Origin of the sequence: Schlesneria paludicola DSM 18645 (assembly GCF_000255655.1) — a bacterium.
Classification (GTDB): domain Bacteria; phylum Planctomycetota; class Planctomycetia; order Planctomycetales; family Planctomycetaceae; genus Schlesneria; species Schlesneria paludicola.
The window spans coordinates 1,459,924-1,501,628 of record NZ_JH636434.1 but is presented as its reverse complement, the minus strand read 5'-3'; the positions used below and the strand labels follow the sequence as shown (position 1 = coordinate 1,501,628).

At 57.2% G+C, this 41,705-nt stretch carries 31 protein-coding genes and 1 pseudogene (1 of these 32 running past the window's edge); 17 read left to right on the top strand and 15 right to left on the bottom strand.

The genetic code is table 11. The features are described from left to right. The coding region (locus OSO_RS0107345; protein WP_010582793.1) for an ATP-binding protein at positions 1-303 on the top strand (303 nt) is incomplete at its 5' end. Between the two features lie 589 nt (positions 304-892). Here the strand turns inward: OSO_RS0107345 and OSO_RS0107335 are convergent. The 3 genes and pseudogenes from OSO_RS0107335 to OSO_RS52535 form a co-directional block, all read right to left on the bottom strand. Next, positions 893-2,023 (bottom strand): hypothetical protein, encoded by a 1,131-nt coding sequence (locus OSO_RS0107335; RefSeq protein ID WP_157605080.1) that lies wholly within the window; start codon positions 2,021-2,023, stop codon positions 893-895. A gap of 494 nt (positions 2,024-2,517) precedes the next feature. Then, positions 2,518-2,727 carry a hypothetical protein gene (locus tag OSO_RS51880; protein ID WP_010582790.1) on the bottom strand — a complete coding sequence of 70 codons (210 nt, stop codon included), beginning with the start codon at positions 2,725-2,727 and terminating at the stop codon, positions 2,518-2,520. A 603-nt stretch (positions 2,728-3,330) separates the two neighbouring features. Beyond that, a pseudogene (locus OSO_RS52535) lies at positions 3,331-3,609 on the bottom strand (DUF1573 domain-containing protein); the annotation flags it as partial. Positions 3,610-4,355: 746 nt separating this feature from the next. On the opposite strand from OSO_RS52535, the gene OSO_RS0107310 reads away from it, so the two are divergent. Next, on the top strand, positions 4,356-4,652 hold the full coding sequence (locus tag OSO_RS0107310) for a hypothetical protein (protein WP_010582788.1): 297 nt from the start codon (positions 4,356-4,358) through the stop codon (positions 4,650-4,652). Positions 4,653-4,677: 25 nt separating this feature from the next. Here the strand turns inward: OSO_RS0107310 and OSO_RS0107305 are convergent, their stop codons facing one another. Both OSO_RS0107305 and OSO_RS47580 read right to left on the bottom strand, forming a co-directional pair. Beyond that, entirely contained in the window at positions 4,678-6,105 is a 1,428-nt protein-coding gene (locus tag OSO_RS0107305; protein WP_010582787.1) for a DUF1501 domain-containing protein, read from the bottom strand. After that, positions 6,106-9,270 carry a DUF1553 domain-containing protein gene (locus tag OSO_RS47580; protein WP_050986032.1) on the bottom strand — a complete coding sequence of 1,055 codons (3,165 nt, stop codon included), beginning with the start codon at positions 9,268-9,270 and terminating at the stop codon, positions 6,106-6,108. A gap of 31 nt (positions 9,271-9,301) precedes the next feature. On the opposite strand from OSO_RS47580, the gene OSO_RS0107295 reads away from it, so the two are divergent. Together OSO_RS0107295 and OSO_RS0107290 are read left to right on the top strand one after the other, a co-directional pair. Beyond that, positions 9,302-12,040, top strand: coding sequence for a hypothetical protein (locus OSO_RS0107295; RefSeq protein ID WP_010582785.1), 2,739 nt, complete (start codon positions 9,302-9,304; stop codon positions 12,038-12,040). A gap of 21 nt (positions 12,041-12,061) precedes the next feature. After that, on the top strand, positions 12,062-14,971 hold the full coding sequence (locus OSO_RS0107290) for a bpX3 domain-containing protein (RefSeq protein WP_010582784.1): 2,910 nt from the start codon (positions 12,062-12,064) through the stop codon (positions 14,969-14,971). Positions 14,972-15,163: 192 nt separating this feature from the next. Here OSO_RS0107290 and OSO_RS0107280 read toward each other — a convergent pair whose 3' ends face one another. After that, positions 15,164-16,105, bottom strand: coding sequence for a hypothetical protein (locus OSO_RS0107280; protein ID WP_010582783.1), 942 nt, complete (start codon positions 16,103-16,105; stop codon positions 15,164-15,166). A gap of 281 nt (positions 16,106-16,386) precedes the next feature. On the opposite strand from OSO_RS0107280, the gene OSO_RS0107275 reads away from it, so the two are divergent. The 5 genes from OSO_RS0107275 to OSO_RS0107245 all read left to right on the top strand — a co-directional run bounded on the left by OSO_RS0107275 (position 16,387) and on the right by OSO_RS0107245 (position 20,974). Continuing rightward, entirely contained in the window at positions 16,387-16,965 is a 579-nt protein-coding gene (locus OSO_RS0107275; protein WP_157605079.1) for an FtsB family cell division protein, read from the top strand. A 172-nt stretch (positions 16,966-17,137) separates the two neighbouring features. Next, a complete protein-coding gene (locus OSO_RS42550; RefSeq protein ID WP_040591617.1) occupies positions 17,138-17,581 on the top strand; it encodes a hypothetical protein in 444 nt (147 codons plus the stop codon). 234 nt (positions 17,582-17,815) lie between these two features. Further along, positions 17,816-18,712 (top strand): hypothetical protein, encoded by an 897-nt coding sequence (locus OSO_RS0107260; protein ID WP_010582780.1) that lies wholly within the window; start codon positions 17,816-17,818, stop codon positions 18,710-18,712. 12 nt (positions 18,713-18,724) lie between these two features. After that, positions 18,725-19,363, top strand: a complete 639-nt coding sequence (gene upp / locus OSO_RS0107255; protein ID WP_010582779.1) for a uracil phosphoribosyltransferase — start codon at positions 18,725-18,727, stop codon at positions 19,361-19,363. A 300-nt stretch (positions 19,364-19,663) separates the two neighbouring features. Beyond that, positions 19,664-20,974: a response regulator gene (locus OSO_RS0107245; RefSeq protein WP_010582777.1), complete on the top strand. Its 1,311-nt coding sequence runs from the start codon at positions 19,664-19,666 to the stop codon at positions 20,972-20,974. Between the two features lie 27 nt (positions 20,975-21,001). On the opposite strand, the gene OSO_RS0107240 is transcribed toward OSO_RS0107245, so the two are convergent. Then, positions 21,002-21,793: a ferritin-like domain-containing protein gene (locus OSO_RS0107240; RefSeq protein WP_010582776.1), complete on the bottom strand. Its 792-nt coding sequence runs from the start codon at positions 21,791-21,793 to the stop codon at positions 21,002-21,004. A 261-nt stretch (positions 21,794-22,054) separates the two neighbouring features. On the opposite strand from OSO_RS0107240, the gene OSO_RS0107230 reads away from it, so the two are divergent. The 6 genes from OSO_RS0107230 (at position 22,055) to OSO_RS47575 (ending at position 28,516) form a co-directional block, all read left to right on the top strand. Then, entirely contained in the window at positions 22,055-23,530 is a 1,476-nt protein-coding gene (locus OSO_RS0107230) for a UbiD family decarboxylase (protein WP_010582775.1), read from the top strand. Positions 23,531-23,626: 96 nt separating this feature from the next. Then, positions 23,627-24,376, top strand: a complete 750-nt coding sequence (locus OSO_RS0107225) for a ubiquinone/menaquinone biosynthesis methyltransferase (RefSeq protein ID WP_010582774.1) — start codon at positions 23,627-23,629, stop codon at positions 24,374-24,376. Positions 24,377-24,439: 63 nt separating this feature from the next. Then, the gene (locus tag OSO_RS0107220) at positions 24,440-25,459 is read left to right on the top strand and encodes a CobW family GTP-binding protein (protein WP_010582773.1); all 1,020 of its coding nucleotides are present in this window, start codon (positions 24,440-24,442) and stop codon (positions 25,457-25,459) included. A 98-nt stretch (positions 25,460-25,557) separates the two neighbouring features. Beyond that, complete coding sequence (locus OSO_RS0107215; protein ID WP_010582772.1) at positions 25,558-26,340, top strand: MOSC domain-containing protein; 783 nt, start codon at positions 25,558-25,560, stop codon at positions 26,338-26,340. A 155-nt stretch (positions 26,341-26,495) separates the two neighbouring features. Beyond that, positions 26,496-27,623 carry an LptF/LptG family permease gene (locus OSO_RS0107205; RefSeq protein ID WP_010582771.1) on the top strand — a complete coding sequence of 376 codons (1,128 nt, stop codon included), beginning with the start codon at positions 26,496-26,498 and terminating at the stop codon, positions 27,621-27,623. Positions 27,624-27,670: 47 nt separating this feature from the next. Next, positions 27,671-28,516 (top strand): phosphatase PAP2 family protein, encoded by an 846-nt coding sequence (locus OSO_RS47575; RefSeq protein WP_010582770.1) that lies wholly within the window; start codon positions 27,671-27,673, stop codon positions 28,514-28,516. A gap of 26 nt (positions 28,517-28,542) precedes the next feature. Here the strand turns inward: OSO_RS47575 and OSO_RS42540 are convergent, their stop codons facing one another. Both OSO_RS42540 and OSO_RS42535 read right to left on the bottom strand, forming a co-directional pair. After that, the gene (locus OSO_RS42540) at positions 28,543-30,207 is read right to left on the bottom strand and encodes a formylmethanofuran dehydrogenase subunit A (RefSeq protein WP_010582769.1); all 1,665 of its coding nucleotides are present in this window, start codon (positions 30,205-30,207) and stop codon (positions 28,543-28,545) included. A gap of 495 nt (positions 30,208-30,702) precedes the next feature. Next, positions 30,703-30,975 (bottom strand): hypothetical protein, encoded by a 273-nt coding sequence (locus OSO_RS42535; RefSeq protein ID WP_010582768.1) that lies wholly within the window; start codon positions 30,973-30,975, stop codon positions 30,703-30,705. A 168-nt stretch (positions 30,976-31,143) separates the two neighbouring features. Between OSO_RS42535 and rsmB the strand changes: the two genes are divergently transcribed. Further along, positions 31,144-32,547: a 16S rRNA (cytosine(967)-C(5))-methyltransferase RsmB gene (gene rsmB / locus OSO_RS42530; protein WP_157605078.1), complete on the top strand. Its 1,404-nt coding sequence runs from the start codon at positions 31,144-31,146 to the stop codon at positions 32,545-32,547. A gap of 31 nt (positions 32,548-32,578) precedes the next feature. Here rsmB and OSO_RS0107180 read toward each other — a convergent pair whose 3' ends face one another. The 3 genes from OSO_RS0107180 to OSO_RS0107170 all read right to left on the bottom strand — a co-directional run bounded on the left by OSO_RS0107180 (position 32,579) and on the right by OSO_RS0107170 (position 35,768). Continuing rightward, a complete protein-coding gene (locus OSO_RS0107180) occupies positions 32,579-32,998 on the bottom strand; it encodes a hypothetical protein (protein WP_157605077.1) in 420 nt (139 codons plus the stop codon). 464 nt (positions 32,999-33,462) lie between these two features. Continuing rightward, the gene (locus OSO_RS0107175; RefSeq protein WP_029246744.1) at positions 33,463-34,863 is read right to left on the bottom strand and encodes a carboxypeptidase-like regulatory domain-containing protein; all 1,401 of its coding nucleotides are present in this window, start codon (positions 34,861-34,863) and stop codon (positions 33,463-33,465) included. A 293-nt stretch (positions 34,864-35,156) separates the two neighbouring features. Further along, a complete protein-coding gene (locus OSO_RS0107170) occupies positions 35,157-35,768 on the bottom strand; it encodes a DUF2239 family protein (protein WP_010582763.1) in 612 nt (203 codons plus the stop codon). Between the two features lie 448 nt (positions 35,769-36,216). Here OSO_RS0107170 and OSO_RS0107165 point away from each other — a divergent pair, with 448 nt between their 5' ends. After that, entirely contained in the window at positions 36,217-38,079 is a 1,863-nt protein-coding gene (locus OSO_RS0107165) for an AAA family ATPase (RefSeq protein ID WP_010582762.1), read from the top strand. Positions 38,080-38,474: 395 nt separating this feature from the next. Here the strand turns inward: OSO_RS0107165 and OSO_RS47570 are convergent, their stop codons facing one another. From OSO_RS47570 to OSO_RS47560, 3 genes are all read right to left on the bottom strand, one after another. Beyond that, positions 38,475-39,722, bottom strand: a complete 1,248-nt coding sequence (locus OSO_RS47570; protein ID WP_010582761.1) for an acyltransferase family protein — start codon at positions 39,720-39,722, stop codon at positions 38,475-38,477. 225 nt (positions 39,723-39,947) lie between these two features. Beyond that, positions 39,948-41,474 carry a heparan-alpha-glucosaminide N-acetyltransferase domain-containing protein gene (locus OSO_RS47565; RefSeq protein ID WP_010582760.1) on the bottom strand — a complete coding sequence of 509 codons (1,527 nt, stop codon included), beginning with the start codon at positions 41,472-41,474 and terminating at the stop codon, positions 39,948-39,950. A gap of 64 nt (positions 41,475-41,538) precedes the next feature. Next, positions 41,539-41,705: the end of a hypothetical protein gene (locus tag OSO_RS47560; RefSeq protein ID WP_010582759.1), read on the bottom strand. It continues 1,396 nt past the right edge of the window; the window shows 167 of its 1,563 coding nt (coding positions 1,397-1,563); the start codon falls outside the window, past its right edge; the stop codon is at positions 41,539-41,541.

The following is a 41,705-nucleotide window of genomic DNA, read 5'->3' as shown; positions in this document are numbered from 1 at the left end:
AAGCCGGATCTGCTGATCGTCGACGACATGGGGATGAAGCAGTTACCCAAGCGATCAGGTGAGTACCTGTTCGAGATCATCATGCGGCGACACGAGCTTCGCTCCACGATGATGACCAGCAACAGACCCTTGGACGATTGGGGCCAATTGATCGGCGACGTTCCCAGCGCAACTGCCATCTTGGATCGCTTCCTGCATCGAGCGGAAGTCGTGCAAATCACCGGCAAGAGTTATCGTTTAGAGAAATCGAAAAAAAGTTCAAACGATACCAAAGCGCCCACCGGGTCCAAAGCCGAAGAATAGAAGGGCAAACAGTACCATTAAAGACATCAACCGATAAATGGTACCGTTTGAAGTGCAAACGAGTGGTACTGTTTCAAGCGCCAATTGACAACACACGCGCCAACAAGCGTCAAGAGGATTGGCAACAGACGGGACCATTGAAAGATGTGTTGATATTGATCGAGGTAAGCCGCCTGAAAGTTCGTACCGACTTGCCACTCCCTACGTGTAATCAGGTCTGAATCAATGGATTCGGGATACTCAACTCGGAAACCTGCTAAATGCGATGGAAGAGCAAACAAAAGTTTGCTCGCTGGCGTACAGACACGATACACGCCCAGTGAATGGCGTTGCCACACCGCGAGCCCTGCTGGAAGATGCGACATTTCCACGATCGTTGGCGAACTCGACCAAGCACCATGAAGCATCATGAATATCGAGCTAATTAGCACTACTATTCGCAGGCCCCATTGAATATTCCGAGGTTTCAAAAGCATGGGGGGGCCGTTGCAAATACCGTTTCATAAACACGCAAGAGACCGTTAGGATTAAGCCTTCGTCGCTCGACTCGGTAGGCGGCGGCAAGCATCCAGGAGGACTTGAATTTGAATTACAACCTCTTTCGCAAGCCTCGGCGGGCCAATCGATGTCTCGCGTAGAAGAAAAGTGCAAGCAAAGCAACTCCGCACACATTCAGTGCTATTAGTAGCGAGAAAGGCGATACTATGGGCGACTCTTTGACATCTGGCTGCCTCATTGTTGGCTCGGAGAATTCAATTGGTTGCGCCTCCGAGTCCGAAGCCGCCTCAATCAAGGACCACACTTTTCTTGGCTCGTGCCTGACTTTTCTAGGTACGTCAATCATCGCCCTCGCCTCAGTGAACTCAAGCGAGAACGCCTTCGCATCCGGGGCCGTACGACAATCAGCCTCCTCAACAACGAGCTCTCGCACAAACGATGGTTCAATAAATGTCAACGTCCGGAAAGGCATCCACCCATCATGACTAACCATCCTTATGTCTTTATTGAAGATCGTAAGTCGTACCTTTGGTTCTTCTGAGCCTAATGTCTTTCGAATCTCTACTGGAATCGCGCCCTTCGCTACATCGATCCAATATTCGAATAGACTCCGCTCCCCCTCGAATCTCATGTATATCAATCTTTGAGATTCTCTCTCGACTTCCTTGATTTCAACGGGAGGCATTGGAGCATGATCGAAAACATCTTGATGCGCTTTCCGCGGACTGCCCAAAGCTAAAGGAAACATTAAATCCTTATAAAAGATCTCCGATCCTGCATCAATCTGGCATGTGTGCGAGTATGTCGTATCATCCGGCCCTGGGAACAAATTGTCCCAGAGCACAAGGCTACCATTGGTCAGCCTTCTTTTGGAAACCAGTTGCGAGGACCAGGAACCCCCATCTACCATGACACGATCGGCCAGCATATCGGTGACGGAGAATACACACTCGTAAACCGCGTCAGATTCATTGAACGCATAACTACCCGAAGCCGTAGCTTTTTTCGACCACTCACCTTTTTCCCCAGCTTCAATGTGGGGCGCCTGCCCGACGTCATATCGGAATCGGAAACTTCCAAAAGTAATTGAAGTCCTGTTCGCTTGATAGGCATTGGAAATTGCCTCAGGTATCTCATCGGATGCACCCGCAACGCGACAAAACCCAGCAACCATGATAGTTATGAGTAGGTGCGTCCCGCCGCATCTCGTTGAAAGCATCATTGCAGCCATATCTAAAGCAGTTTGAATCACATTGAAAAAAAATGCAGGTCTTCAGCTTCTGAGCTGAATGTTGCGCTCATTGGCATGCCAGAGTAGTGCTCGATGTTTGACATGCCAGGGTTCCATAACAATGGTCTACCCACCTATCAACAGTGCAAGTCCAGATGGCAGGATAGCAATACTGTCCTTCAGAGGGCTGGCAGCTACCGACGGCTGCTCTTTCCCCCTGAGACAACTCGGTGTAGTTCGGGCCGTTGCTTGGGCACTGTCCGCTAGCTCCGCTGCATCCGTCGCTCCCTAAGTTCGGACAGAACAAACTATAGGGGCCTGTACAATAGGTGTTCGGCTCGACTTCCTGGCCGGTACTTGACGGGATCCAAGCAAGCACGGTTAGTGCAGCAGCAACAACAACAGAAGACGCAATCGGCAATGATTTCATGAACTTCTTTTCACTCCCGGTATGGTGATTGTAGAAAACAGGGTCGCGACTCCGCCTATTTGCGGTCCGTGCCCGAATCGCGATTGCTGTGGCTAAAGAATGCAGTCCAAGGAAGGCGAATATCGACAATCTCTGGAGTCTTGATCCGTGCGCGCACATAGCCGAACTCCACTGATCGATGTGGCCCATCCCGCATCGCGGGGTTGAAGACGATCGTAAGGTTGTGCGCCGATGCGGATTCTGAGGCAATCCCCTCAATGCTCATGCATTGATCGCCAGCGTCCAATGAAACGATGCGAAAGGGTTTGCCGTCCGACGAACTAAGGGCAACGCTTCTTTCTCTTGGTTCGTCGTCACGGTCGACTAATCCGAAATTAAGCCGTGAAGGCAAAAATGAAATTGCGTCAATGAAGTCCCAGCTTACCGTGGCACGGGCGGATCGATTGCCAGGTAGATCAACTGCTAGCGAGCCAGTGTAAGAGCCAGCGACGCGCGACTCACTATCTGGTATCCGTAGTGACACGGGGTAACGTATTCTTCGAAACCCTTGCGGAAAGGTTCGAACTTCTGGTTGCGATCCAAGTTCCGCGAAAAAATCTACGGAGCACTTCAGATTGCTTGGTGTCGGCGTTGGGTCTTCAGAGATCAATGTAAATATCTCCAACCACATTTCGGGAAAGGGCTGGGAAGCAGTGGCCGGAGCTTTTTTTCGTAAATTGCCAAGATCTATTGAATGTGGAACAAACCGAGGTTCTGGAAGGCTTATGTAATTTATCCGAAATATGTGGCTCGGATGGGCTGGATCGTCCGTTACGACCCGGCACACAATCTCCCGTTCGGCAAAGTCATTAGCAATCGTCGTCCTCATCGTGAGGGGAACGAATTGGCCAGGATTTAGAATTGTTTTCTGAAGACTAACTGCCGCGCATGTGCAGGAGTGACTTTCTGAGATTATGTGAAGTTTCGAGCGAGTTGTGTTTTTCAAGTCAAATGTGTGTTCAACAAAGGGGGTTGTTGCTGCCATGAGGACCCCCGCGTCGTACTGCTGATCGAAGTATCGGTCGCCGATCGTGTCACCGAAGAATGCCAAGAGTGTTGTCACAGCACTAACGGTAGCGATAGCGCCGAACAATAAGTATGATCGCATACCGCGAGTGAATTTGTGCATCTTTGCCTGCCCTGATCAGTTCGGGGAACTTGCTTCTTGCGTTAGCTTGTCGAAGCTATGGCTGCCAGAGGTCGCTTGGGGTGGCATGCGTTGTCGCCACTGGTAAAAGCAGATAGCGACAACTATTCCTGAGTAAATGTTGTAGGGGTGTAGCAAAAGATCCTGTGTGTTGCAGAATGGTTTTAGTGTGTTGAGTCAGTGCATGTAATGTCAATTGTTCTGTGAGTGCGTGTTTTTGAAATATGGCGTATGGTGTAAAAAAGGCGTCGCGTTGCATTACGAATCTGTTATGTGCAATGGTGCATCGCAATGGATTGTGCGGAAGATTTGATGCGTAATCGTTGTCACCGCGATTAGGCGGCTGATCCCATTTCTGCAGTTCAGTGGTTGGACTAGCAAATCCTCATGTCGCGGTTTTGAATTCGGTATCCGTTGCTTCTCGTCCCCCCCCGCTGACGGCTCGATCTGGCGGTCCTTTACTCGGGAAGTCACAAGCAAGAAAATCAGACCCTGAAGACCCGCATGCCTAATTGAATGCGGGCCAATTGCCAGTAGTTGTCCATCCGCCATTCGCGAATCAATCACTGTCAAGGCGGCCGGTACTGACACCCAGATCAGACCCACGAAGTTGCGCAAATCGCTCGTAGATTTTCGCGCGTTGCGGATGGCATAATGGACTGCAGGTTTCACAGTTTGGCCACACTCACGACAGGAGGCGATGGCAAATGACTGTTTTTATTGAATGTCCCGGATGCGCGAAGCGGTACGAGGTCACTCAGCAACACCTGGGACGAATGGTGCTCTGCTCCAATGCCAGATGCAGAAGGCCGTTCGTCGCGGCCGCGGTTCCCGCCGAACCTGAACCACTCGCCGTCCCTGGTACTGTCCATCATTTTGTGTTCGATGGGGGCACCATGACCGCCGACGACCTGCCTGGCGTGTCGGTTCTGGAACTGGAACTCGATTGCATCTTTGATGTCCACGACGTCGGGCAACAGCCGTTCGCCGTGGGGATCGGCTGATCGTCTTGCGCTCTTCAACAAGCAGCTAAGCCAGAATGCCGTTGACGACGTTCCCATACACATCCGTCAATCGAAAATCTCGGCCGGCAAAGCGATAGGTCAGGCGTTCGTGGTCCAGACCCAACAGATGCAGGATCGTGGCGTGCAGGTCATGGACGTGGACCGGTTTCTCCACGGCGTCCCAGCCGTATTCGTCGGTGGCGCCATAGGCGATGCCGCGTTTGACACCGCCGCCCGCGATCCACATCGTGAATCCAAAAGGGTGGTGATCCCGTCCATTGGTCGTGCCTTCGCGAGCGGGTGTCCGACCGAATTCGCCGCCCCAAATCACCAGTGTTTCGTCGAGCAGACCGCGCTGTTTGAGGTCTCGTAGCAGACCCGCAATCGGCAGGTCGGTCGCCAGTGCGTTCTTTTCGTGTCCGCCTTTCAAATCGGCATGCTGGTCCCACGGCTGAAACCCGCCGGTTGTGTGATAGAGCTGAACAAACCGAACCCCACGCTCGACCAGTCGCCGGGCCAGCAGGCACTGCTTGCCGAAGGCCTCGGTGGCGGGTTGATCGAGGCCGTACATGCGGCCCGTTTCCGCCGTCTCACCCGCGATACTGAACGCTTCGGGAGCGGATGTCTGCATCCGATAGGCCAGCTCGAACGAGTCGATCCGGGCGCTCAAGCGACTGTCCTCGGCCCGATTCGATCGATGCAGTTCATTCAGTTTCATCAGCGCATTCAATTCGCGTCGTTGCTGGACAGGTTCCACCGATCCCTTCAAATTTTTCAGCGGCTGATCGATGTTGGAAACGAACGTGCCCTGAAACGTCGCGGGCAGAAAACTCGCTCCGTACTGCCGGGCTCCTTCGATCAAAGGCCCCGGGCCAATCGCGACGAAACCTGGCAGGTTTTGATTCTCGGTCCCCAATCCGTACGTCACCCACGACCCCAGGCTGGGACGTGACGAAACACGTTCGCCCGTATTCATCAACAGGCAGCCACCGGGATGATTGGGATCATCGGTCACCATCGAGCGAATCACGCACAGGTCGTCGACGCACTGAGCCGTGTGAGGAAACAATTCGCTAACATCCAGCCCCGATTCGCCATAACGCTGAAACGCCCAGGGCGATCCCAACAGGCTGCGCTGTTGCCCGAGATACAGTTTTGGCGCGGGTTTTCCGTCGTCCTTGGTCAGTTGAGGTTTGGGATCGAAGGTATCGACTTGTGACGGGCCGCCGGGCATGAATAGAAATATGACTCGCTTGGCTTTGGCCGCATGATGGCCTCGTTTGGCCGCCAGGGGATCTGCGTCGTTCGCCGATACCCGTTCGCCGTTCAACATCGCCGCGAGTGCCAGTGAACTGAACCCCGCTCCACAACGATGCAGCAATTCTCGCCGTGTCAGCGCGTCAGGGCCGAACATCGGTGACGTTGATCGATCAAAATCGGATGGCATGATCATTCAGTCCACAAACATAAATTCGTTCGTGCTCACGACAAGTCGACAATAGCCCGGCCAGTTGTCGGCAGATGTTAAATTGGTCCCCATTTGATCGTGCAGGATCTGCAGGCCAATGTCGACTTCGTCTTTGGAGGGCAAACGCCCCAATACCACCAGGTACAATCGTTTGATGCGCTGTTGAATGTCTCCGGTCGGAACTTCTCGCACAATTCGATCACTCAGGGCAGTGGCGAGATCCTTGACCAACGGATCATTCATGAGAAACAAGGCCTGCGGAGCCACGATCGATTCGTTGCGTCGTTCCACGATTCCACTGCAGTCCGGTGCATCAAACAGCGGGCCGATGTCAGACGTCTTTGCCCCGGTTCGCACCGACATCAGATACAAACTGCGACGCGTCGTCGCGGCATCTTGAAAGCCTGGACCGCCCAGCGTCGGATCGAGCCGTCCGGCGACGGCGAACAGACTGTCGCGAAACGCTTCGGACTCCAACCGACGTCGATTGGCACGCCACAACCAGCGATTCTCGGGATCGGCCGCCATTCCCGCCGCATTGGATGCCGAGCTTTGCTGATACACGTTCGACAACAGGATCTGTCGGTGGATCGCCTTGATGGACCACCCCGACGCCACGAACTGAGCAGCCAGGAAATCGAGCAATTCCGGATGACTGGGGTCATCACCCATCGCGCCGAAATTGGCGGATGTGGGAACGAGCCCCACGCCGAAATGGTGTTGCCAGATGCGATTGACCATGACGCGTGCCGTGAGCGGATTCTCGGGACGCGTCAGCCATTCCGCCAGTTCCCGTCGGCCACTGCCCTCTTTGATGATCGGCGGATTTGCTCCCTCAAGCGATTTGGGAACGCCGCGCGGGACGGTGTGGCCGAGGTTCAGGTGATTGCCACGAAGGAAGACATGGGCATCACGAAACCCGGCATGCGACGTTTCGGCAGGCCCACCGTCCTGCACCACGACTGCACGAGGAATTTCCCGTGGCGGCTTCTTCTTCAATGTCTCAAGTTCGCCACGCATCGCCGTCAGTTGCTGCTGCGTGGCGGCAGACAATGACTTGTCGCGTTCGGTCGGTTCCAGCCGAAACGGGCTTTGTTCTGAAGTCAGCCGTTCATACAGCAGGGGGATCGGGTTCGCCGCATCCGAAGGTGACGTGTCAGAGGGATTGAGCCAGTGGGTTTTGATTTCGTGTTCGATACGAACGCGTGCCGCCGGATCAAGCGGAACATCATAGACACGCAGTTCCGCCAGATCGCCCTGGAACCGACTGCTCGAGCCCGAACCAGGCCCTCCAATTCGCAAGGCGGTGATGGCTGGATCGGATGAGACCGAAGTGATTCCGCTGTTGGTGCCCACGGCCTCACCATCGCGGTACACGGCAACGCCGTATGGCCCCCAGGTCACGCAGACGGTTTGAAATCCGGCCAGTGACGGCGGCACTGTCGGGGCAGGGACGACGACATCTCCGCTTGCACCCCGACAACGCACAATGACGTGCAACGATCCGGCGGCATCGGTCATGATTCCCAAGCCGTGTTGTCCGACGGCCGAATCCTCCCACCCCACCAGCCTTTGTCCGGGTGACCCGCCCGGATCAGGACGAAAGGCAATTACCAAGCTTCCCGTCGCCGGGATGCTCCTCGTGATCTGCAGCAGTTCCTTTCCCGTGAATTTCAAAATCGATTGCGAATGCCCGTTGAAATCATGCGATGCGACGGCAGGGGAGGGGACATCGACGACCGGAACCGCGTTCTCAAGGACGCGGCCATGATTCGGCCAGACGGTCGCTTGATGGGCGTCATTCGCGATCAGATTGCGGTCATTGGCCTTCAGTTGCACCAGGCACGATTCCCCGAGGGATCGCGCCACCGGATCAGCGTCCCACGCCGCGCGGCGGGCGGCGGCAAACTCCGACAACTGTTTCTCCAGCTCGCCAGTCTGAAACTCGACCGCGGTTCGATCCGAGAGGCTTTGGATTGCCGACAAGTCGGGATCACGCTGAGGTTGATCCAGGTAGGCCTTCCATCGCGTTAATGTGGCGGCGTCGAGTCCCGACGTCGCGGCAAAATCGGCAAGCGTCTGCGATGCCTGACCAGGCGGACGATGATCGAAGTCCCAGAGCGCACACAAATACGTGTGCGTTTTCGACTCGACTGCCTGCTCGAGATAGGCGCGATACTCCCGCTCGCCGAAATTCGCGATGTCGCGCGTCAGTTCGACGATCCGCTGCTGGTCCCGAGCCTGCGTGGCTTCGATGGCTGCGATCTCGGCACGTGGCAACAGGGGCACGCGGACGAGCGGTGTATTCCCTTTCACGGGCGACGGAATCAGGCGTGTGCTGAAGAAGATCCCGGCCAGTGAATAGTAGTCTTCGGTGGTAATGGCATCGAATTTGTGGTCATGGCATCGAGCGCACGCAATCGTCAGTCCCAGGATGGCGCGTCCGACGACATCGATCTGGTCGTTCACATAGTCGGCAATCATCTGCTCTTTATCGACATCACCGGGAACGAAGTCGGCGATCGAGAGCAATCCCGTGGCGACCAGCGCGTCGGCATCGATCTGTGTGGGATCGTCCGGTTGCATCAAGTCCCCGGCCACTTGCTGCCGGATGAATTGGTCATAGGGCAGGTCGCGATTGAATGAAGCCACGACCCAGTCGCGGTATCGCCAGGCCTCGCGGAAATCGCTTTCGGCCGGAAGTTGAATCAGATCGCGTGCATCGGCGTAGCGGACGACATCCAACCAATGCCGTCCCCACCGTTCGCCGTAGGCGGTCGAGTCCAGCAATCGCTCAACGACTTTCGAGAACGCACCGGCCGACGTGTCCGCAAGGAACGCCTCGACCTGCTCAGGAGTAGGCGGCAAGCCAGTCAGGTCGAACGTGGCGCGCCGAATCAGCGTCCGTCGATCGGCGGCCGGAGAAGGACGTAGACCGTGTGCTTCGAGTTTCGCGAGCACAAACGCATCAATCGGTGACGCAACCCAGGCAGGGTCGCGAACGGCCGGAGCCGCTACCGCGCGCACCGGCCGAAACGACCAGTGTCGCAAGTCGTCGTCGGCAGCGAGTGACGCCGTGATCGAACCGGAGATCCAGGTTCCGATCCCCATCAGCAGCAGAATCCAGCGTGGTCCAAAAGTACGTGTCATGCCCACAACTATACCGCATTGACCTGGAACTTTGCATCGTGCCGAAGTCACGTGTGCTGACGAAAAAAGCAGTCTTCAGGTTCGCGATGATCCGATCTGTACGCCATGCTTTCGCTGTGTCTGGAGCTTGAACAAGCGAGGGTCGCAGCCTGCTAAAGCAACGGAGCCGGGTGAAGATCGCGGCCCGGAATTGTGGTCGGAACTGTTTGCAAAACTGGATACGGTTCATCAGTTGCCGGACGATCAGACTCGATCTCCCAAAGCAAAAGCGGATCTCGCGATGGTGGTGTTCGAGTCGGCGCCACGCGTCGCAAATCCCGAAGTGGCCCGGATGGTCTGTGCCATTCTCGCTGAACAACTCGTGGGGAACGCTCCCAAGCTTTCGTTGCCTTACAATCACAATCGGAACCCTCTCGCTGATCTGCAGCACAATCTACGTCCACTACTGAACGGGCTCAAGGAGATCACCGCACGGGCCTTAAAGTTACGAAAAGAGACGGGACTGGATGTTGAGCCCGGTCCGGCCCTGATTGATTTTGTCGTCGAGCAACAGGCGGTACGCAGCCTCTTGCAGGAACTGGTATTGGATGACGAGTTAAGCGGATTGTCACAACTGGCACGCAATCTGTCCGCCGTCGTCCAGTTGCCACGAGCGATTCTGGATTCGGACGAATTGCCGTTGGGCGGCGTTTCCGATTTGACGAATCGGGGAACGCTGGACCGAATGTTGCTCAGCGAGTTGGCTCATGACGATTTGATGCTCGCAACGCGTGTGGCACTGAATGAAGCCCTGTATTTACGCCGCGAAGTTCAGCCCGGCCATCCCTCGGAACGCTGTCATGTCCTGATCGATTCCGGCCTGCGGATGTGGGGCGTGCCGCGCGTGTTCGCCACCGCTGTGGCTCTATCATTGGCTTCAACGCGCGATCCGCAGTCGTCGCTGTCAGCGTATCGAGCCTCGGAAGCGTCCATCATCCCTGTCGATCTTTCAACGCGCGAGGGATTGATCGCACACCTGGGCGCGCTGGAACCCGACGTTCAACCTGGGCGGGCACTGCCCGAGTTCTTTGCGCGGATTTCGCAATCCAAGTTTACTGGTGACGCCGTGCTGGTGACCACCGAAATGGTGCTGAACGATCCCGAGTTTCAGCGGGCACTGGCTGGGGAAACGTGCCCCCGATTCTATCTCGCGACGGTCAATCGCGAGGGGGAATTTCAGCTTTGCTCTCATGGTCCGCGCGGCCGGAAGTGCCACACGTCACTCAAGCTCGATCTGAATCAGATTCTCAACGCCCCCGCGATGTCCGATCGAAATCTGATTGACAGCACCGTTGATCCCAATTTGCCGGCACTCTTTCGCGTCCATCCCTTCCCGTTTCGCCTGCCGGGAATCAACAAGCAGAGTCTGGTTAAGGACAACTTATGGAGTTTCCCCATTCCCGCAGCGTATGACGCACAAGAACAGGGAAGCGAGACCTCGCAACCAACGTATGTGCTCTCGGTGCACTCCTCAGATGTGATGAGATGTGAATACGGAATTGTGGCGCTATCGCGCGACCAGCGCCTGGTCCTGATCGACGACCCCGCGCGCGGTGCACGGCAGATTCACGAATCGATTCCTTTCGGAAAACTTCTGACCTCGTGGAGCAGTGTTCATGGCCGCGTCACGTCGGCACTACTGTTTCGCGAATCTCAGCGGAAATTGTACATCGTGAGCATCGATCGTCTCGAAGGGACCGCAACACACCATGCGTTACCTTCGGCGGCCTTGCCCCTGCTACACGATCTGCGTGAGGCACGCGGTGCGACGTATCATCAAGGCGTTCTGTTCCTGGTGTTTCGAGAGTTGATCGAAGCATTTGACCCCACGACGCGTCAATTACTTGCGACAAAGCGGATTTCGCCAAGTCTGCAATGGAGGCGCGGCCGCTATTTCTGGGATGCCGCAGCGGGCAAGAGCGATGCCTGCATTGCGATCGCATTTGATGGAACCTCCATCATCACCGAGCCTGTACCGCTCGGTCAATTCGCGACCGTGCCTCTTCTGACTCTGTTCGATCGTCAGGGATATGACGGCGCGTTCGGGATCGATAGGGAGGGGCATCTCTTGGACGTCACGGAACAAACAAAAGCGAAGTTGTGGAAATCCTCACCTGTGCAGCTCACGGTGATGGAAATCAGTGAGGATGGACGAAGGATGTTGGTGTCCATGACACAAACGCATTCGTCGAAATCCGAATTGGCGCTGGTCGATGTCGCTTCTCTTTCCCTTTCGATGGTGGCGCGAGGTGCAACGTTGGCAGAAGTCGATGCGTATCGCGTGTCGGAACCACCTCACATCATGCGTCGATTCACGTCCATCGCGATTCAAGGTGACAAGATTGTGCTGGTCAGCAAGCGAGGGAATTTTTGGTCGTTCAAAGTTTACGGCGATCGACTCTCGCTGCAGGAAGTCGACGGTTCCCTGGCGACGCGGTTGTCTCGCAATTTCGAATTGATGAATCGGTCCCCCAATCATCGGTTACAAGGCGAGGCCAAATGGGATGATGGCAGCCGTGCCTGGCTCGACGCGCGAGGCATTCTCCACTTGCAAAGTTCCGATCGCTCGATTCCCGAGGTCTCGCTGGTTCTCTCGCCCCCCCATGTCGCCGTGTGGACATCCGACAGACGTGCCAATGGAACTCGCTATTTCCTGGACGCGGAAAACTCCATCACGGCAGAAGAAATCGTGACAAACATCTTCGAACCCTTTGTGGCACAACTGACGTAACGGCATTCACGCGGTAAATCGATGAAACTCACTGTTCAACTCGTCGAGAATCACTTCACAGAGCGCGCGATCAATGCGTGGTTTGTGCCCGGCCCCGATCCGCATGTGTGGCTGGCTGAACTAAGCCGGTGGAACATTCCGCTCGAATCGCTGCGTTTCCGTGCGATCCCACGTTCGCTCGATGACACCACGGCGATTGGCGTCCTGGTCACAGTGGACACGGGAAGTCCTGCGTCACATCAGGCCCCGCTTTCAGACTGGCTGTCGCGTTCGCAAAAAAAAGCAATTCCCTACACGCAACGAGCGCGCGGGGTGTTTGTTCCAGTCGATGCCGCGTTTGATCCCGTGATGGCGGATGACGATCTTTTGGCCTTGTTGGGCGGGCCGGAAGGGGATTTCACCTGGCATCCGCAGGCAGGACTGGTACGTCACGAACCGGCCGATCAATTGGGAATCGTCGATCTGCTGGTCGCTCCCTCAGAGCGTACGGCGGCATGGGATGAAGCCGTTCCGGGTGTCGCGTTTCCCCATCGTGTGATCACGATTGAAGCGGATGAAGTCGCCTCCGCGGACGAGATTTTGAACGAAGGTGCCTCAGACATTGGGACGCGCACATCGCAGTTTGATCAGCTTCCGCCTATGCCGAATGAACCCTTCGGCGGCAAGATGAATGATGCGACGCAGTGGATTCGCAATGCCTGGAGAAAGCTGACCAATCGCAAGACGAAACCGTCGAAGCCTGAACCCACGGACATTTCGGGCAACACGGATGCAAAGCCCCGCGCAGGAGGACCCTCATGGGCCAGCAAAGCGGCGAGCCTGATCGGGATGGGACTCGCGGCGCCGTTTGCGCTGGCCGCGGCACCATTGGCGGCGGTCGGGGCGGCGGCGGGCCATCTCCTGAAACAGATGGGCGGTTCCTCGCTGGTGGATCAGCTTTCACGCAATCATGAGATCGACCGACTGATGCACCTGTTGCAATCTGATCCGGACCGGGGGCTTCAATTTGCCTTGCCAATGGGCGGCGATGCGGCCAGAGGTGAAGGACAACGGACAAATCAACTTTTCGCCCGTCCGCTTCGATTTGACTTGGCGGATCTCGGCCGCGGCGGACCGGCGGATCTGTGGGACATTCCTGCTGATCGACAGTTTCAGCTCATCCAGCAGTACCGTGAATTGGCCGCGCGTGAAATCCGTCTGGGGCGGCATCGACGGGCGGCATACATTTTTGCCCAGCTCTTGGGGGATCTGGTGTCTGCCGCCGGAGCCCTTGAGTCCGGACAGCACTTCAAAGAAGCGGCACTGCTGTATCGCGATCGATTGAACCGGCCAACTGAGGCGGCCCGCTGTTTTGAACGAGCAGGACTGATCGACGAAGCCACTCGATTGTACATCGAGCAAGGTTTGTTCGAGCAGGCGGCGGATCTTTACATTCGACTTGATCGACGCGACGAAGCCGAGCAATTGCTGCGGTCCTGGGCCGATCAACTCATTGCGAACAGCGATTTCCGCAATGCCAGTCGAGTCTTGCACGACAAGCTGCACGACACCGACGCTGCGCTGCTGGCACTGTCCCAGGGCTGGCCTCATTCCAGCGCCGCGATGTGGTGCTTCGACGAGACCTTTCGGTTATTGGGGCACCATTCCCGTCATCGCGAGGCCGCGGAGCGCATTCAGGAATATAAGCAGGGATCGGCCAGCCGCCAGACGGCGCTCATGATTGCGGAAGGGCTGGCCCGAGTCAGCGGCGAGTACCCCGATCGTCTGGTCCGCACTGAAGCCGTCGACGCGGTCCAGATCGTCGCTGCGAGTTTGCTGCGCAAAGCCAACATGAAAGACGCCGGAGAATTACTCAAGTCGATTCGAAAGTTGGGACCCCACGATCGACTGCTGGCCCGTGACTGCACGCGCTATCTCAACGCGCGCCAGCAATCGGCAAGACGAGTTCCTGTCAGGCAGGCGAGGGGAATTCGCCGAGTCAGGTCGTTTCTGATTTCGCTCGACGATGTGAAATGGCGGATTGCGAAGGCCACCGGAAAGTCAGTCTACGTGGCTGGCTTCTCGCCCAACTCGCTCGTTCTGCAACGTTTGGAATGGGAATCGACCACACATCAAAATCAACGTGCGTTTTGGGCCGGAGTCAGCGACGCACGACGCCTGATTCTCGAACCGTTTCCCGGCGACGCGGGCGATCCGATTGTGCACGCCATCGGAGTTGAACCTCTCGAAAAGCGAGGTCTTCCCGCAGGATTGGGACCGCTCAGCCCTGCCATGAAAGTTGGTTCACCCGCTTGGATGACTCCGTCGACGGTTGCGGCGGCCCTTGATGAAGGCGGCGTTGGTTGGAGCCTTCGTGAAAGCCTCGGCACGTTTGTGCTGTCCGGCTTCAGTGCCAACGGCGAACCCTGGCTTGTGAAAGATCTGAAGATTCCGTTCGATGGGACTGACCCGGAACGATGGCTCGCCCACCTGCATGCCCGTGGTAGACGCGTCCGATTCAGCATCGGTGAATACCTTGTTCGGCCAAAAATGAGCGTGATGCAGCGATCGGATGACGTTGAATTTCAAATCGCGTCAGTCGATTCCTACATCCAAGGTTTGATGGGATCGAAACCGAGTGAGGGCGCCTGGTTGCTGGCATTGTTCGAAACAGGAGCCCGTCTGATCGACGATGACGATCACGACGTCCGCATTCCGGTCGGACAGAACCTCGAATCGCCGCGTGCCACGTTCCTGCACGGCCAGAAATTCGTGCTTGTTGGCCAGGGCGAAGTTCAAGCGTATGTGATCGTGGACTCACGCCCCGTGCTGATCGGCGAATGTGGAATCTCGATCACTCCCATCGCCGTCACGCCGACCGATAACCTCGGAGAGTTCGCCATCTTCGGTGAGGACGGAGCCATCGAGATCTTTCACGTCAGCGTGGGTTGAAGTCCGCGCCGATCGAGCACCAATGGCCGCCACCACCGCGGCTGTTTGTGTTCAACTTGGCGGATGAACGATGCCCGAACATCACTGCCGCCGCCGCCTGTTGGATTGACAGGGACTGGCTCGTGTCAGATTGAAAAACGGGGTGACATGGTGAACGCTGGGGTGCCTGGCCCCCCTGATTTCAACAGACTGCTATGCCGCTTCCCGGCGCGCATCGTCGGCAGTCTGGTGGTGCGTTCCCTGTCGTGCTTGATGGTGACTGTCTTCAAGTTCATCAATGGCGAGGCTCAAATGATGAACTTCTTCCGCAAGATGATCGATACGCCAGGCGACTTCGGCAACGGTCTGTTCCATTCCGCCAGAAATCAGAGTCACGACACCCAGAAACAACAGCATCTGTCCGACCGCGGCCGTTAACCAGCCGGTCGGCATGAAATGCTGGGGACCGCCAAAGTAGCTCCACATCACGAGCACAGTGCCGCAGGTCAATAGGCCGACACCCAAGTAGGCGCACAACTGTCCGGCCATAGACATCCAGCCCGCACGTTGCCGTGCGGGCTGTGCGAGCGCCGCTCGGACCATTTGATCATGTCCACCTGCGACGGGCACTTCCGAGGGAGCGGGGCGCGGCGGCCGAGGTGCCGGTCGAGCCGGTTCGTAAGCAAGCGTTTCTGGAGCACGTGCAGCAGGAGCTTCTTGATGCGGAACAGCGGCAACCGGCTGAGTACGTTCGCGCGGTTCCACCGCTTGTGGTGAATGGGCCGGGGCCGCAATCGCGTTTCGCGACTCGATAAATGCTGCCAGTGATCTTGGCGATGGCGGTGGCACCAGCGATTGTGGTGCGTCGAATCGCAGATCTGGCTTCTGAAACTGCGATTCAACAGGACCGACCGACTTATTGAAATGTTTGGACGAAGAATGCAAACTGGATGGCTCCAGCATGTTTTGAGACGACCAGCGCGCGAGCAGTTCGCGCGCATCGCGTTCGGTTTCGGCATTCAGGGTAGACGTTGATGTCAGCGGACTGGCTGCGGCAGCGATTCCCAGTTCGGTCTGGCAACGCGCACACATCATCCGCCGATTGTCTCTCGACAGTTCAGCCGCAACCTCGGCCCGACACGATGGGCACCACATCGGCTTAATCTCACTGGAACAGGTGTTCGACGGGACGCTGGGAGTAGGAGCAGCAGGAGATCGCTCCCTGAGGCCGAAACCTATCTCGACTGGCAATTTCCTGCAAGATCGAACAGTTGCCCGCAATGGCCGAAAAACGGAGCCAAATTCTGGGCCGCATGTAGCGGTTTTCTCTGCCAATTCGGTTGCATTCAAGTCGGTCGGAACCACCTTCGATACAGATCGAATGAGGGACGACTGACAACCGGCCGAGTGCCCGTCGATGGCTGCGAACGATGACGATGGCTATGCATCACGAAATGATCTCTGAAGATCCACCCGAGACGCTTTCAGGTCTCGCGGTGTCGCTTGCGTTTTGGCTCTGTCTGCTCTGCTCGGCCGCACTGTTCGCCATCGTCGGACTCGCCCCCAAGTACTTGACGTATCTGCAGCTCCGTAATCAGTTTGATTCGAATCAATTGCGGCTGGTGCACTACGAACAGCAGGCGGGCAAGATCGAGAAAGTCATCGAAGCCATTCGCCGCGACAAAGACTTCGCTGCGGAACTGGCACGGGTGGAGTTCGATGCGGTCCGGCCTGGGGAGGAAGTGATTCCGGTCGATGTGGGACTGGAGCTGGACGCGCGAAATCATAAAGGAACACCGCCGCCCGCAGAGGTCTTGCAGAAGTGGTACGAACCTGCCGTTCAAATGTTCGCGAGTGACAGTTCATTGCGTCTGACGCTACTGGCGGTTGCGGCATTACTTGTGGTGATTTCGTTCGCGTTCCTGCAGCCTGCGGGAGCTAATCACGGCGCGGTAGGCGACGGACATCGATCGATCTGGCAGACATTGCGTCGTCGTTACATCCGGGAAGCATGATCACCGTTCACTGGACACGAAACGCGCCCCTTTCGTGACAGGTCGTCCCGGCGACGCCAAAGTGACCGCGGTGAAGAAAAACGAAGAATTCCGTTGGATTTGGTTTCGGGGCCAAGTCGATTCAAAATCGGCGGCTTCTGCCGAATTCTCGTCGCGCAACCGGAGGATGCTCATGCCAAACAGTGGATTTTCCGGAATCGATCTCGTTCGCGAACTGCGGCTTCGCCAATGGGCGCGCCAGCATTACGTCACGATGGACGGCCGAAAGTCGACGTGGCACCCCGTCGTCCTTGACGAGATGGCGCGCCGTGACCGTGAACTTTTGGACGATTGCGCCCGTCGCTGTGGTGAATTGGTCGCGCCCGCCCAGACCATCAGCAGCGACGCATTGCCAGCCCTGCCCACCGCCGAGGAGTTCGCCACTGGGGAACTCGAGATGGAGCAATCGCATCCGCTGGATTGGCAGCAACCCGGATCGGCCTATGTTCCGCTGGCTCCGTCGGGCGACTGGCGGTTCCACGCCGCTGAGGTCACCCCTCCAAAACCTCACTTCGCCGCGTCACTGCTAAATCGTACGGAACCCACTTATGTTTCTGACCTTACGGCGATGAGATAAGAGACATATTGGCGGGGCTGGGGGATTCTGCGACAATTTGCCGTGACGGATTTGGGAATTTTGGGAGGCGTCCTGGAAGGTGCGCGCCATCGGGATCCCACTCCGTCATGAGCGACCGTCCGGCTGTGCACCCGTGTGCCTGAGAGCCAGGCGAGCCGCACACGCGAGACCGTGAGCATCAAAAGAATCCGCCACCCTGATTGACGAGCAAGCGCGAGTAGTCTGGTCGTAAGTATGACGGAGCGTCCTACATCCACTGTCACGGAAGACAGGACGGCGGCACACAGTCGCCTGTGCCGGTCGTGGCCGCGCTGCGTCCTTGTTCTTTCAGCGATCTGGATCTGCACGCTCGGCCTGCTCGGTTGCCGTGCCCCCAAACCGATGGTGGGGTTACCCGCGAAGTACACAATCGATCAAGAACATCTCGTCATTCAAAGCGACGTCAAGCTCGGACGCCAGCACGAGCTGCTGAAGAATCTTGAGAATCTGCGGGAAGAGATCCTCATTACCTTGGGACTGCCCGTTCAGAAGCAGCCCGTCATCGTGTACTTGTTTGCGGACGAACAGCGCTACGCGAACTACTTTCAAACGCGCTATCCGATGCTGCCCCCACGACGCGCCTATTTCGTCGGAAGCGCGCGAGAACTCGCCGTCTACACGTATTGGGGTGATCGCATTCAGGAAGATATGCGGCACGAATTCACGCACGGTGTGTTGCACGCGACGCTCAAAGATGTCCCGCTGTGGCTGGACGAAGGGCTTGCGGAATACTTTGAAGTGACCACTCAGCCTCCCGGCATGAACCGCGAATACGCGATGAACCTGGCGGCGGGACTGGCATCCGGCTGGACGCCCGACATCGATCGCCTCGAGAGTCTTGAAACCGTCGACCAGATGCACAAGGCCGACTATCAAGAGTCGTGGGCGTGGGTTCACTTCATGCTCAATCACAGCGATGATACGCGAATCGTGCTGACCGACTATCTGCGCGAACTTCGTACCAACCCACAACCAGGTTCCCTCTCGGGTCGTCTTCGTGCGTCGATCCCGGCAGCCGACAAACGATTTATCGCCTATGCCGCTGGCCTGACCGATGGCATCGTCCGCGTCGGACGGATTGAATCTGACTGAGGAGAACGTCGCATGGCTCATGTCGTCGAAATCGGTCATCCGCTCGTCCAGCACCATTTGTCGCGCTTGCGCGATCGAGATTCGTCGCCCGAGGAATTCCGTGCGTCGATGCGACGGCTGGCCTCGCTGCTCGCCTATGAAGCGACATCGGATCTGGTTTTGATGGATTCCGTCGTCCAGACGCCACTGGTCTCAATGACGGGTCAAGTCTTGAGGCATCGTGTGGGTTTGGTGCCGATTCTGCGTGCGGGGCTGGGAATGGTTGATCCGATCCTGGACCTGATTCCCACAGCCGAAGTCTGGCATGTGGGGATGTACCGCGACGAACGGACAGCGGAACCGGTGGAGTACTACTGCAAGATTCCCAAGTCGCAGCCGGTCGACGTCGGGATCGTGCTCGATCCGATGCTGGCGACGGGTGGCTCGGCCATCTTGGCACTCGAAGCACTGCAGAAGTGGGGATTGCCAACGACAAAGCTCCTATGCGTGATTGCCTCGCGCGAGGGAATCGACGTTGTGTTGTCTCACTTTCCCGACGTACAGATCTTTGTCTGTGCCATTGATCCCGAACTCAATGCCCAAAAGTTCATCGTGCCGGGCCTGGGGGATGCGGGCGATCGCACCTTCAATACTCTCCGGTCGCAAGATTGACTGAACGGGTGGTGGAATGAACGGGTGGTGGAATGAACGGTTACCGGCGCCGCAGCAGGGCATCGTCCGCGTACAGCCGTTCATCAGGCATTTGGGCGACATCGCCAGCCTGTTCCCTGACCGTCAGCGCGGCGGATTCTTTCTGTCGCGCTCGCTGGTGACTCGCACTCAATTTTCGGACAACAGTCGGCCGATATCCCGAGTACGACCAGTCTGCGTAATTGATTCAATCGGCAAAATCAGCCGAAACGCACCTGGTTTCATGGATGCCAGCAAGCGCTGGCCGGGAGTAGAGCATTGATGGACCAGGCTCGCGTCGAGTTTCTCTTGGACGATGGCTGGGTTCTCGTCGGCCGTTTCCATCAGTGGTTGTCTGCGTTTCCCGCCATGACGAACGGTCGTGAGTCGGTCATCGAACTCATCGACGGCCTTCAGCGGTTGTGGTCGATGTCCGACGATCTGAAGCTCAAACGAGTCTCGCGCATTTGCGTGGGACTCGAACAGCTTTTGGAACGATTCTGTTCCCGCAGTCTCGTGTTCTCGGCGGAAGAACTGAAAGACATTCTCACCACGAATGTCAGTTCCCTCCAAGAGGTGTTGCTGGGGTTGGAAGCGACACGCGAAGAACCCGAGATTCCCGACGCCGAAGGCGTCCGCAAGCTTGAACGGTTCTCGCTCCAGACGATCTGGCAGCCGGTGGCGGACATGATCCCGGTCCAAGCCGACGCACCGTCGATTCCGTTCGAACTTAGCATCGAGCCGGCTGGCGAGACCCAATTGGTTCCGCATCTCGAACCGGTCGTCGAACGCGAGGCGGTCGAACAAGACAGCATCGACGACGGCCTGCTGACGATGCTTGAGCAGTTCGTGGCGCAGCTGGACGAGACGTGCCATCGTCTTCACGTCCGAATGGTCGCGGACCAGACACCCTACGTCACGACGACGTCGCGTTTGGAACATCTGGCGGCTTCAACGCGAGAATTGGTCGAGCAGATTGCCCAGCGATCACGTAGCGAGATGCCAGCGCCGGAACCGTTAACACTTCATGAGCCCCCTTCGTTCGCGGCACTGCCAGTCACGCAACCGCTGCCATTGACGGCTGATGCCAGTGAGGCCCAAGACCAGGCCCTTTCGATTTCAAACGAAACGATCGATCTCGACGAGACCACCGAGTTTCTATTCACGGATCTGCCGTCCGAAGTCTCCGTCGCGTACGAGCCCGTGCCTCCAGTCGCGATCCCATCCCATCGCATTTTGATTGTCGAAGAGTCGTTGTTCTATCGACACTTGATCTGCATGGCCGTTCAATCGGCGGGTTTTGAACCTTGCATGGCCGAATCGGCGGCTCAAGCGTTGGAAATTCTGGAGCCGTCCGACGAATTCAGCGCGATTCTGATCGGCGAGACTGTGTCCGCGAGCCTGGCACAACTGATCGCCGACCGCCGTCAGTCGCGCGGACTGAAGGTGATCGGACTGACCCAAACCGACCGGTCCTCTCAAGAGATGGGTGGGGTCGATGGCCACGTCTTGCGCACGCAGCCGCAGCAACTCGTGATGATCCTCAATCGTCTGCTTGTCGAGACGACCGACAAAGTCCTGTTGAGCGCCTGATCGCGTCGAACCCCAAACGGCAAACGTCTAACTCTGCTTTTGGTCCGCCCGAAGTCGTTCAATAAACTCCGGCGACATGCCTGCCGCCAATCGTGGCTCGAGATGAAATCGATCGCCGATCGACTTGTCCGGTCGCAGTGGCCAGTGTAGATGCGCGACGTAGGCGTCCCAGTCGGACTGCCCTTCCGGCTTCAGTCGCTGCAGCCACTCCAGGCCAAATGCCACATGATGAATTTCATCATGATGAATGGCCTTCATGATATTGGCGCTTTTCTCGTCGCCTGCAGTCTGGAAGTACTCTTCAAACTCCAGTGTGTGATCGAGATTTCGCCCTTCAAATGTCAGCGGCAGGCCGGCGAGATAGTCGAGTACCGATTGAAACTGCTGGGCTTTTTTCCAGATATAACAGTTCACCGGAAGCTCGCCAAAGCGAATTCCCAGCGTCGCTCCCTGTTCGGCGTGCAGGCGGGTGTGCCGCTGTTCGTCGGCCATGACCTTGGCTAGCCCGAGTCGAAACGCAGCCGGGGCCTCGGGAAACGCGAGTAACACCCAGGCCATCACTTCGAGGGCCTGAAGTTCGTGATTCGCCAGGATGTGATGCGCGATCGCCCGTTTGCGTGGGTCCACAAACGTCGAGGGATGCGGCATCGAAGGGGCCGCGCGCGGTGGTGCGAAGACCAAATCCGGGGCTCGCGCCGGTTCGACCATCCGAACGGGTTCACCTGGATTCAGATCCGTCAGTGGTTCGCGGACACGTTCGAGTTTCACTTCCAGCGAGGGATTCCGCAAAATTCGCTCTGCCAATTCACGCAGTTCCATCTTCGATTCCGTTTGGATTGACGCGCGTGACGACCCGTCGCAAGTCGCGCCACAATCCTGAGCTGTAGGTAATGCAAGCCCGATCAACAGTTGAAATCATGGCAACGGACGACGCCAACGTGCAGAATTCCCTGACTTTCAGCACCTCGAAATGGTCCGTCCCGTTTATTTCGATCGGGTGCGGCGGTAGCGCGGACTGTCGTCGTCGGCGCCGCTATAATCCCCGCAGCCCTGATTACAGCACGACTGCTCTGGAAAATCATGCCCTACGACTCATTGGGTGACTTCCTTGCCGAACTTCAAGACAAACAAGAGCTTGTGAGGATTGCTGCGCCCGTGGATTCGGCGCTTGAGCTGGCGGCAATCACCGACCGTGTGACCAAGTCGAATTCCGACGGGGGGCCCGCGCTCTTTTTTGAGAATGTCCGGAACGCGTCCATCCCAGTCGTCACAAACTTGCTGGGCCGACCTCGTCGGTTGTGTTGTTGTCTGGGGGTGGATCACCTGGACGATGTGTCTTTGCTGCTCGATCGGCGCATTCAAGCCGATTCGTCGGCAAGCTGGCTGGATGCGTTGAAGCTGGTTCCCAACTGGGGAAGTCTCAGCAAATGGGCACCTCGTTCGGTCAAGACCGCACTCTGTCAGCAGGTCGTGAGGATGGGACGTGATGTCAGCCTGTGGGAATTGCCCGTTCCACGCTGCTGGCCGGGCGAACCGTACCCCGTGATCACGTCAGGGCAACTTGTCACGGTCGACCCGCTCACTGGGGCAACCGTGATCTTCCAGCCCCCGCTCGTTGTTGCGGGCCAGCAAGAATTGGGCTGGCACGACGAAGACCATCAACAGTCGTCCTTGATCAGATCGGCGATCGATTCTCGACAGAACTTACCAGTCGCGATCAGTCTGGGCGGCGACCCGCTCCTCAGCCTGACACATCGCGTGCGTGGACCGCTGGACTCGCGAGCGTTTGCAGGGATGATTCGCGGTGCAGGTTTAGATGTTATTCGCTGCCGTACGAATGAACTCGAAGTCCCCGCCGGTTCCGAAATCGTGATTGAAGGTTACATCGATGCCGAAAAATCATTCTCGGTAACTCCTTTAACTGTGGCGCGCGGCAACGGTCGCTATGTGACGCGAGCCCTGCCGCTGATTCAGGTCACAGCCGTCACGCATCGGGCGAACCCGGTATTCCCCGCGATCGTCACGGCCCCGCCGCCCAGCGAAGATTCGTGGCTCACGTTGGCGCGGGATCGTATCCAGTTGCCAATGATCAAGCGTTTGCTGCCCGAGATCCATGACATCAATCAGCCACTCGCCTCGGCCGGTCGCAACCTGTTGTTTGTCAGCATTCACAAATCGGCAGCACATCAGGCGCGACGAGTGCTCCATGCCCTTTGGGGCCTCGAACTGTTCGAGCAAACCAAGATCATCGTGATCGTCGATGCAGATGTCGACGTGCACGACGACGACGGTGTTTGGCTGGCGGTGGGGACGAACGCCTGTCCATCGTCCGATTTTATTGCGTCGGATGGCCGAGCTCGCGACGACGACTATACTCGGTTGCCGACGTCTCTGGCGGGGCGTGTCGGCATTGATGCGACACGGAAACTGCCCGCAGAACGTGGCGAACCGTGGCCCGAGCCGCTGGTGATGTCGAGCGAAATCGCCGCCCGCGTTCGCGAACGCTGGTCCGAATTCAATCTCGAACGGCGGCCCTCCACAATTGCGAACGAATGACGCCAGGGTGCCGCGGCTGCTACCATTCATGGCTCGGCTGAAATGGTTGGTCGCCAGAGATCCTTTCCAAAATCCCGCGAATCACTGAAGTGAGTTATGTCTGTTACTGTTGATAAGTCTGAAGCCCGTGTTCGCCAGATGTTTGGTGAAATCTCGGGACGTTACGATCTGATGAATCATCTGCTGTCCGGTGGTGTCGACTACTACTGGCGCTGGCGGACGATTCGCGCGGTGGCCCCCAAGGGAACGGCACCAATCCTGGATGTCTGTACCGGCACGGGCGATTTGGCCATCGCCTATTGGAACGCGGGCCGCGGGCAAATCCCGGTGATGGCGACCGATTTCACTCCCGAAATGCTGCGACTCGCCGAAGGAAAACGCGATCGACAGATGGGGAAGAAAATTGCCGATGGTGCCGCATCGCTGACCTTTCAAGAAGCCGACACGCAGCACCTTCCCTTTGAGGCAGACCAGTTCCAGATCGTGTCTGTGGCCTTCGGGCTGCGAAACGTCACGAATACCGAACTGGGGATCAAAGAGATGATGCGCGTCTCCCAACCAGGTGGCCGAGTCGCCATTCTGGAGTTCTCGATGCCCACCAATCCCCTGTTCAACGTCGTCTATCGCAACTACTTCAAATACGTGCTGCCGCGAATCGGCCAGTTGCTCGCAAAGAACAAACAGTCGGCATACGACTATCTGCCCGCGTCGGTGTCCGAGTTCCCCTATGGAAAGGCGCTCGCTGACAAGTTGACCGCCTGCGGTCTGATCAACGTCACGTTCACGCCGCTGACATTCGGCATCGCCACGTTGTATGTCGGACAGAAACCGGGGACCGCGGTGTAGAATCGGTTGATCGCAGATAAAACACCTATACCGATCGCAATGTCCCACGACACAGGCGGAATCATGACGGAACGCGCACGGATTCCCACGAATTTGATCACCGGATTTCTGGGCGTCGGAAAGACAACCTCGATCCGCCACCTGATCGGACAAAAACCGCCGCACGAGCGTTGGGCGGTGCTGGTCAATGAATTCGGTGAAGTGGGGATCGACGGAGCGATCATTGAATCGGCGGGGGCCGAAGGGATCGCCGTCAGCGAAATCGCGGGTGGCTGCTTCTGCTGCGCGTCGGATTCTCCCATTGAGTTTTCTTTGATGGAACTGATTCGTCAGACAAGTCCCGATCGAATTCTGATTGAACCGACAGGGCTGGGCCATCCCGCAAAAGTGCTCGATACCCTGCGTGGTCCCTGGTTTCGCGGCGTGCTTGATCTTCGCGCGACGATTTGCCTGGCCGACGCCGCCGACTATGCCAATCCTCGCGTGACCAACGTCGATGTCTTCCGCGATCAACTGCACATGGCCGACGTCGTCGTCGTCAACAAGATGGATCGCACCGATCCTGCCGTGCTAGATCCGTTCCTCGCTCATTTGAAGCATCTGTTCCCACCGAAATCGCAGATCGTCACGACCTCGCAAGGTGTGCTGGACCTAACCCTGCTCGACGCCGACGTCACGCCCGAAAGGACGCCGCTGTTTCCTGAAGCTCATCCAATCGATTCGCCGCACGCACATCGGTCGACGGCGTCGACCGTTTCGCTCGTCCTGCCCCGTCATCCTCTGCGGAAAGAAAGCAATCAGATGGGCCGCGCCGCGTGCGGTTGGATCTTTTCCCCTTTGGATGCTTTCCGGAAAGTGGATCTGTTCGAACTGTTCAATGGCAGCTTTGACGTCCATCGACTGAAGGGCGTCTTCAACGTGGGAAATGAATGGCTCTTGTTCAATCGAGTCGGCGGCGAACTGACCTGCGGTGCGATCCCGTATCGGCGCGACAGCCGATTGGAAATTATTCTGGATCAGCCTCACTTTGACTGGGATGATTTCGAACGCCTGCTACTAAATTGCATCCGCACCGCATCCTGAACTGCATTCCAATTGGCGTTCGTCACAAACGCTCGTGATTTTCGTTCGTTTCATGATTCGCCATCACGCGAACTATGGAAGAAAGGTGAAGACGTCGTATGCCATCGATTGCGAGACTGACCGTCTACCCTGTCAAGTCGTGTGACGGTGTCGATCATACCCAGGTTGAGCTTCTGCCGAATGGCGGATTGCGTCATGACCGTCAGTTTGCCTTGGTCGACCCTGCGGGGAAATTCATCAATGGTAAACGCACGCCCCTGATGCACCAACTTGCCCTCTCCGTTGATCCACTGGCGCGTGACTACCGTGTCGGACGCCGGGGCGAACCACAGTCTCTCGCCGGAAATCTGGATCGCGATGGAAAGCCGTTATCGGATTGGCTGAGCGACTTCTTCTCGCTCGAAGTGTCGATCGTCGAGAATGACGAAACTGGTTTTCCCGACGACTTGGACGCGTCTGGGCCGACGATCGTCAGCACCGCTACCTTGAAAACGGTCGCCGATTGGTTTCCCGGAATGACGGTCGAGGAAGTCCGTGGGCGGTTTCGGGCGAACATCGAAATTGATGGAGTCGAACCGTTCTGGGAAGACCACCTCTTTGGTGCCGACTCTCAACCAAAGCCGTTCCGGATTGGCTCGGCCTTACTCGGCGGAACGAACCCGTGCCAGCGCTGCGTCGTTCCCACTCGCGATCCCATAACCGGAACTGTCGGTCCCGCTGGTTTCTCGCAACAGTTCCGCAAGCTGCGTGAGCAAACTCTTCCCGCATGGGCGGCGCGCGACCGTTTCGATCACTTCTATCGCCTCTGCACCAACACTCGCCGCCTCGATCAGGTCCCCGCAACGCTGCACTTGGGAGATTGGATTGAACTCGCAACCTGATGTGTGTAAGCACGTTGTGTCGTGAGTTAGGACCCGTCTTGACCCGGTTTGCCCTTTCCCCTGTAATCCCGCCGAATCCGAAAATCGCATTGCGCGAAGTTCGGGCCGTTCTTTTTGCCTGCGCCGAAACGGAATTGGTTCTTCTCTGAAGCGTTATGACATACGACCGCTATCTGTTGCGAAGTTTTCTCCACACGTTCGGCGTGTGCTTCGTGGCGATGTTTGGTCTGGTCGTCATCATCGATCTATTCGAAAACCTCGATGAAATGTTCGCGCTCAACGGCGACAACGGCACGCTCAGTTTGATGTGGCTGATTGTCACGTTGAACGGCTATCGCTCGGTGATGTTCATCGACAAGGCCGGGCCAGCGCTGGTCGTGATCTCGGTCATGACCGTGTTGATCGTCCTGCAACGCAGTGGAGAGTTGCATCCGCTGCTCGCGGCAGGGATTCCGATGTATCGCATTCTGCGGCCGATGATTCTGGCCGCGATCGCCTTCAATGCCGTCCTGATCTTCAATCAGGAAGTGCTTGTCCCTCAAGTCGCTTTTCTCGAGCACGAACTGCGGCATCGCAATGATCCCTCGCAGTCGGAAGTCGAATCCCTCACCGATCACGTGACGCGCATTTGTATTGATGGCGATCGGGTGAACGTGGCCGAGCGAACGATCAGCAAACCCGCGTTCGTGTTGCCGCCGCCGATGCTCGCCAAAGAGCTGATCGATTTGAAAGCGGAAAAAGCCGTGTTTCGGCCTGCCAAGGGACGGCAGCCATCAGGGTGGATGCTCCAAAACGTGTCCGAACCGCCGCTCGATGAATTGGCGGCGACGCTGACGAAAAAAGGGCATGAGCTGGTGAAGATCCAGAAGAACGGGACGAGTGTGTTCGTCGTCTCTGCGATCACCTGTGATCAACTGTTTCAACGCAGCTCCAGCTTCACGTCGTTGTCGACGCCAGAGCTCCTCGCACGCATTCGCTGTCCCGCCTTCGGGATGGTGTCTGTCCATCGCCTGGTCCTGTATCTCCACTCGCGTTTCATGCAGCCCGCCATGAACGTGATCGCGATTCTGTTGACGATCCCCCTGATGGTTCGCCGTGAGAGTCCCGGTCTGGTTGCCGATTCGTCTCTCTGTGGATTTATCCTGGCCGCCGTGTTTGGAATTACCCAGGGCTTTCAGTCCCTTGGAGCGGGGCACGTCATCCCTCCGGATCTCGCCGCGTGGGGGCCCGTTGTCATTGGCGGGGCACTGTCGGCCTGGCTGTCGGGCGTCATCCGAACTTGAGAAATCACCTGTAGCCTGAATCAGGCCGTGACCTAAAGGAGTCTGTTGTGAGCGCGTTGCCGCGGGAGTTTTCGAATCACGATTCGAAGTCCTCACCCACGCTCCCGGACGAATCGAATCTATCGCTGTTTGATCCGGATGCGAACTCGATCGTGTCGCCCATCGGACAGGCCGATTGTGTGAAGGAACGACAAGCCGATGGCCAACTGCGTCAGCCGCGCTGGCCGATCTGGATTCCATTAATCGGCGCTCTCCTGTTCAGCGTGATGATTCGCACCTACGACCTCGATCGGAAAATTGCGGCCCTCACCTACAATGCCGCAGACAATATTTGGACGTTACAGCGTGCCGAACCGTTACTGTCGTTCTATCGCTACGGCATCTTTCCACCGCTTCTTGTCGGAACGGTCGGAGCCCTGGCTCTGATCTGCGGCCGCTGGATCTGGCGGGACGCCGATGTCACGCGTCTGCAAACGCTGCGTCGCGGCGGGCTGTTCCTGTTGTTGCTCCTGGCCATTGGACCGGGGCTGCTGGTGAACACCGGCCTGAAAATGATGTGGGGCCGACCGCGCCCCTTGCAATGCCAGGATTTCGGCGGCGAATTCGCCTTTCACTTGGTCGGTGACTGGTCGACGTACGATTTGCCGAACTCGTCGTTCCCCTCTGGCCATGCTTCGATCGCGTTCTTCCTGATGGGACCCGCGTTCATCATCAACCCGAAGCAGACGCGTATGCGTCGCTACTGGCTGCTCGGCGGCCTGAGCTATGGGTTGGCGATGGGAGTCACCCGCGTCCTCCAAGGAGGACATTTTCTGAGTGACGTGCTTTGGGCTGGAATCATCGTCTATTTCGTCGCCGTCGCCCTCGCGTGGCTCTTGATCCGATTCGACTAATTGTGAGAACGCAGGCTGGCGTTGGCTCATGCCCCACTGATCGTTGGCTCCACGACCGTCTCGGCATATTCATCGGCATCGATCGAATAGTTCCGGAACTGGATCGAGTACCGGGAATCAAACCATTCCCGAATCGAGGGCAGGGCACCTGCGTCGAAGTCTGGTGCCGTCTGAAGAGTCGTTCCCTCGACGCTTTTTCTCATCTCACCCTGTTCAATCAGAATTTCGCCCGCCTTCAGCACGTATCGCGGCAGTTCAAACATCCGCTCATAGTCGGCGTCCGGTGTATAGATCGTGATGTCGGCGTCGGCACCCGGTCCAAGGTGTCCCTTGCGAGTCAAACCCAGCATCTTCGCCGGGGCCGCGCGCGTGATAATTGCGATTTCGTACAGCGAATACTGTCGTTCAAGCTGTCCCAGGACGGTCGCATCCCTGATCCGTGCTGGCAGGCGATTCAATACGTCCTGACGTCGTGTGCGGTCCATTAGTAACGCAATGATTTGTGGATAGGCCAGGAACGACGCCCCGTTCGGATGATCGGTGCTCATCGCAATCCGCCACGGGTCGTCGACCAACAGATACCATTCCAGCCCCACGGCCCACTGCAACGCGTGAACAAAGCTTTTTTCTTTGTAGGTGATCGGAACAATTCCGCAGCCCGCCTCCTGCTCGATATCACCGCTGAACCACTTGCGGCCGGTGACCTTGTGCAGGTAGTAACCCAGAGGTCCGTCGCCCGTCATCGATACCGTTTCGCCGAACATGACCTGTCCCACGTCAACTGTCAGGTTCGAATGACTGTTCACATAGTCGGCCAGTTGAGGAACCTCGGACCGAAACGTCGATTGATCGTCAGGGTCGCCGCCATAGCTGTGGAATTGAATATGTGTCAGATGCCCTCGCTGCCCTTCGAGCGCCCGCATCGTCTCCAGTGTCGTAGACCAGTTCCCGGGCAGGCCCAGGTTGTTGCAGTGAATGTGCACCGAATGCGGCAGCCCCAGTTCATCGACGGCGGTGGCGACACCCCGCAAGATGTCACGCGGCCGGATGTGAAATCCATCGACGGTGTCGTCCAGCGTTTTCACGTTTCCGTTTGCGCGGCACTTCCAGTTCTCGACGCCGCCCGGATTCACAACCTTGATGCCATACCCTTTGGTCGCATTCAACAACCAACCCAGATACGCCTTCACCAGCTGCGGTTCGGCATTCCGCAATTGCTGCATGACGTAGTGGTTGTTCCCCGCCAGGACCAGAAACCCCTTGTCGAGCTGCGGTGTATCGGCGAATTCCTCGTGCGCGTGGCGAGCGGCCAGTGGTGGAATCGCGGCATCGAAGGCGGTGGTATATCCAAGTCCCGCGTACAGATATCCGGTCGCGAACGTACTCGGCACACTGCCAATGGTTCCCGAACGAGCGATTGCGGTGCGTCGATAGGGCTTCGCCCGACGTCGATCGCCGGGCAGCATCTTGCGAGCTGAATTGACCTTGGGCCCCGCAATGTGGCAGTGCATGTCCACACCACCCGCCATCACAACCATTCCGGTTGCGTCAATCACGCGATCGGGTTTAATCGACGTATCCGCCGGGGCCTCAATAATTCGCCCCCCTGAAATCCACAGATCGCGTTGAACGCCATCAACCCCATGACGAGGGTCATAGATGGTACCGTTACGAACAAGCAGTAAAGACATGGTCGTTTCGTTCGAATCGTAGAAAGGGCAAGACCTTCGACTCGTCGTCGTCGCATTCTCTCATTTCGGATTCATTGACCCGGAACTCGCAATCGAGCGTGGCCGTCGCCCGCGTCAAAACACGAATACCCTCAAGGTCACCGTGAGCGAATTAACGCAACGAGTAGCGAACCACTGGCGACGCCAGTGTGCACGAATGGGTGGGGACTCAAGGCGGCAAATCAGGCGGAACAATTGCAATCAAACCGGATTCTCAATGTGCCAATGGCTCCGCCCAAACGACTTCTCAATATTTGGCAATCAAGAAATTCTAGCCGGGCGGATGGCACACGAGCCGAAAGCCGAGTCCAGCGGTTGAGACTTGGCTATCGACTCTGATGAGACGGCAACAGCAATCGGCACCGACAGGGATGTCGGCGTTTCAACGTCGTCGTCTCGGTATGTGAGGCGAAAGTCAACCTGTTCGACTTCCGCCCTCCTACGCTCTAAATGGCGTTAACGTCCGCCGAGGGTCGCCACTTGAGCCACCACATCGCCATCGCGAACGAGTGCCACACCTTCTGTTGGCGTCGCATATTTGAACGCTCGACTGTGTCGAGGAGGCGATTCACGGTAGGCGTACAACTGGTCGCCGGCGCGAATCTTCGAGACCAAACGGACCCACTCGGAATTCTTCGTTCCGAACGGAACAGATTGTCCCTGACCTTCCATCACGTTGTCGGCCTCGGCCTGCTCGACGGTCAATCGCTTTAACCACTGCTTTGCCATGATATTACCTCCATCCTTGTGCTCACCATCGCTGCGGTTCGCACCGTGCTGATTCTTGCGAAGACGGCAGTATAACCGAAATGTGTGCCCAATTGGACCGAGTTACGGACATCTTGGACTTTTTCTTCGAACCATGTCATGCTCATCCTGAAACTTTCAGGAAACCGAATGGCCCCGCTGCAACCTAGTCCCGCTGATGAACCACTGTCCCTCACGGTCCGATCCGCCCGCGAGGCCGCCCTGCGTGTGCTCGAAAAACATCGAGTCACCGGCATGTGGGTGGGCGATCTGCTCGATCAGCTCTTTCGCGAGTCGGCGCTTCCCGCTTCGGAACGCGGTCTGGCCACGGAACTCGCCTGCGGCGTCGTCCGCCGTCAGGGAACGCTCGACGCAATTCTCAAGACACTCGTCGCCCGCCCCGCGGATCAGGTCGAAGTCTCGCTCTGGACCATCTTAAGACTTGGGGTCTATCAGATCGTCATGCTCGACGGCATTCCGTCGCACGCCGCCGTGCATGAAACCGTCGAACTCTGCAAACGAGCCGGTCGGATGCGATGGAGCGGCTTCGTCAACGGGGTCTTGCGAGGGGCCACGCGCCTGGCGACGGACCAGTTCCAGACGACCCCGTCGGCCTCGGCGGTCCCCGTCAGCGTCGACCGCCACCGGATCTTGAACAAGCCCGTCTTTTTCGAGCCCGAGTCTGACCTGCCCGCGTATCTGGCCGGTGCGTTCAGTCTTCCGCTCTGGCTGACAGAACGCTGGGTCAAACGATTCAAGCCTGAAGAACTGTTTCGAATGGGAGCCTGGTTCAATAGCCCCTCACCGCTGATGGCTCGTCCAAACACGTTGCGTTCCAGTTACGACGAAGTGGTCGCCGACTTCCAGGCGGCCGGGATCACAATTCAGCCGCTGGAGGGCACCGAGTCCTTCGTGATCGAGGGCACCACGCGGGTCGAAGCGCTGCCCGGCTTTGTGGAAGGCAAGTTTGTCATTCAAGACTTCTCCGCCAGCCGTGCCGCCGTGCGCCTCGCACCACAACCGGGTCAGCGTGTGTGGGACGTCTGCGCCGCTCCGGGTGGCAAGACCTGCCATCTGGCGGCCTTGATGAAAAACGAGGGCCACATTCTCGCGACCGACATCCGGTCGGACCGCTTGGAAATCGTGCACGAAAACGCCCAGCGTCTGGGCGCCACGATCATTCGTTCGCAACTGGTCGACGAACAAGGTTTTCGCCTGCCGACCGGTCCCTTCGACGCGATCTTGGTCGACGTTCCCTGTTCCAACACGGGTGTCTTGGCCAAACGCCCCGAAGCCCGTTGGCGCATCACCCCCGACGGAGTTCGCGAGCTGAATCGCGTGCAAGCCAACCTCCTCGGCTGGTCCCTGGAACGCCTGACTTCCGGCGGCCGCCTGGTCTATTCGACCTGCAGCATCGAACCCGACGAAAACGAAAACCTCGTCCGCCGCGTCCTGGAGTCCTTCCCCAACGCCAAATTAGTGGAAGAACAAACCTTCCTCCCCGGCCAACCCGCAGACGGAGCCTATCAGGCGTTGATTGTGACGAATCCATAGAAACGCCGTTCGCTACCGATTTCAATGCGAATTACTGTTGCGTTTCCAGGTTGCCCCAGGCGATGAATTTCTTTGCGAATTTGGGACGGTCGTGGACAATCAGCGGAAGGACTAAGCTGGGGCGGCCTAGTTGGCAGTTCGTTTCGAGGCGGCGAACGCAGAGCATGATCGACTGTGACTCCGGTGATGCTGGTTCGAGACCGACCTCATTTTCTGAGTTCTTGATCATGGTTTGGAATTCGGCGTCCAGCGGGTACTCGAGTTTTAGAATTCGGCCGTCTGCGAATTCAATCTGATGGTCCGCGATCCGAAACACCGTGGCGGGATTCGTGAAAGGGTTATTGTTCACAACTCGGATTTCGTGGATCCCCACGAATCCAAACAGCTCCAAAGCAAGAAATATCACGACGGCCAGTGTGGTGCGAAATGTCATCCGCGTGATGGCGTTCATTTCAGGGCATCCCTCAAAGTCGTCAATCCCGTTTGTGAATCGGAATGGAAAAATATCACGCCACAGACGACCGGCTCGTCGCGAAAATTTCGCGTCGATTTTTGTGTTTTTACCAACAATCAATACCAGGATTTCGTAGGAAATAATGGAGGGAGCAATCAGAAGCCGATCAGGGATGATTGGATCGGACTCGCCATCCGACCATGTGAGGAGTTCTCTCACAAAGGAGGTGCGGCTCTGAACCAGCAATATCACAAGGCGACCTCGTTACCGAGGGTGAATTTCGAGGATACGTTGTGAAGGTCCGCCCGGACGTGATTGTCCGAAGGTCTCACCTCACATCCTGCCAATGGGGAATCACGATTCACACGCTGACGAGGTCGAACGGAAGGACACCGAAGGGTGGCCTTTCTCATTTGCGTACGAGAAATCTCCACCCGAAGCATATCCCTCAGATTCGCCCGTCATTCTTTCTCGATCTCGGCCTGCACTGCTTTCAAATGAGCGATGTCGTTTTTGGTGAGCTTGACGTATTGGGTGTTCGTGCCATCGAAATCGACGATGCTTAGGCTATAGACGACGCGGATGAAATGTTCGTCACTGTCGGAGTCTCCGACTTCCTTCAGAATCTGACTGACGAATTGCTTCACCGAACTGACATCGGTATTGCCGACACACCAGAAAACAAAAGTCTTTTCGAGGTTTCCGATTTTCAATCGCTCTGAATCTGTTCCAGGATTCAGGATCAGGGCTCCTGCTGGAATGAACAGATTGTATCCCGTCCGATAATCCGGGCTCAGATCCGTCAATTGCATCCCCAAGACCGTGTAGATCTTCGGAGTCTTGGGAAGCTCGATCGGCTCCAACTGCAGCTTTAGGTTGCTCAAGTCCTGGTTGAGGTTCGCCTTCATCGACGTTTTCTGATCGATCTCTTTGGCCAAGACCGATATCGTCAATTGTTGGTCGTCGGCGAGTCCCTTCAGGTCGAACCGACCTGTTGCGTCTGTCAGGCAGGCCTTGCGCTCGCCACCTTCGATTTTCACCATCGCGTTCTCGACAGGGATCCCAGCCGCGTCGACCACTTGGCCCGCTGCCCGCGTTCCGGCTCGCAGCACGACCTGGATCCGCCTGCGTTCGTTTTCAGGAATGTTGTAAACGTCGTCGATCGTGTGGCTCAGATAATCAGGATGTTCGATGAAAATGCGCCCCTTTGTTTCGCCAACGCCTTCAATGAAGGGCGTCATCTCATAGTTGAACAGTTCGACGTGACCGTCGAGATTGCTGGTTGTCCGTTCGACCCCGAACGACGATCTGGCGGTATTCGCGTTGGCCGAAACGATCGCCTTGGGAATCGGCCGCCCTTGTTCGTCAACGACGTCGAACGAAACGTAGAGTGATGGATGCAGTGTGAAAGGTGCGCCGAGTGACTCACCTGGTGAAACAACAAATTCGTTCGGATCACCACCCTTCATGAGCATGCCTGTGATCCGCCGGTAGCCGGGCCGCATGGCGTCGATCGAAATCTTCGTCGGTTGCGTCAGCCCGGGAATCTCGAAGCGGTATTCACCGTTCTTGACGGTCTTGGTCTCCAGGATTTTGACGGACGTTGCTTTCGAACCCATGAGCGTATCCTGGATCCCAAGGAATCGCATGTCCGTTGCGGGGATGGCGACGCGGACACGTACCCCGATCAATGGTCCCTCGTCCTCATTCCGAATGACACCACGCAGTATGGCCGGCTTAGTCTCTGACGGCGCTCCAGCGGGCTCCTCCGCAAACGCTCCGAGTGTCAGATTCACCGCCAATGTGAACACGGTATTTCTGAGCATTCTTCGGAAGCTATTCCGCGCATTGCGAGCGAGCATGTTGGATCTCAACGAATGAATGGGCAGATGCGATGGGAAGTCCGCAATCAGGCTAAGACAATAAGGTGTAAAGCGTCAACCGCATGGTGAATTCGGTGATCGAACCTGAGCGGCCCCTCCTGCCTGCTGTGTGCAACTGGGCACCTTTGCCCCAGCCCGTCGGAGACCTGACGGTCTCCGTTGAGCTGGGCTGTTGGAATGGCTGGGCCGTTGGCCCGCCGAATGAACGGCCATTCGAAACCAGTACGGATTTACTGCTCCGATGAATGACAAATTTTGGACTCGAAATTCTCTTATTCCTGCGGAAACGCCAGATGTCTGGCATGTTCACGAAGATCAACGGGCCAGTCGGCGATCTGGGATTCGAAGGTCGATTGGCTGTTCGCGAACAGAGCGCGAGTGGCCTCTTCGAAGCCCGGTAAATCACCGGCGATGGCGGACATGAAATGGTACGCGGCTTCGTGCCGCTTTCGCATCCGGTCTTTGTCGGCATGTGTCCGGCGTGCATCTTCCACCAGGCGGCGGATCGCAACAGATGCTCCGCCGGATTGAGTGGCCAGCCAGTCCCAATGACGCGGCAGTAGCGTGATTTCGCGAGCCACCACCCCCAGCTTGGGCCGTCCCCGACCACGTGAATCACTCTTTGCTTCCTCGTCGGCCACAGCGTCCGAAGGGGAACCGTCATCGACTGCGACGACCGGTAGCCGGGCTAAAACCTCGTCGTCTCTGCCCCGGGTGTCGATGTCGATCGAGCGGCCGGTCGAATTGTCGAAAATGAGTACCGGACCTGCCGCGCCGGCTTTCATCGCTCGTTTCACCACGAGTGCGACCGATTGCAGTGTGCCGGTTGCCAGACGGCGATGGCCGTCGAAGCACGTGTAACCTTGAAGTTGCTGATCTTGCATTTTGTTGCCTCCTGAGCAGATAGATCGACAGAATATTACCCGGATATAAATCAATCCTCAATATTATCCGGGTATTATTCTTTGCAGAGGGCCATTCGGCCGTCGCGCTGATCGCGTTCATCTACCGTTCACTTCAGGTTTGGTCACCATTCACAGGCAGGGGGCTGGCTCATTTTCCCGCGTCTAACAGCCCCTTACTTCAACAGGCTGCTAAAGGAAGGATTGCTCTGGTCGATGCGCTGTGGATTTCAATGAACCGGGGAAGCGTGCCTGCCCCCCCTTCGGACGGTGAACGGTTCCGGTTTGAAGTTCCACCACCAGTCTTCCAAACGTTTGGAAACAAGGCTCATTCTCGTGATGACAGGTCTGAATCGATTTCTATGATCGGTTTGCGATGGTCTCTCGCAACGTTTGTTGCGTGCAAGTACACACGAACAAGGAGCATGAGATGGCGGGGTGGACTTCGCTGAAGGCGATTCGAAATCTGTCGCGAGAATGGAGGGGGGAACCTGAGGGTTTCGCCTTTTCAACTTTGGAAGCGGCGATGTCCGCTCTGGGACAACCGACCTCTCGCTGGTCGGGCTACTCGGGGACGGGAGCCCGAGTGACCGAGGTGTTCATCTTCCAGCGGCCGGACGGCACGCGGAATGTCCGGCATGTCTCACGACACGAGGGCCGCTGGTATCTCGACTGGCCCAAGCCACCTTATCTCTTGTTCGAACGTGAATCCATTCGTCGCGCGGAACGCGTGGTCGTTTGTGACGATGAAGAGGCAGCCAGTCTGGCCCAAAAATGGGGGCTCGGTGCAGGTACGACGTCGCTGGGAGGATTGCCGTGGATCGCGCGGACCGACTGGGCTCCGTTGGCCGACAAAGAGGTTGTGATCCTGCCGCGTCGGTGTCCTGACGGAGCGTGCTATGGCGCCCTGGTCGCGCAGCGTGCGCTGGACGTGGGGGCACGTTCCGTCAAAGTCGTCGAGATTCCCGATCGGGTTGATGGCGAAAACTTCGCGGATTGGTTGAATCGGACACTCGATGACACGCAGCAGCAACAACGCATTGACGAATTGTTGGAATTGATTGCGGCGACCGCGCAATGTCTGAAATGTCCGGTTTCCGAGATTCTTCGCAGCCACAATCGAGTGCGGTGCCTCTCGGACGTGGAGCCCGCAGACCTGACCTGGGTCATGGACGAACTGATTCCAGCGGCCTCGCTGACGCTGATCACAGGCGAACCCGGAAGCGGTAAGAGTCTGGCCATTCTCGATATAGTGGCCCGCGTCACACGTGGTGACGCACTGGTTAACGTACCGCCAGCCGTGGACTCACCGGGAGGGGATGAGTCTCTCGCCCGGCAGTCCGATCGAGTCAGTTCGAAGCGGAAGGCAACGAACGGCCCTCAAGAGGTTGTGCCGGCACGTTCCATCAATCCCCGATCATCGAGTGGCACGGTGTTGCTCTGCGTCCCGGAAGGAGCACTGGAAAGGTCGGTCCACCGGACACTTGCCGCAAGGGGAGCTGATCTTCGTCAGATCTATGGTCTCAGTCTTCCCATGGATCTCAGCAAAGCCATTTCAGTCGATGGCGGTTCGACAGAGACTCAACGAGTCGCGTCCGATCGATGTGCATGGCTGTTGGAACAGGAACTCATCCGACTGCACGACGCAGGAACCCCGTGCCGGCTTGTCGTCATCGACCCCTTTTTTATCTCGACACGTTCGACGACGGATGATGTGGCCGCCACGTTGTTCGTCGATCGGCTGGTAGAGTTCGCAAATCGATATGGGGCCGCCGTGGTGCTGGTCTCAGCGGCGAATCCTCTTCCGCACCGGACGTCGCGTCGCCGCTTGAATCGAGGGGATGAGGTTCTGCTCAGCAAAGTTGCGTCGGCCTGGACGATCGAAAATCATCGTACGACGGGGCGATGGTGTGGGCTCATTCCCGTGAAGACGAATTTCTGTGAATCCCCCTCGGCACTCGAGTTCTTGATTGAGGATGATCGAGTGGAATGGAGATATCACGATTATCCACCCAATGATTCCCTACGTTCATCACATCTGAAATGGCGGCCGCATGCCAGTGAATTGGACCAGGCGATTGACTGGTTGCAAACCACACTCGCACAGGCGCGAATGAGGTCAGTTGAGGTAAAAGAAGAAGGGAAGCAGATGGGCTTCAGCGAGATCACCCTCCGGCGGGCGTTTCGTGCCCTGAACGGGTTCGCGAAGAAGGAAAAAGGTTCGGGCCAATGGTACTGGCAGCTTGCGGAATACGATTACGGGAGAATGCTGCCTGTAAGAAAGGGCCACTGAGAAATCATATTGCTCAAGATGCGCAACCCGGTTCTGACCATTGAGCAGATCTAAGGTCTTGATTTTCAATAAGTTGTGAAACAAGGCGATCAGGCTGATCAAGACGCTCAAATTTTGAGGATTCGCAATTTGATTGTGTCGCGGTTCCGCGACAGCGTCACCGTTCACAGGCCGGGGACTGGCTCATTTTCCCGCGGTAAAGGGAAGGCTGACTCCAGTCGATGCACCGTGGATTCCAATGGAACCGGGAAACTGTGCCTGTCCCCCTCTCTTGGGGCTGTGAACCTTGACTGCGACAGCCGACCCCAAAGGTTAAGTTCATTACCGGACAGCATATTTCAGGGGATGGATCAGGGATGACTGACGTTGAACGGCAGGGCCGGCGCAGTCATTTCTCAGACGCGTAGGTACCACTTCTTCCATTCCAGGAAACGACACGCACCGTAGACCAGCAGCGTGACAACGACATAGCCAGCCAGAACGAGAGCGACGGACCGAGAGTTGCGTACGACGAACGGAGAGACGATCCAAATGGCCACGTCATGCAAGACATAGGCCGCAAGCGAATTTGTTCCCAGCGTGCGAAACAGGCCCAGTCGGAAATGCATGCCATCGCAGATCACAAGGAAGATGGCGTAGACGAGCAGCGACAATCCCGCAGAGAAGATCGTGTACGACAGGTTGCAGGTCCGCTGACTCATCATCCAGTAGTTCAATCGCCTGTGATGAAAGTCGGGCGGGGGTACGAACGGGGGTTCGACGAGTGTCCCGTCCCAGGATTTGATCCGGTCCCAGGTGGGGACCACCGGATCCGAAGAAAACTTCTTGGGGTCAATCGGAAATCGGTCCGCGGCAGACGATGCGGCCTGCGCGGCGACCATGGCTTCGTCCTGCCCAGGAGGAACATTGTACAGGACGGTTCCATTGGAAAGGGCCCAACCGAACAGCATCACGCCGAGTCCCGCGAAGGTGAGTTTTCTGGCGGCGCCCTGGCCCCACGTGCGCACCGTGTCGCAAGCGATCGTTCCAGACAGCGTCGGAATCGCCCATGAGAAGAAACCCAACGGACCACCGTCGATTCCACCAGGACTGCTCTGGACCCAGGCGAAATTGAACCACCAGGAAATGAGGAAATGGATCAGCGCAGACATCACCGTATAGCCGAGTCGCGTTTTCCAGCTCGTGGCGATGACGGGCAGAATCCACAGAGACGTGGCGGCGATGTGCATCAGGGTTTGAAAATAAAGTCCCTTGAACAGCGTATGCAGCACGACACCCGTCGGCTTGGTCTGAAATTGCTTGATGATGTCCGACAGATCGGTGATCGAGTACCAGACGATGGCGACCAGTGCCAGCCCCAGAATCCGCCGAATGGCGCGGCCCCACGGCATTTTTCCGCCCGCTTCGATCCGCTTGCCAAGGCTCAACCGCATCGCGAATCCGACCGCAAAAAAGAAGTGCGGCATGATCGTATCGGCGTAACTGCAGTAGTCATTCGTGTGCCGAAACAGTCGCGGTGTGACTTCTTTATAGGCACCCAGGTAGTTGACCAGAATCATGCCGACCATCGTATAGCCGCGGAACTGATCCAGAGATGTCAGTCGCGGCGACGACGCGGGAACGGCTGCAATGGGTTCATGCATGGTCCAGATCTCGACTCAAAGTGCATCGGGGCTGGAATCAATGGGGCAAGTTCAGGCAGCGGTTGGTCTTCATGCCACATTGGCTGGAGACTGCGATTTTCAGTTCGCCCCTCGATCATCCCGAAGACGCGGCGCCAGCAAATGGCAGGGGGGAACTCAGAACGTCGAATGACTGCGAAGAACATCGAACGCGACGTTCTTCGCAGTCGGATTCACACGGCCAGGTCACACGCGGATGTACCAGCCCAGGCGCTCGAACAGCCGGCAGATCCCGTACACAAACAGCGTAAAGGCGACGAGCCCACCCCAGGCCCAGACTCCCGCCATACCCAGCGATCCTTCTTTGACCAGGGCATCGTAGTGTGGCTTGATCAGGGGATCAAAAATCCATCCCGCTATGTCGTGAAGGATGTAAGCCGCCAGCGAATTGGTTCCAAGCGTTCTGAGCATCCCGATCTGAATCTTGAGTCCGTCGCTGAACCACAGGAAGAACGCGTAAATGACCAGCGACACGCCTGCGGCAAAGGTCGGATACGACAGCGTGCCACCGCGTTGGCTCATCATCCAGTAGTTCCACTTGCGGTGCTTCAAGTCTGGCGGTGGGACGAAGGGTGGCTCGACAATCGAACCATCCCAGGCCTTGATCCGCGCCATTGTTGGCAACACCGGGTCGGGGGCGTACTTTTTCGGATCGAGCGACGACTTTTTGAAGACGGGTGCGTCCTCGGCGGCGGGCGAATTCGGCGGCACATCGTGCGCGTGTGGCGGTTCGCTGATCGGTTTGCCATCTGCTGGCGCGAGATCGGCAACGACCGGCCCGGCCGAATCTTCGGTCGACGAACCGGCCGGTGGTGGCTCGGCCGCCGCGGGTGTTTCGATGGTCGATTCTGTCTTGGGCGGTTCAGCACCGGCAGCCGGTTCTGTTGCAGCCGGCGCAGGCTCGGTGGCGGGGGTGGTCGCATCCGCTGGCGTGGTCGCGGCCGGAGGATCGACTTCAATCTGATCAGCCGGAACGTTGTAAAGGACCGTTCCCATCGACATCAGCCAGCCGACGAGCATGACACCCACTCCGCACAGCGCGATGCGAGTCGTGGCCTGGATTCCCGACGCCTTGACCGCGTCGCAGGCGAGTGTTCCGCAGAGGGCCGGTACCGCCCAGGTCAGGAAGCCCAGCGGGCCACCGTCAATCCCCGTTGGGTCGGAGTAGACCCATTCGTAGTTGAACCAATACGAAATCACCACGTGCAACAGGCCCGACGCGATCATGTACCAGAAGCGAACTGTCCACTTCGACGTAATCACCGGCAAAATCCAAAGGGACGTGACGGCGATATGCAGCAGCGTGGCAAACAGATCGCGTTTGAAGAGGGCTCCCAGTGCATTGAGCGGGGTCATCGTATTGAACTTATGGACGACGCCACCCCAATCACAGTATCCGTACCAAATGATGGCGACGAGTGCGAGTCCGAGGATGCGTCGAATGGCGCGACCCCACGGCATCTTGCCGCCCGCTTCCATGCGTCGCCCCAGGCTCAGGCGGAGTGCGAATCCGGCCGCGAAGAGAAAATGAGGCATGATCGTGTCGGCATAACTGCAATAGTCATGCGTGTGCAACAGGATCCGCGGTGAAACCGCTTTGTACCCTCCAATGAAATTGACGAGCAACATGCCCAGCATCGTGTATCCACGAAACTGATCGAGCGACGTCAGACGCAGTGAAGGTTTGGGAGCGGTAGGAATACTGGATGACATTTTCAGAGTGTTCTAAATGGAGTGAAAAAATGAAGGACCAGATTGCCAACGACAAGCAAGCGGGTCAGACCCGGATGTACCAACCCATCCGTTCAAGCAGTCGGCAGCAGGCATACACGAATAACGCAAACACAACGAATCCAAAAAGTGCCCAAAGATCGCTCGAAGTCTTCGACGGAAAATAAGGGCGTTTGATGATCCAACCTGCCACGTCATGCAGGCAGTAAGCGG

Bases quoted from the DNA above. Each gene is read 5' to 3' on its own strand.
- OSO_RS47580 (WP_050986032.1), bottom strand. From the start codon at position 9,270: ATGACACGTACTTTTGGACCACGCTGGATTCTGCTGCTGATGGGGATC.
- OSO_RS0107245 (WP_010582777.1), top strand. From the start codon at position 19,664: ATGGACCAGGCTCGCGTCGAGTTTCTCTTGGACGATGGCTGGGTTCTC.
- OSO_RS0107280 (WP_010582783.1), bottom strand. From the start codon at position 16,105: ATGTGGTGCCCATCGTGTCGGGCCGAGGTTGCGGCTGAACTGTCGAGA.
- OSO_RS0107170 (WP_010582763.1), bottom strand. From the start codon at position 35,768: ATGCAAGATCAGCAACTTCAAGGTTACACGTGCTTCGACGGCCATCGC.
- OSO_RS0107260 (WP_010582780.1), top strand. From the start codon at position 17,816: ATGACGGAGCGTCCTACATCCACTGTCACGGAAGACAGGACGGCGGCA.
- OSO_RS0107275 (WP_157605079.1), top strand. From the start codon at position 16,387: ATGGCTATGCATCACGAAATGATCTCTGAAGATCCACCCGAGACGCTT.
- OSO_RS0107215 (WP_010582772.1), top strand. From the start codon at position 25,558: ATGCCATCGATTGCGAGACTGACCGTCTACCCTGTCAAGTCGTGTGAC.
- OSO_RS0107305 (WP_010582787.1), bottom strand. From the start codon at position 6,105: ATGATCATGCCATCCGATTTTGATCGATCAACGTCACCGATGTTCGGC.
- OSO_RS0107310 (WP_010582788.1), top strand. From the start codon at position 4,356: ATGACTGTTTTTATTGAATGTCCCGGATGCGCGAAGCGGTACGAGGTC.
- OSO_RS0107230 (WP_010582775.1), top strand. From the start codon at position 22,055: ATGCCCTACGACTCATTGGGTGACTTCCTTGCCGAACTTCAAGACAAA.
- OSO_RS0107240 (WP_010582776.1), bottom strand. From the start codon at position 21,793: ATGGAACTGCGTGAATTGGCAGAGCGAATTTTGCGGAATCCCTCGCTG.
- upp (WP_010582779.1), top strand. From the start codon at position 18,725: ATGGCTCATGTCGTCGAAATCGGTCATCCGCTCGTCCAGCACCATTTG.
- OSO_RS0107205 (WP_010582771.1), top strand. From the start codon at position 26,496: ATGACATACGACCGCTATCTGTTGCGAAGTTTTCTCCACACGTTCGGC.
- OSO_RS42540 (WP_010582769.1), bottom strand. From the start codon at position 30,207: ATGTCTTTACTGCTTGTTCGTAACGGTACCATCTATGACCCTCGTCAT.
- OSO_RS42535 (WP_010582768.1), bottom strand. From the start codon at position 30,975: ATGGCAAAGCAGTGGTTAAAGCGATTGACCGTCGAGCAGGCCGAGGCC.
- OSO_RS47565 (WP_010582760.1), bottom strand. From the start codon at position 41,474: ATGTCATCCAGTATTCCTACCGCTCCCAAACCTTCACTGCGTCTGACG.
- OSO_RS0107180 (WP_157605077.1), bottom strand. From the start codon at position 32,998: ATGAACGCCATCACGCGGATGACATTTCGCACCACACTGGCCGTCGTG.
- OSO_RS0107290 (WP_010582784.1), top strand. From the start codon at position 12,062: ATGAAACTCACTGTTCAACTCGTCGAGAATCACTTCACAGAGCGCGCG.
- OSO_RS0107175 (WP_029246744.1), bottom strand. From the start codon at position 34,863: ATGCTCGCTCGCAATGCGCGGAATAGCTTCCGAAGAATGCTCAGAAAT.
- OSO_RS51880 (WP_010582790.1), bottom strand. From the start codon at position 2,727: ATGAGCATTGAGGGGATTGCCTCAGAATCCGCATCGGCGCACAACCTT.
- OSO_RS0107225 (WP_010582774.1), top strand. From the start codon at position 23,627: ATGTCTGTTACTGTTGATAAGTCTGAAGCCCGTGTTCGCCAGATGTTT.
- rsmB (WP_157605078.1), top strand. From the start codon at position 31,144: ATGGCCCCGCTGCAACCTAGTCCCGCTGATGAACCACTGTCCCTCACG.
- OSO_RS0107165 (WP_010582762.1), top strand. From the start codon at position 36,217: ATGGCGGGGTGGACTTCGCTGAAGGCGATTCGAAATCTGTCGCGAGAA.
- OSO_RS0107335 (WP_157605080.1), bottom strand. From the start codon at position 2,023: ATGATGCTTTCAACGAGATGCGGCGGGACGCACCTACTCATAACTATC.
- OSO_RS0107220 (WP_010582773.1), top strand. From the start codon at position 24,440: ATGACGGAACGCGCACGGATTCCCACGAATTTGATCACCGGATTTCTG.
- OSO_RS47570 (WP_010582761.1), bottom strand. From the start codon at position 39,722: ATGCATGAACCCATTGCAGCCGTTCCCGCGTCGTCGCCGCGACTGACA.
- OSO_RS42550 (WP_040591617.1), top strand. From the start codon at position 17,138: ATGCCAAACAGTGGATTTTCCGGAATCGATCTCGTTCGCGAACTGCGG.